We start from the raw sequence: 56,550 nt of genomic DNA on the forward strand, positions 1-56,550 counted from the left end.
TTGACCTGGTTCATGCTCCACACGCCGAGGGCGAGCGCGGCCGCGGCTGCCGCGGCCAGGGCACCGATGTGCCACGACGGCGTGAGTCCGAGGTTGCGGTGGGTGGGCGGCTTAGCACCGCCGACGTGCGCATGCGCCTCATGCCGGTGGGCGGTGCCCACAGGGAGGCTTGTTGCCGTTTCGTGTGTCATCATTTCTCGATTCAGGTCGGCTGGTGGCGCGCCGCTGAAGGAATCTCGCCTGCGGTGGAGGCGGGCTTCATCCGGGTCAGGGTGATCAGGCGCCAGGTGGCCATCAGGCAAGCAGCCGCTTGGGCAACGGCCCATAGGACTGAGACCCCGGTGAGGCCATATTGCTGCGCCACTGCCGCGGCGGGTGCCACGACCAGGATGGCGGCCAGAGTGGCGACTATCGTGGATTCGAAAAGCCGCCCTTGGGCCCGGCACAGCCCGTAGTAGACCTGGGTCACGCAACTCAGGAGGAGTGCCGGGACGAGTACAGGAATGAGGACCCACGCGGACGCGTAATCCGGTCCGAGGAAGCCCAGAAGCAGGGGGCCGGCCAGCAGCAGTATCAGCCCGGCCACGAGAGTCAGCATAAAACTGGCCCGTAACGCTGAGGCGAGGAGGCCCGGCCGCGCCCGTGAACCCGCGAGGGCCGTTTGCAGGGTAAACCCGGCGGACTGCGGCACGAAGAACACTGCCGAGGCCATCATCCAGACCACATACCAGGCGGCAGTCGACGCCGGGCCCAGGGTAGCTGCCACGATGAGCGGGAGCAGGTAGCCGGGCGCGCGGTCGGCGAGCGTGAGGGCGTGGTTGGGAAGCCCCGGCTTCAGGAGATTGAGGGCCGGCCGAGGCCGGAAGCCGTGCTTCCAGTCCGGGGACACGTGGGCACGGGCGAGCTGGCGCAGCCCTACGAGGACACTGGCCAGGGCGCCGGCGGCAACGGCGCCCACAATCACCGCCAGGTCACGGAGCCCGGCGGCCAGCGCGGCGGCCAGGAAGAGGAGCTGGACGAGGGACTGTGCGAGGCTTCTGACCAGCGTGCGGTCGGCCCGTTCCTGGGCTACGCCCACGTGGTCCAGCTGGTAGGCGGTGGCGGCGAGCAGTGCCGTGGCCAGGAAAAGAATGGTGACCAGGGGGTCGGCCCAGGCCTCGCCCACGCCTGTGCCGAGCCACGAGGTGACGGCAACCAGCAGGCCAGCGCCCAGCAGGGAGCAGGTTGCCACGGTAAGCAGGCCGGTGGCGATGAGGCGCCGGCCGCCGTCAGTTTCCGCGGGCAGCAGCGTCAGCGTGGCAGGCCCGACGCCGAGCATCCCCAGTTGCACGGTCAGGAGCGCGGCTGCGACCACCGCGGACCCCAGGCCTATTTGCTCCGGCGGGAGCACGAGGGCCGCGAGTGCCCAGAACAGGAAGCCCGTCACCATGGGGGCAATCCTCGCGGCGGCCAGCCAGGCCGCGTTCCCGCCGACCGAGATCGGTTTGTGGGCCGGCCGCAGGAGCTCGCCGGCCATGGCGCGGTAGTTGTAGAGCAGGAAGCCCATCCAGTACGGCAGGAAGCGGGGTGCCCGGACCAGGGACATGCCGACCCCCCGCACGGTGGCCAGCAGTGGCAGCATCACGAGCCAGCCGGCGCGGCCCGTGTGCTTGCGGACGGTCCGGGCCATCCCGGCCCCGTCCTGGAGCCATTGGTCGCGGGCGTAGTCGAACGTGTCGTCAAACCGGTGCCTGACCACCACGGAGTCGGAGACGCCGAGCTTGAACCCGGCCTGCTCCAGCCGGATTCTCAGCTCCACATCCTCCCCGGAGCGGAAGTCGTCGTCGAACCCGACGTCGAGCAGCACGTCGCGGCGCATCAGCGTGGCGCTGACGCCAAACCACTTGCGCACCCGGCTGTGGTTGTGGTGCCAGGCCAGCGCAGCCCCCCAATAGCCGGGGCCGTCGGCTTCGCTGGCCAGCCCGAATTGCAGGCCGTCGTAGCCGCCGGCCGCGAATTCGGTCAGCAGCCGGGACAGGCTCTTCGGCGGAAGGACGACGTCGGCGTCGATCAGGGCGACAACGTCGCCGGTGGCACTGCGGGCGCCGAGCATCCGTGCGGCAGGCAGGCCGCGTCCTTCATCGGAGATGACAGTCGCCCCGCAGTCACGGGCGATTTCGACAGTGTCATCCGTCGAGCAGCCATCGACCACGATCATCTCGTACGGGTGTTGGCTGCGGATCGACTCCAGGCACTCGCCCAGCCAGGCTGCGGCATTGCGCGCCGGAACAACAACCGACACCTTCAGATCGCTCACGTGGCCTCGCCTCACTCATCCAGTTTTGAACGAACCAGATTCGCGATGAAGTCAGAGGCCTGGTCCGCTGACCAAGCGGCGGGAAGCCGGAGCAGCCAGCAGGGAACGTCCTCCAGGGCCCGGCGCACCACGGCCGCCTTCTGGCCAAAATGCTCCTCCAGCGGGACCAGGCTGGTGGCGCCGAGGGCCTCGACAAGGCGCCGCGAGACCATGGGCAGTTCCGAATGGAAGTTGCCGACGACCCGGGAGGTCATCCACTCGGCGCTGCGTGCTTCCAGCCGCGCGTCCGCGCCGTCGAAGCGCTCGAGGAAGATGGCCAGCTGTGCCGGCGCCGCGGACGAGATCCGTTGCGCCCCGAAAACATGCTCCGGCTGCACCATGCGGTGTTCGGGGGACCAGCGCCGGGTGAATGCGGCTGTTTTCGGATAGCGGACAATGACCGGATGGACCGCCGTGGCCAGATGGGCGACAGGAGTCGTCAGCCATCCGGGGGCCAGGGGCTTGCGGGTTCCCCGGAACATGTCCGGGTAGATGGCGCGGTGGTGGGGTTTGATGAACATCGGTTTGGCGTAGCCCATGAGCATTCCGCCGGCGCCCATGAAGGCCCAGTCGTCGGCCATGAACCGCACATCGGGCATGGCCACCAGCTTCGCCACCGTACTGGTCTTTCCAACACCTCCCCAGGCCGGCAGGAGAACCCCGGAGCCGCGGAAGTCCACCACGGCAGCATGGATCATTGCCGTCTCCTCCTGGACACACAGCCGGTCCAGCAGCGGAATCACAGAGGTCAGGAGCTCACCGGCGCCTTCGATCCGGTACCCGTCCTTTGTTTCGATGATCTGGACGCGGTCCGCCGGAATATAGAGGGACTCCCCGGTGAACCGGTAGGCATCCTCCGCGTGCGACTGGCTGGAAACCGGCGATATCCTGGCGCCGATGGTGATCCGCCGCGGCGCGGTGGAATTCCCCAGGAACGGGGCGAGCATATCGCGCAGTTGCGGTTCCCCTGGTGTGCCCGCCTCCACGTCGATGCCCACGATCCCGTGGACATCGAAGGAGGCTCCGGCAGAGGCGCCAATGGGCTGTTTCACGTCGCGCTCAGGTTGGCTCATGATCCAAGCTTTCTGGGGTCGGGTTCCTGCGGTCAGGTGGTTCCGGGTGCAGGGCCTGCACCCGGCGGTCTACGGGGAAGGGCGCAGCGCGGTTCATTTGACTTCCCGCCACGGCTCTTCCGGCGTCACAACAGCCGCTTTGACCGGCGACGGCGCCGGAGGCAGCCGGCGGCCGCGCACATAGCCGGTCGCGGTGGCCGCGAGCACGGCGATGATGGCCGCTGCCCGGCCGAGCCCGGCACGGTCCCCGCCGCCGAGCCAGCCGCGGATTCCGGCGAATACTGCACGAGGCAGGACCTGCCGGACATAGCGCCGTTCGGGACCAAGTGCCCGTTTGTGGCCGACCACCCTGCTGACCTGCGCCTTGGAAATCCCTTCGCCCCAGGAACGGGCCAGCATGTAGCGCAAGGTGCCGCGCTCGGCCGGAACGTGGTGGTGCACCAGGGCCGCGGGCTCATAGACCACCCGGGATCCGGGAGCTCCGATCACCGCGCGGATGCACAGTTCGGTCTCTTCGCAGCCCAGCGGGACGGCGTCCTGACGGCCCAGGGTTGTGTTGAAACCGCCGACCCGTTCCAGGACGCTGGCGCGGAAGGACATGTTCGCGCCAATGACGTTGCGGACCTCGGCGGCGACTTTGGGCATTCCCCGGTAAGTGCAGCCGACAATCCAGTCGAGCTCGTTGGCGAAGTAGCCCGGCCGTCCGGCTTCCCAGAGCGGTTCCACCCGGCCGCCGACCGCCAGAACGTCGGGATCGTCGTACATCGCCGCGAGCCGTTCGAGCCAGTCCGGCTCGGCTTCGGCGTCGTCATCGAGGAAGGCCACGATCTCGGCCTTAGCGATGCCTGCTCCGGTGTTGCGGGCGCCCGAGAGACCCTTGGGTCCGGCGTTCTCGATAATTACGGCATCCGGGACGGTAAAGATCAGGCGCTTGTACAAGTCCACGTTGTAGTCCACGACGACGATCGTCTGCTTGGGTGGGAAGGTCTGGGTGCGGACGGAGTCCAGGGCGCCGATCAGCTGGTCCCACCGGTCCTCCGAGTAGGAGCAAATGACCACGGATACTTCCGGAAGGCTGGAGTTCTCGGACATCCTATTCGCCTGCCCGTACGCCCAGGACGCTGCTGGGATCGGTGGGAACGTGCGGGAAGACCTCGTTGGGGTACTTGTACTTGACCCGACGCAGGGCCTCGGGGCGGGCGCCGGCGGTCGGGGCTTCCCAGCTCACGCGCTCGCGGGCCAGGGTGCGGAGGACCCGCCAGCCGTCCCGGAAGGTATGCAGGTTTGACTGCCCCGAGATGCGGGACAGTTCGTGGCTGGGCACCTCGGCAATGCGCAGGCCCGCCCTTGAGGCCCGCACAATCAGTTCAGTTTCGATCTCGAACCCGTCCGACTCCAGCTCCAGAATGTCAACGCATTCGCGGCGCAGGGCGATGTAGCCGTAGCAAAGGTCCGAGTAGTCGCTGTGGAGGACAGTGTTGGCGAGCCGGGTGAGCATCTTGTTTCCGCCGCTGCGCAGCCATGTGAGATCGTCTGAGCCGCCGCCCGTCACATAGCGGGAGCCTTTGACGAAGTCGTATTCGTGCTGGAGCGGAGTCACCAGCCAGCCGATCTCCTGGGGGTCCATACTGCCGTCCCCGTCGAGCATGACGATGATGTCGCCGGAGGCTGCGGCGAATCCGGCCCGCACGGCGTTTCCTTTGCCAGGGCGGGGCTCTGCCACCACCACGACGTCCAGGCGCAAGGCCCGGGCCACCTCCACTGTGCCGTCCAGGGAACGGCCGTCAACAATTACCACCTCATCCACATAGGAGGGCATACGCCGCAGCACCCACGGCAGGTTCATTGCCTCGTTCAAAGTGGGGATCACCACGCTGACCGAGGGATTTGCCGGCGGGGGCGTCGTTTGGGGGCGCACGTTCGGCTTGAGATTCGGGATGGACACTGGCCTCACCACTCAATGACGTATTCTGCTCGTCGCAACTACAGCGCTTTCCGACTCCTCCGACCGGAAAATAGACCCAATGCTTACGCTGTTCGGTTGTCGACAACTTAGTGATATACCCCAGGGTTAAAGTTTGGTTTCGCCACCTTGCATTAACCTTGGATTAACTGGAACTTTCAACCAAATTTGAGGCAAAACTGTTGATGGGCGGTTGCCTCCATGCGACACTGGCTCGATGCGGACACCCGTTCATTGGGGGCGCGTGCCGGCAGGACGCCGGCGTCTCCTGACCTTCAGGACCATGGCGGTTCCCGCCATGGTCCTGGTCATGGCCCTGGCGGCGTGCGGCACGGATGCCGCTCCACAGGGCGAGCGGCCGCTGTTCACGTCCATTTCGGCGTCGCCGGCGGCTCCGCCGACCGACGCCGGAACAGGAGGGGCACAGCCCGGGCTCCAGTCGGTGGCGCCGACCGAGCCGCCGGCAGGTGGCACCGCCACTGCCGCCCCTGCGACTGGGGGCGCGCCGGCGTCCCGGCCTGCCCGGACATCGGCACCGCCTCCGGACCGGACCACTGACACGGCCATGTCGGGGGATCTGCCCGGATGGAGGAACGTCTTTGTGGAGGACTTCTCCGGCGGTGACGTCCCCCTGGGCTCCTTTCCCGGGCCGCTTTACCGGGACCGGTGGAGTGCCGGATACAAAGACGGAACACCGGATACGGACGGACAGGTCAGCGGCGGAAAATCGGGCTACTATCCCTCGAAAGTCCTGAGCGTCAAAAACGGCGTTCTGGACTGGTTCATGCATTCGGAAAACGGTGTCTTCATGGGTGCCGCGCCCACGCCCAAATTTCCGAATGCCAGCAAAAATCCCCCGAGGGCCAACAGCATGCTGTACGGCCGCTACTCAGTCCGGTACAGGGGGGATGCCATGCCTGGCTTCAAGACGGCGTGGCTCCTGTGGCCGGATAGTGGCATCTGGCCGCGGGACGGGGAGATAGATTTCCCCGAAGGCGACCTCGGAGCAATCCTGACGGCAGCTGCCCATTTCATGTCTTTGGATCCAAAGCGCTTTGAACAGTTCTTTTCCAATAAAGTTTCCACAGACTGGCATGTTGCCACGACAGAGTGGACCCCCGGTCGCGTTGAGTTCTTCATTGACGGACGATCCATCGGCGCGAGCACAACGGACGTGCCCTCGACGCCCATGCATTTCATCCTGCAGACCGAATCCTGCCTGCCTCTGTGTCCGGCTCCGGAAACCCAGGGCCACGTCTACCTGGACTGGGTCAGCATCTGGGTGCCGGCCTGAGCCCTCTCGGGGCGCGTCCGACGGCTTACCGGCGGCCTACCCGCCGCCGCACACCTGAGCCCTAATGCCGCAGCAGATTACCGGCGGAGGGTGAAGGAATCCGAGAAGCTGTAGCCGTCGGCGGGAATGAACCGGGCGGCAAGTTCATCCGCCGTCGCCATGACGTCCAGGGTCCCAAAGGCCGGGTCCTGGTTCTTTCCGGATGTGCTGGCGAAGTAGCGCATCTCCGGGTCCTCGGATCGGACGTTGTAGAGTCCGACGCCGCCAACGCCGACGGTGGCGAACACGGTCCCCGAGCCCTGGGCCATGGCGTCATCGGTATCGGCCAGGCATGCGGAGGCGAAGGTCGCGGGAACGAGTTCCGCGCAGCCTCCGCCCGTGGCCAGTTGATGCGTCCGCTGATAGACGTGGTCGTGGCCGGACAGGACCAGGTCCACCTGCTTTTCGATCAGCATGTTCGTGAAGTCCTGCCCCGCCTGGCAGTCGTAGTTGCCGACGCTCAGGCACGGGGTATGCATGCCCACCACCGTCCAGGGGATGTTCTGCGATTTGGCCTCGTCGATGGCGTCCGCGGTCCAGCGCCAGCGTTCGCTGTCCCTTGAGTAGTCCAGCGGCTCCCCGCCCCGGAAATCGATGCCGGGGGAAACCATGATGAAGCGGACAACCGGATTCTGCTCGGGGACATCGAGGCGCCATTGGACGCCGTATTCGCCCTGGAGGCCGGGCATCCTGTTGGGCAGGCACTGGACATACTTCTCGATGTCGCCATCCCGGCCGTCACTCTCGTGGTTTCCGGTCACCAACTGGTACGGGAAGTTCTCGCCGAGACGGGCGGTGACCATGTCGCAGAACTCCTGTTCGTGCCCGGCCTTGTATGCGAAGTCGCCCAGAGCCAGGTTCAGGTGGGGCTTGAGGCCGGCAACGGCGTCGAGCACTTTCTTGGCGCCCGAGCCTACGCCGATGTCACCCTGGGCGGTGAAATGCACGGGCTCGCCGGCCGACGGCGCGGCAGACGACGACGGCGGCGCGGTGGACGGCGATGGGGGCGACGGCGCGGGGGACGACGGCGTGCCGGGGCTCGGGCGCGGTGCGGGTTCCGGCGGCCCGGGCTGGCAGGCGGAAAGCAACAGACCCAGGCTCAGCAAGCAAGCGCCGATACCCGCCTTGCCATGTTTCCCCAGGGACCTGGCCACGATTCCTCACATCATTTGGTTGATCAGGACTGTGTAAATAGTTCTGCGAAATTCGGTGATTGGCCGGCATTTATAGGCCAGAGTAACCCGGCCGTGGAGCGAAGGCCAGAGAACGCGTCCGGCCCCGGATCGCTGGACCCGCCGCCGGAAATCCCGCCGCCGCCGCGCGACGCCGACGCCCGCCGCCGCCGCCTGGCGTGTCGCGCGCCGCGTGTCCCGCGTCAGGGCCGGTGGGACCTAGCCCGGGACGGGCTTCCTCGTTAGCATGCAGAGTGGGGAATACCCCGACCGCCCCGGCGGGACAGGCCCGCCACCGCTCGAAGGAGACCGTTGTGACTCTGCCCGAAGGTTTGACCCCCGGAGTGTGGACATTGGACATGTCCCACAGCGAAATCGGTTTCAGCGTCCGCCACGCGGGCATCAGCAAGGTCCGCGGCCGGTTCAACGAGGCCTCCGCCGAGGCAAGGGTGCGCGAGTCGCTGGCGGACGCAAGCCTGCACGCCACGGTCAAGACCGCCAGCTTCGATTCGGGCGACGCCAACCGCGACGGCCACGTCCGCGGCCCGGACTTCTTCGACGTTGAGCAGTTCCCCGACATGACTTTTCGGGCCACCGGGATCCGGGGCGAGGGGGAAGACTATGTGCTGACCGGCGAGCTCACAATCCGTGGAGTCACCAAGCCGGTGGAGCTCGAAGTCGAGTACACCGGTGTGGCGGTGGACCCCTTCGGCGCCACCCGGGCCGGATTCAGTGCCGAGGCGGACATCAGCCGGAAGGAATTCGGCCTGACGTGGAACGCCGCCCTTGAAGCGGGCGGCCTGCTGGTCAGCGACAAGGTCAAGATCAACGTTGAGGCCGCCATGGTCAAACAGGCCGATACCTAAGCACCGACGAGGCGGGCCCAACCCGGACGGGCACCCGTGGACCGGGCTCGTGGAAACCTGTCCGGGGTTGGGCGCGAAAGTCAGGGATCTTTCCGGGTAAACCACTGATCCGAATGTCACTCCTACGGGCGAGAATTAATCCATGAAGACACTCCTGAACATCATCTGGCTGCTCTTCGGCGGCCTGTGGCTTGCCCTGGGATATTTCCTGGCCGGCGTCGTCTGCTGCCTGCTGGTCGTCACTATTCCGTGGGGCCTGGCCTCGTTCCGCATCGCATCCTATGCCTTGTGGCCGTTCGGCCGCATGGTGGTGGACAAGCCCGGCGGCAACGGCATATTCACCCTGGTGGGAAATGTCATTTGGCTGCTTGTGGCCGGGATCTGGATCGCGATCGCGCACGTCGTTACGGCCTTCGCCATGGCCATCACGATTATCGGCATTCCGCTGGCGATCGCCAATCTCAAGCTCATACCCATCTCGCTGATGCCGCTCGGCAAACAAATCATCCCGAGCAACACCCCCTATGTGACCGCCTACAGCCCCGGCCGGCGCTAGGCGGCGGCAGCGCAGCCAGCAGGCCGGGGGCACTTCGCCTGTCAGTTCAAGCAATCCGAGGGAGAGGACCATGAGCCAAACGGCAAACGGCGACACGGACCTCATGCTGGTCATTGTCCGCGAGTTCAGGGCGCCGATCCAGGGCGTGTGGTCGGCTTTGACGGACCCGGACCAGGCTCCGCAGTGGTGGGGCCCGCGCGGCTTCCACGTCCCGCGTGAGAGCGTCGACGCGGACCTCGAAGTCGGCGGCCTGTACCGCGCCTGCAAGATCCAGGACAGTACCGGGCAGCAATTCTGGTGGAGCGGGGTGCATACCGATGTCGAGCCGCCGCACCTGTTCGTGTTCACCCATGCCTGGGACAAGCCGGACGGAACCCGCGGCTTCGAGACCGAGGTGACGATCCGGTTGGAGGAGATCGACGGCGGCACGCAGATGACCTTCACCCAGGGGCCGTTCGACTCCGCGGAAAGCCGCGACCGCCATGGCGAAGGGTGGCGCGAGTCGTTCGACCGGCTGGCGAATCACCTCAGCGTGGCTGCCTGAGCCGCCGGCCGCCGGTGGGAGGCCGGCACACGGCTCACGCGAGTTCGCCCTGCAGGTTCCGGCGGGCCGCGTCCAGCCACAGTGTCCGGCCACGGTCGGTATGGAAGAGCGGATCGAGCTGCAGCAGCTGGCGGACGACGGCGGCGCGGCCGGCGGCGAAGTCGGCGTCGCCGATGTGGGCGAAATCTTCCCTGACGGCGGCGAGGTAGCGGGCGTAGGCCTCCGGTTCCCCGCCGAGGACGGAGAGGTCGGCGTCGCTAAGCAGAGCGCCGTCGTCGTCTCCGGGCTCCGGACAGTGGTCGGCCGTCAGCAGCACCAGGCGCACCACTTCGTCCACCTCGGCGGCCGGGAGACCGGCATGCCGGAGCCGGTCATCGGCCAGCCGTGCCGACTCTTCCTCGTCCTGGCCTGCCACGCCGCGGTAGACGGCGTCGTGGAACCAGGCGGCCAGCAGTACGGTGCGGGGCGGATCGGCCGGATCGCACAGCAGGTCCAGGGCTTCCAGCACCGCCAGCAGATGGGTGCGGCCGTGGTACGTCCGGTGTTCCTCGCCCCAGCGGTCCAGCAGGTCCAGGAAGAGGGCGTCGTGGCCCGGCAACGCCTCGTTCCAGCGGTTCAGGAGCGGCACCCGGAGGGCCTTGCCGCGCCGTCGGGCCGGGATCCGCAACCCGCTGGCGATCAACTTTCGGACGAGGACCCGGCCCTCCACCGGAATGGCGCCGGCCGCCACCAGGGCCTCGTACCGGGCCTCGGCGACGTCGTAGTGGTCGCCGTCGAACGCTCGCCCGGGGATGCCGGCGGCTGCGGCGAAGGCGTGCAGTTCCGCGAGCGACGTGTCCGAGACCAGATGGGAAAAGTGGGTTCCGTGGGCAGGCCAGAGCGGCGGATCGACGTAGACGGCCATGGTGGCAGTCTAGCCCCGACCGCGGACACGCGCGGCCCGGACTGCGCGCACCGGTGCGGGCACCGGGAGGGCGCCGCCGTCGGGGTCATGCCGCGAAGGCGGGGCCACCGCCGTTGTGGTCACACCGCGACGGCGGGTCGGATGTTCTGGTTCCCGCGGAACACGTTCCCGGGATCAAACTCGCGTTTCACTTCTGCCAGCCGGTTGTAGTTTTCGTCGCCGTAGGCCGCGCGGATCCGGGCCTGGCCTTCGTCGCCGATGAAGTTCAGCCAGACGCCCCCGGTCGCGTAGGGGGAGATGTCCTGGCGGAAGCGTTTGACCCATGCCTTCGCGTCCTGCCCGCCCTGCGGGGTGTCACCCAGGCCGAACGGGTGGCTCACCCAGCTGGCGGTCCGGTTCAGCAGCGGGGTGGCCGCGGCGGCCGGCCCGCTCACCGCCCCGCCCCAATGGGCGATCAATTGCTGGGAGCTTGGTCCCGGGAGATTCCGGGCCGAGTCGATGATGACGTCCAGGGCGTCGTCGGAGAGTTCATCGTGGTAGTCGGCGCTCCAGTAGTTGTACTTGCCCGGCGGGTCGTCCAGGGAGCACTGGAAGTCTGCGTAGCCGGTGTCTTCCACCAGGTCCACAACAGGGCCCAGTTCCCGGTATGCCTTGGCATGTTCTTTGCCTTCCTCGGCATCCCCGGCGAAGACATACACGACGTACACCGCCATCTTGCCCACCATGGCCGCGGGCACGAAGGGTTCCGCCGGTGCAATCCCGTAGATGAGGGTGGCGGACTCTTCGTTGGGAGCCGCGGAGGCCAGGTCCCGGTATCCGCGGCTGAGTTCCGGGGCCGCGTCCCCCGGCCACATCAGCACCCCGGCATGCACGCGTGGCCCCAGCTGATGCAGGCCGAACGTAAACGAGGTGGCGACGCCGAAGTTCCCGCCGCCGCCGTGCAGGGCCCAGAAGAGTTCGGGATTCTCCTGGGCGCTGGCCCTCACCTGCTCGCCGGTGGCGGTGACCAGATCCACGGAGACGAGGTCGTCGCAGGCGAAGCCGAAGGCGCGCTCGAGCCAGCCGGACCCGCCCCCGAGCGTGAAACCCGCGAGCCCGGTCGTGGAGACCCGCCCGCCCGTGATGGCGAGGCCGTATTCCTGGGTGGCGCGGTCAAACTCGCCGCAGGTGAGGCCCGCGCCCACCGTGGCAGTGCGGGCCTCCGGGTCCACCCGCACGGACTTCATCGGACGAACGTCGATCACGAGGCCGCCGTCGTTCATGGACATGCCGGCTACGGAATGGCCGCCGGCCCGGACGGCGACTTCGAAGCCGTGTGTCCGCGCGTACGCCAACGCCTCGGCCACCCCTACCGGGTCGGCGCACGGGGCAATGACGGCCGGATGGCGGTCGATCATCGCGTTGAAGAGTCTTCGTGTTTCGTCGTACTCCGGGTGACCCGGCCTGACCCACCTCATGGCAGTGCTCCCTCGGTGACCGCGGCTCCGCCCCACTTTTCGAGCTTACGACTGCACGCCGGTTGTGGCTACGGCTCGTTGTTTGGCCGGCCGCGCACCGCCAGGTGTTCTGGCGCGGGCGGCTGTCCGCCGGGTGTCCTGGTGCGGGCGGCTGGCGGGAGTGGACGGTGGGTTAGCCGCGGGCGTCGCGGACCGGGTGCTGGCTGACGATGGAAACCCGGTTGAACGCGTTCATCGTAATCGCCAGCCAGCTGACGGCGGAAAATTCTTCGGCAGTCAGGTGCCGCCTGGCCTGTGCGCCTTCGTGGTCGCGGGTATGGGCGTCAGAGATGGTGGTGATGGCCTCGGCCAGCGTCAGGGCTGCGCGTTCCTTTTCGGAGAACAGAGAGGTGTCGCGCCATGCGGGGAGAACGGCCAGGCGCTGGGCCGACTCGCCGTTCTTGACGGCATCGCCCACGTGCATGTCCAGGCAAAAGGCGCAGCCGTTGATCTGCGAAATGCGGACATTGAGCAACTCAATGAGTGTGTCGTCCAGCCCGGCCTCGGTGGCGGCTTCCTTGGCTTTCAGGCCCAGCCCGTTGAGTGCGCGCCAGGCAGCGGGGTGCGCCTTGTCAAGGAATATGCTCCGGTGCCCGGGATCCTGCGGTGCCGTCGTGTCATTCATGGATTCCACAATACCGACGGGCCTCGGCACGGCCCGGAGCGGCGTGTGACAATTTTGTCAAACCTGTGACAAGCTTTGGGGGTGGGAGTGTTTGGTTCGGCGGCCGGCTCCTTGGGGGACCCGGCCGCCGGACCGCTCCTTCTGAGCCGGGCCTCCCCGGGCAGCTACTTTCGAGCCGGGCCAGACTTCGCACCGCCGAGCTCCGCTAGGCCGGGCCTCCTCCTAGCCGGTCCATCTGAGCCGCGCCTTTGAGATGCTCCTTCCTAGCCGTGCCTTCTGAGCCGGTCCTTCCTAGCCGTGCCTTCCGAGCCGGGCCAGGCTTCGCGCCGCCGAGCTCCGCCAGGCCGGGCTTCACGAGTTGATTTTCGCCGGATCCCGCTGGGGGACATGTCCAGTTTTCAGCCAATCGTGCGGCCGCGGGAGGACATGTCCAGTGGCCACGTCCGGCAGCGGGGCACATGTCCACTCTTAAGGTCCGGGGATGGGCACAAAGGGAGTATGTCCACTGGCACGGGGCAGCGGAGGGCATGCCCGGTGGTCACACGTGGCAGCGATGGGCATGTCCAGTTTTTGGGCTATTTTGCGGAGCGGGGGAGGACATGTCCCTTGGTCACATCCGGCAGCGGAGGACATGTCCAGCCTTCAGGTCCGGGGATGGGCACAAAGGGAGTATGTCCACTGGCGCGGGCCAAGGAGGACATGTCCCGCGGACTCACGGGTAAGCAGGAGCAGGAGCAGCGCCAGCAGGGGAAGCCGCCGAAGCCGCACGGGCCAGTTCCGCCCCCGCCGCCTGCATGGCTGCCGGATCTCCGGCCACGATGATGCGGGCAAAGCTGTCTGCGTAGTCGCCGAGGTCCGGATCCACCGATCCCACCACCGCATACACCGGCGTGGTGCCGGCACGGGCCAGGATGGCACCGATGATCTTCCCCTGGCCGGTCTGGGAATCCAGCCGGCCCTCGCCGACCACCACCGCGCTGCTGGCGGCCAGTTGCGCGTCGAAGCCCAGCAGATCCAGGACATAGTCCGCCCCTGAGACCAGGCGGGCGCCGTAACGGGCCCACATTCCGCCGGAGAAGCCACCCGCAGCGCCGGTCCGGTCCACCAGACGGGGATCGCGGCCGTAGTCCCGGGCGAACTCCGCCGCGAGCAGTTCGAGTCTGTGCGTCAGCAGCTCAACCGCGGCCGGCCCGGCTCCCTTCTGCGGCCCGAAAACGCGTGCGGCGTCGGAAAAACGCGTCGTGACATCACTCAGGATCACCAGCTCGGCACCGCGGAGCCCGCAGCGTTCCTCGATCGCGGCGATGGCGCCGGCCCCGCCGTCGGTGGTGGCCGAGCCCCCTGCCGCCACCACGATGCGGCGTGCGCCGTGCCGGGCGGCCTCCGCGATCAGGACGCCGGTGCCGTACGTGCTCGCCGTCAGCGGGTCCCGGCCGCCGGCGGACGGCAGGTTGAGGCCGCTCGCGACGGCCAGTTCGACGACGGCGGTCCCGTCGGCGGTGAGCCCGACCGCCGCCTCGACGGGTTCGCCCCACGGCCCGACCGTGGTGACAAGGACGGGCCGGGCGTCCAGACCGCGGGCGAGGGCCTCGGTGGTGCCCTCGCCGCCGTCGGCCACGGGCAGCTCGCGGGCCGCCGCGCCGGCCGTGCGGATGCCGGCCGCGATGTGCCCGGCCACCTCGGAAGCGGTGAAGGTGCCCTTGAAACTGTCCGGGGCCACCAGGATGCTCATCGGCTCAGAACCCTACGTTTTCCCGGCCCTTGAGCTGCAGCATCTGCCGCGCCTCGTCGGGGGTGGCGACCTCAAAGTTGAGGGCTTCCAGGATGGTGCGGATCCGGGTGACCTGTTCGGCGTTGGACGCGGCGAGCTGGCCGGGACCGATCCACAGGGAATCCTCCAGGCCCACCCGGACGTGGGAGCCCATGGCGGCGCCGATCGTGGCGAGCGGCATCTGGTTCCTGCCGGCGCCCAGGATGGACCACTCGTAGTCCTCGCCGAGCAGGCGGTCCGCCGTGCGGCGCATGTGCATGAGGTCCTCGGGGTGCGCGCCGATGCCGCCGAGCAGGCCGAAGACCGACTGGACGAACAGCGGTCCCCTGGCCAGCCCGCGGCCGTGGAAGTGCGCGAGGTTGTTCAGGTGCGAGATGTCGTAGCACTCGAACTCGAAGCGGGTGCCGTTCTGGTTGCCGATGCCCAGGATGGTCTCGATGTCCTGGAAGGTGTTCTTGAAGACGAGGTCGCGGCTCTTTTCGAGCCCCTCGCGCTCCCAGTCGTGGCCGAACTCGGTGAAGCGGTCCAGCATCGGGTACAGCCCGAAGTTCATCGAGCCCATGTTGAGTGAGGCAAGCTCCGGCTTGAACAGCGCCGCCGGCTGCATCCGCTCCTCGACGCTCATGTGCGGCGAGCCGCCCGTGGTGATGTTGATGACGGCGTCGGTGTTGCGCTTGAGTTTGTCCAGGATCGGGGCGAAGTGCTCGGGGTCCTGGGAGGGGCGGCCGTCCCTGGGGTCGCGGGCGTGCATGTGCACGATCGCGGCGCCTGCCTCGGCGGCGCCGATCGCGGCGTCGGCGATCTCGTCGGGGGAGACGGGCAGGTGCGGGGACATGGACGGGGTGTGGATGGCGCCGGTGACGGCGCTGGTGATGATGACCTTGCGGGCAGCAGCCATGGGAATGTCTCCTTGGTGGGGCGGGGCAGCGTGGGTGCGGGGCGGGCGGCGGCCTGGGGCGGACCGGCTCCCCAGGCAGTTCAGTTCAGGTCAGTAGAGCTTTTCGGTGTTGCCGTCCACGGCGAGTGCCTGGCCGTTGACGTTGCGGGCCATGTCGCTGGCCACGAAGGCGGCCATGTTGGCGATGTCCTCGGCCTCGATCAGCCGGCCCAGCGAGGACTGGTTGTGGTACAGCGCGGACACCTCGTCCGCCGGCAGCTCGAGCATCCGGGCTTTGGCGGCGATCACGGAGTCGATGCGTGGGCCGTTGACGGCGCCGGGGCAGATGGCGTTGACGCGGATGCCGTCCGGGCCAAGTTCGATCGCGAGGGTTTTGGTCAGCCCGACGACGGCCCACTTCGACGCCGAATAGGCGCTGCGGCCGGCCATGCCCAGCCGCCCGGCGGCCGAGGACAGGTTCACGATAGAGGCGCCGCTGCCCTCGCGCAGCAGGGGCAGGGCATGCTTGATGCAGAAGAACTGGCCATGGATGTTGACGTCGAAGGTTGCCTTCCACGCCGCGGCGTCGAGGGATTCCAGGGGCCCGGTGGGACCGGCGATGCCGGCGTTGTTGACGAGGACGTCGAGGCCGCCCATTTCGTCCCGGACGGTGTCCATGAGTTCGCGGACCTGGCCCTCGTCCGAGACGTCGCTGACCGCGGCGAGGAGCCCGTTGACGCGGGCCTTGTCGACGGCGTCGGGGTCGATGTCGGTGACGAAGACGGTGGCGCCGAGTTCCCGGAACTTGCTGGCGATGGCCAGGCCGATGCCGTTCGCTCCGGCGGTGACGAGAATGCGCTTGGCGGTGAAATCCATGAGTAGTCCTTGCAGTGAGATGGCTTGCGAACCCGCTCCGAACGCGCGGCGGGGCGCATCCGGAACGGGCGGTGGGAGCAGTGCGTCAGTGGGCGGCCGGAACAATCGCGGGCTTCTCCGTGCCGCGCTTGAGCAGCAGGGACAGCAGCGCGCCGATGACGCACATGCCCACGATGAACCACAGGCCGGAGAGCTTGGAGCCGGTGGCGTCCTGCATGAAGCCCATGACGTAGGGGCCCAGGAAGCCGCCGCAGAGGCCGATGGTGTTGACGAAGGCGATGCCGCCGGCGAGGGCGGCGCCGCTGAGCCGGGTGGCCGGGTAGGTGAAGAGAATCGGCTGCAGGGCGAAGAAATTGAAGGCGGCGAGGCAGAAGCCGATCATGCCCAGCAGCGGCCCGCCGACGGCGCCGAGGGCGAAGCCGGCGACGATGCCGGTCATGGTGCCGGTGACCAGCATCCGGGAGCGGCGGCCGTCGGTGGCGAAGCGGGGGACCAGCAGGGCGCCCGCCGCGGAGAAGATCCACGGGATGGCCGTCAGCAGGCCGATCTGCAGCGGGCTGAGCTTGCCGTACGTACCGATGATGGAGGGCAGGAAGTAGGACAGGGCGTAGACGGCGATCTGGTGGGTGAAGTAGACGCCGACAACGAGGAGGATCTGCTTGTCCTTCAGGACATCGCGGAGCAGGTGGTTGCCGGAGGCCGCGGCGCCGGCGGTCTCCTCGGCGGCGATGCGGGCCTCGAGATCGGCGGCTTCCTCGGCGGTGAGGAACGTCGCCATGCTGGGGCGGTCCGGGAGCTTCTTCCAGACGACGTAGGCGAGGACGCAGGCCGGGAGTCCTTCGACGAGGAACATCCACTGCCAGCCGTGCAGGCCGCCGAGCCCATCAAAGGTCAGCAGCAGCCCGCCCAGCGGGGCCCCGACAATGTTGGCGATGGAGACGCCGAGCAGGAACATTCCGTTGGCCTTGGCGCGGTCCTTGACCACGAACCACTGCGTCAGGAAGTACATGACGCCCGGGAAGAGTCCGGCCTCGGCCACGCCGAGCAGCATCCGCATGATGTAGAAGGACCATTCGCCCTGGACGAAGGCCATGCCGGCGGAGATGATGCCCCAGGTGATCATGATCCGCATGATCCAGAACCGGGCGCCGACCTTGTGCATGATCAGGTTGGACGGGATTTCGGACAAGGCGTAGGTCAGGAAGAACAGCCCGGCGCCGATGCCGTACGCGGTGGCCGAGATGCCGAGGTCGATCTCCAGCCGGTCCTTGGCCATACCGATGTTGGTGCGGTCCAGGAAGGCCATGATGTAGGCGCCGATCAGCAGCGGCATGACGCGGCGTAAGATCACGCCGTTGATTTCCTGTGGCGTGCGCATCTTCTTTGTTGCGGATACAACTGACATGGGTCGGGGTCCTTGGCTCGTGGGCGGGATAGGTGGTCAGAGCGGGCATGCGGAAAGGGCAAACGGGAGGCAGACGGCCGCGGCAGTGCGCGCGGCGCGTGGTTCGTCAGGGTCGCGGGAATGGGTAGGGCTGGCCGCGGACGGGCCGGCCCGCGTGTAGCGCGGCCTCAGCTGTCAGGAGGCGTGCAGCCGCACGTCCGCCCGACGTGCAGGCGGTGCCGGCACACTTTCGAGGTATAGGTGGCGGACGGGGAATCGATGCGTTTGAGCAGCATGGCGAACGCCTCGTTGGCCATTTCCTGCTGCGGTTGGACAATGCTGGTCAGGTTGATCAGCCCGGAGCGGCTGTGCGGCAGCCCGTCACAGCCGGCGACGGCGACGTCGTCCGGGATGCGCAGGCCGCGCGACAACGCGTATTCCATGACGCCGATGGCAAGCTCGTCGCTGCCGCAGACCACGGCCTGCGGCGGCGTTCCGGCCGAGAAGAGCCGCTCCGCCGCCAGCCGGCCGCCCTCGTTGTTCACCCTGGTGCTGATCTTCCGGTCGCCGCTGATCGTGATGCCCGCCGCGGCGGCTGTGCGGACAAACGCCTGTTCGCGGGCCAGGGAGGCCGTTGAGAACCGGGGGCCGATCACGGTGGCGATTTCGGTGAAGCCGTGGCTGAGCATGTGCTGCATCAGCGTGGTGGCTGCGGCGTCGTCGTCGATCCCGACGAAATCCGAGTCGAGGAAGTCCGCCCGGCGGGACAGGCACACGTAGGGGATGCGGGCCGCCCTCAGGGTGCGGAGCGCGGTGGCGTCGTCCCGGAGCGAGGCGGCCAGGATGATGCCATCGACGTTGCGGTGCGCGAGCGTCGAGGTGACCTGGGCGAGCACCTCCGGATCGTCCTGGGTGGTGGCGACGAACACTTCGTAGCCGGACTCCGCCGCGGCCGTAATGACGCCCTGCGCCCAGCGCGGAAACATCGGATTGATGATGTTCGGCAGGATCAGCCCGATGACCCGGGTCCGCTGCGGGTCGGTTGACTGCGACGGCTTACGGGGCCTGAAGCCGAGCTCGTTCGCCACGTGGATGATGTGGCGTCGGGTCTCGGGCGAGACGCCGCCCTTGCCGTTGAGGACGTAGGAAACCGCAGCCGAGGAAACCCCTGCGGCGCGGGCCACGGCAGCGGCCGAAACCGGCGGTACGGGGCCGTCGACGGTGGCGCTTACGGCGTGTTCGTGCATGTCCGGCCCTCCTTCGCGTCGGTTCGTTTTGCTGTGACCCCAGTTACAGTAAGGAGCCCGCCGATCGTTAAGCAACGTTAAGTCATTCACGCGGGCCGTGCAGACCGACTGCTGCCGGACATGCCCATTGTTCGCGCCCGGGCCGACGGCCGCCGGACATGCCCATTGTTCGCGCCCGGGCCGAGGGGACATGCTCATTGTTCGTGCCCGGGCCGGGGGACACGTCCATTGTTCGCGCCCGGGCCGAGGGGACATGCTCATTGTTCGTGCCCGGGCCGGGGGACACGTCCATTGTTCGCGCCCGGGCCGGGGGACATGTCCAGCCGTGGGCCCGGGCGCTGGGCATGGTGGCACTATGTCCACTCTTCGGGCGCGGGGGAGGGCATGTCCCACGGCGGGCGGGGGTGCCCAGGGGAGGGCATGTCCCGCGGCCGGGGTGCGCGGCAGGGGTGCGCGGCAGGGGTGCGCGGCCGCGGGGCGCACGGTGGCCGCGGGTGGTCGGCCCTAGACAGGCGTTTCGCTGTCGGCAAACATGGAGCCAGCCCCCCTCTTATCAAAGTTGAGCGATGTAGACTCAAGTTTGATATCAGAACCTTTCCGGAAGGAGCCCTCGTTGGACGCCAAATTCACCACCAAGAGCCAGGAGGCCCTCGCTGCGGCCGCCATGAACGCCTCGACCGCGGGCAACCCGCAGGTCGAGCCCGCTCACTTGCTCAAGGCACTCATGGACCAGCGGGAGGGCGTCGCCGTCGCGCTGCTCCGCGCCACCGGTGCCGACCCGGACGCCGTCAGTGTCCAGGCGAGCACCGCCATCAAGGCCCTTCCGTCGACTTCCGGGAGCAGCGTGCAGCAGGCGCAGTTGTCCCGGGCAGGGCTGCAGGCGATCAAGAATGCCCAGAACGAGGCCGAGCGGCTCGGGGACGCCTTTGTTTCCACCGAACACCTGCTGCTGGGCCTTGCCGCCGGGAGCGACGGCGTCGGGAAGCTCCTGCGCGAGGCCGGCGCCTCCCACGAGGCGCTGCTGGCCGCCCTCCCGGGCGTCCGCGGCGACCGCAAAGTGGACAACGCGGACCCGGAAAACTCGTTCCAGGCGCTGGAGAAGTACGGCACGGACCTCACTGCGGTCGCCCGCTCGGGCAAGCTGGACCCTGTGATTGGCCGTGATGCCGAGATCCGGCGGATCATCCAGGTCCTGAGCCGCCGCACCAAGAACAACCCCGTCATCATCGGCGAGCCCGGCGTCGGCAAGACCGCCGTCGTCGAGGGTCTCGCCCAGCGGATCGTGGAAGGCGACGTGCCCGAAAGCCTGCGCGGCAAGACGCTGATCGCCCTGGACCTCGCCTCGATGGTGGCCGGGGCGAAATACCGCGGCGAATTCGAGGAGCGGCTCAAGGCTGTCCTGGAGGAAATCAAGAACTCTGAGGGGCAGATCGTCACGTTCATTGACGAGCTCCACACGGTGGTGGGTGCCGGCGCCACCGGGGACAGCTCGATGGATGCCGGCAACATGCTCAAGCCCATGCTGGCCCGCGGCGAGTTGCGCCTCATCGGTGCGACCACGCTGGACGAGTACCGCGAGAACATCGAAAAGGACCCCGCCCTGGAGCGCCGGTTCCAGCAGGTCTACGTGGGCGAGCCCAGTGTGGAGGACACCATCGGCATTCTGCGCGGCCTCAAGGAACGCTACGAGGCCCACCACAAGGTCTCCATCTCCGACTCCGCCCTCGTAGCGGCCGCGACGCTCTCCAACCGGTACATCTCCGGCCGGCAGCTGCCGGACAAGGCGATCGACCTCGTGGACGAGGCCGCGTCCCGGCTGCGCATGGAAATCGATTCGGCCCCGGAGGAGATCGACCAGCTGCGCCGCCAGGTAGACCGCCTGACCATGGAGGAACTGGCCCTGGCCGGCGAGACCGATCCCGCCTCGGTGGAACGGCTCGCGGCCCTGCGGGCGGACATGGCGGACAAGAAAGAGGAACTCGCGGGCCTGAACGCCCGGTGGGAGGCCGAGAAGGCGGGCCTGAACCGGGTGGGCGACCTGCGGGCCAAGCTTGACGAGCTCCGCTCCGCCGCGGACAAGGCCCAGCGCGAGGGGGACCTGGAGACCGCGTCCAGGATCCTCTACGGCGAGATCCCCGCCCTGGAACGGGAACTGAACGCCGCCGCCGAGGCCGAGGCGGCCGTGCCGGACAAGTCCGGGCAGATGGTGGCCGACCAGGTTACCGCCGACGACATCGCCGAGGTGATTTCGGCCTGGACCGGCATCCCCGCGGGGCGCATGCTCCAGGGCGAGAGCCAGAAGCTGCTGAACATGGAGCACGTGCTGGGCGAGCGGCTGATCGGCCAGAAGCAGGCCGTCGCCGCGGTCTCCGACGCCGTGCGCCGCGCCCGCGCCGGGATCAGCGACCCCAACCGGCCCACCGGCTCCTTCCTGTTCCTCGGCCCCACCGGCGTCGGCAAGACCGAACTCGCCAAGTCCCTCGCGGACTTCCTCTTCGACGACGAGCGCGCGATGGTGCGGATCGACATGTCCGAATATTCGGAGAAGCACTCCGTGGCCCGGCTCGTCGGGGCGCCTCCCGGGTACGTCGGCTATGAGGAGGGCGGCCAGCTTACCGAGGCCGTGCGGCGGCGCCCGTACTCCGTGCTGCTGCTCGACGAAGTGGAAAAGGCCCACCCGGAGGTCTTCGACATCCTCCTGCAGGTGCTCGACGACGGCCGGCTCACCGACGGGCAGGGCCGCACCGTGGACTTCCGCAACGTGATCCTGGTGCTCACCTCGAACCTGGGCAGCCAGTTCCTCGTGGACCCCAACCTCGACGCCGCGGCCAAGAAGAACGCCGTCATGGCCACGGTGAACGCTTCTTTCAAGCCGGAGTTCCTCAACCGGCTCGATGAAGTGGTGCTGTTCGATCCGCTGAGCGTGGAGGAGCTCTCCCGGATCGTGGAACTGCAGGTCAAGGAGCTGGGCGAGCGGCTCAAGGGCCGCCGGCTGAACCTCGAAGTTACCGAGGGTGCCCGCGCCTGGCTGGCCGTATCCGGCTTCGATCCCGCGTACGGCGCGCGGCCGCTGCGCCGCCTGGTGCAGCGCGAGATCGGCGACCGGCTGGCAAAGGCCATCCTGGCCGGCGAAATCGCCGACGGCGACACCGTCCTGGTGGACACCGCGCCGGACCTGATGGAACTCACCATGGGCGGGCTGGGGGACGGGGAGCTGACCAGCGGCGGCGCGGCCACGGGCACCGGGCTCTCGGTCCGGCGCAAGGAGTAGGCGCCGCCGGGCAAGCCTAGGGCAGCAGGGACTCCTTGATGACGTTTCCGCCGTTCGTCGCGGCGTAGCAGTCGACCCGCCGGTCGCCCATCTCCCAGCTGCGCGGGCTCGGGTAGGCCAGCTTGTAGCTCAGGTCGTAGTCGCCGGCCTTTGCCGTGAGCGGAGCCGCCTTGCAGGCATCGCGTGCCTTCTGCTTGAGCTGGTCCCGGCCGGGGTACGAGTCATCTGGCCCGTATTTTTCCACGGCGACCAGCTGCGCCGAGTGGCCGGTGGCGCAATCCACGACGGTGGACTGTTGCGCATCCGGGTCGAAGTCCTTGAAGCAGTCCCGCAGCTGGAAGTCCAGGGGGCTGACGCCCTCCAGCGGCAACGCCCCGCGGCTGGCGGGGGCGGACGCCGACGAAGCGGCGGGGGCCGGGCTGTCGTTTTCCGCGGAGGCCTGGCCGCTGCCGGCAAATGCGGCCGCAGCCCACCAGACCAGAAGCGCAAGCACCACCAGGACGGCCGCGGCCGCGCCGAGCCGCTTTGGCCCCTGCCGGCGGATCCGGCGGACCAGGGGGCGTGCCCGCCGTGAGAGAGCCTTCTTGGTGCGTGAGAGCGCTTTCCTGGCGCCGGCGAACGCGGTGCCGGCAAGGGCCGGGCGCGCGGGTTTCGCCGCTGCGGGTGCCGCCGCAGGATTCGTGGGCCGCGCACGGTCGGCTGTAATGACGGGCAGGGCGGACGTCGGCGGCCTCGAGGGCGGCGGCGGGATGGCCCCGGCGTCGTTCCTTGGATTCTCTTCGGTCACTGAGAAATTCACCACTTCCGTGCGTCTTTGCCGGGGCTGGAAGCCCGGCGTAGCGGCCCTTTTCTGGGCGCACATCACGAAACTCTATCGAAGATGCGCGGCACCGCGCATGCGCCGGTGGCTCCGGCCACCGTTGCGGGAGGCGCCACACTGTCCACAGGGGGCGGGCCGGCGAGCAGTTGGCGCCGAAAGCATGTAATCTAGGTGTACGACAAATTGACCAAACATTCCGGGGCCTCACCTATCGCCAAAAGGTGACCACCTCCGGTCCAAGTACAAAAGGGGGTCACGCCATGGGGCGCGGCCGTCAAAAGGCAAAAGCTACCAAGCAGGCTCGGGACATCAAGTACTACTCCCCGAACACTGACTATTCGGCCCTCCAGCGCGAGCTCACGGGCCCGGGAAGTCGTGCCACGAGCCACTTCGCGGATGACCCGGTTGAACCGGATTATTCAGCGTATGTGGATAAGTACGCGGACGATGTGGAAGACGACGACGACGAGGTTGATTCCCGTCGCATAGGTTAGTCGACGTTTCCTTCCGGCAGTTCTCTCCGGGGGATCCATCCGGCACCGCGGTGCCAGCCAAAGATTTTCGGGCCGCCGGCCACACCTGTAACAGGCGTGGCCGGCGGCCTTTCTTGTGCCCGCAGCCTTCCGTATCCGGGCCGGCCGGCTGGCCCGCGCTGCGCCGCGGATGAGCCGGCGCAGTTGTCACCGGCGGGGCACCGGGCTACGTTGTTCGTGCCGGATTTTCCCGGACGCCACACCGATGCCCCGGAAGGACTGCCATGACCATGCGCAAAGGATTCGCCGAGGGCGAGCTCTGCTGGACAGACCTCCAGACCCCCGACGTGGAGACAGCGAAGGTCTTTTACACGGAGGTTTTCGGCTGGCGGTACGAAGACCTGCCCACTCCCGACGGACGCAGCTACGCGAAAGCCTTCCTGGGCGACGACCTGGTTACCGTGCTCGCTCCGCAGAACGCCCGGCAGGAAGCCGCGGCCGAACCGGGCCGGTGGAACGTGTATTTCGCGGTCGACGACGCCCGGGACCTGGCCGCCGAACTGGCGCATTCCCCCGGGCACCTTGAATTCGGCCCCGAGGAGATCGGTGACACCGGCGTCATGGTCTTCTTCGCCCCGCCCGGCGGCGGAACCACCGGGGCCTGGCAGGCCGGCAGCCACATCGGAGCCGGCCGGAGCCAGGAGGCGGGCACCTTGGCCTGGGCTGAACTGCTCACGCCGGAACCGCAGGCCGCCGTCGGCTTCTTCCAGCAGCTCTTCGGGCACGACGTCACCGAATACCCCCAGGACGACGGCGGCACCTACACCACGCTCATGGTGGGCGGTGCCGAGGTGGCCGGCATCGCCCGGGTTCCCGGCGACGCGCAGGACACCCTCGAGCCGGGGTGGCAGGTCTACTTCGGCGTCTCCAACGTCGCAGTGGCGGTGCAGGCTGCGATGGCCGCGGGCGGCGTCGTGCTGATCGAACCGGATGAGATCGAGGAAGCCGGCACCATCGCCACCCTCAAGGATCCGCAGGGCGGCGTCTTCAGCCTGCTGGAGGTTTAGGACCGCGGCTTAATCGGATCGAGTGCTTCCCACCGGCTCCCTCGCCTCGCAAGCTCGGCCAGGGAACCCTGCCGGCGTGGGACCGGCTGCCGTTTTGAGACCTCAAAACGGCTGGGGAGCACTCGACGTGGGTCGGGCCCGTTTAGGCGTAGGCGTTGACCAGCCGGACGGCGCCGCCGTCGACGCCCTTGGCGCCCTGGACGTAATCCGGGCCGGTCTTGAGGGCCGCATCCGAGTTCTGCTCGACGGTGCCCATGATCCAGGACGGCAGGCCGCGGTCGTTGAGCCGGTTCACGGCGGCGTCGGCCGCTTCCGGCGAAACAATGGCGACCATGCCCACGCCCAGGTTCAGGGTGCGCTCGAGGTCGGCCAGCGGGACGTTGCCGAGCTCGGAAACCAGCTTGAAGATGGCCGGGAGCTCCCAGGTGGAGCGGTCGACGGTGGCCAGCAGGCCCTGCGGGAGGACGCGGGCGAGGTTGGCTGCGAGGCCGCCGCCGGTCACGTGGCTGAAGCCGTGGACGGCCTTGCCGCCCGCGGAGCCGTTCACCGGGAAGGTGCGGGCGAGGTCCAGGCAGTCCGCGGCGTAGACGCGGGTGGGCTCGAGGAGCTCCTCGCCCAGGGTGCGGCCTAGCTCGGAGACCTGGCGGTCCAGGGCCCAGCCGGCGTGGTTGATGACGCGGCGGACCAGTGAGTAGCCGTTGGAGTGCAGGCCCGAGGAGGCCATGCCGATCACCACGTCGCCGGCGCGGACGCGGTCCGGGCCGAGCAGCTGGTCGGCCTCGACAACGCCGGTGGCGGCACCGGCGACGTCGTACTCGTGTTCCCCGAGCAGGCCGGGGTGTTCGGCGGTTTCGCCGCCCACCAGGGCGGTGCCGGCGACCGAGCAGGCGGCCGCGATGCCGCGGACGATGTCGGCGATGCGCTCCGGGACCACCTTGCCGCAGGCGATGTAGTCGGTCATGTACAGCGGCTCGGCGCCCACGACGACGATGTCGTCCACCACCATGCCGACGAGGTCGTAGCCGATGGTGTCGTGGATGTCCATGGCCTGGGCGATTGCCACTTTGGTGCCGACGCCGTCGGTGGAGGTGGCCAGCAGCGGGCGCCTGTAGGTAAGCAGCCGGGAGACGTCGTAGAGGCCAGCGAACCCGCCGACGCCGCCGATCACCGAGGCGTTGTGGGTGGCCTTGACGGCGTCCTTCATGAGTTCGACGGCGCGGTCTCCCGCTTCGACGTCGACGCCGGCGGAGGCGTAGGTGATGCCGGCGTTCTGGGCGGCGTTCATGTCAGCGGCCGGGGAGGCGGAAGTCATACTGGCTCTTTCTTGTCGGCTGTGGTGACGCGGTCGGCATCGGTGAGCAGTTCTTCGAATTCGGAGTCCGGCCCCGGATCGCAGCCGGTGGCGCCGGCCTTCTCGGCCGGATCGTCGGCGATGGAGGTGCCGGGTTCGGCGTCGGAGGCGGCACCGGAGGGCGCCGCGGCGGAATCAGCCGCGCCGGCGGCGGTTGGGAGGCCGCCGAGGTCGGTGCGCTCGAGCAGGTTCTTGCCGAGCTTGTCAGCGCCGGGCAGCTCAATCGGGTACTTGCCGGTGAAGCAGGCGGTGCAGAGACGCTCGCGCGGCTGGCGGGTGGCGTCGATCATGCCGTCTTCGGAAATGTAGGCGAGCGAGTCGGCGCCGATGGCCTGGGTGATCTCGTCGATGGTGGCGCCGTTGGCGATCAGTTCCGCCCGGGAGGCGAAGTCGATGCCGTAGAAGCAGGGCCACTTGACCGGCGGGGAGGAAATCTTGATGTGGACGCTTGCGGCGCCCGCCTCCCGGAGCATCCGCACGATGGCGCGCTGGGTGTTGCCGCGGACGATCGAGTCGTCCACCACGACGACACGCTTGCCGCGGATCACGGATTCGAGGGCGTTGAGCTTGAGCCGGATGCCGAGCTGGCGCAGCGTCTGCGAGGGCTGGATGAACGTGCGGCCCACGTAGGAGTTCTTGACGAAGCCGTGCGCGAAGGGGATGCCGGATTCTTCGGCGTAGCCCACCGCCGCGGGGGTGCCGGATTCGGGCACGGGAATGACGATGTCCGCTTCCTGGGTGTTTTCGCGGGCCAGCTGGCGGCCCATTTCGACGCGGGATTCGTACACCGAGCGGCCCGCAATGGAGGCGTCCGGGCGGGCGAGGTAGACGTATTCGAAAACGCAGCCGGCCGGCGTCGCCTCGGCGAAGCGCTGCGAGCGGACGCCGTCCTCGTCGATCGCGATGAATTCGCCGGGTTCGATTTCGCGGATGAAACTGGCGCCGACGGTGGCGAGGGCGGACTGCTCGGAGGCAACCACCCAGCCGCGTTCAAGCCGGCCCAGGCACAGCGGGCGGATCCCGTAGGTGTCGCGGGCCGCGTAGAGGGTGCCCTCATCCATGAAGACGAAGCAGAAACCGCCCTTGATCATGGGCAGCAGCTCCATGGCCGTCTGCTCCAGGGACTTGCCCTCTTCGCCCTCCAGGAGCGCGGTCACCAGCGCGGTGTCGGAGGTGTTGCCCTGCTTCATCTCGCCGCTGAGGTTTCCGCCGTTGCGGTCCTCGATCATCGCCTTGAGCTCGGCCGTGTTGGTCAGGTTGCCGTTGTGGGCCAGGGCCACGGTGCCCGTGGACGTCGCGCCCAGGGTGGGCTGGGCGTTGGCCCAGTGGCTCGCACCGGTAGTGGAATAGCGGCAGTGGCCGACGGCCAGGTGCCCGGTCAGGGTGTTCAGCGTGGTCTCGTCGAAGACCTGGGAAACGAGGCCCATGTCCTTGTAGACGTTGATCCGCTTGCCGTCGCTGGTTGCTATGCCAGCCGACTCCTGACCGCGGTGCTGCAGTGCATACAGCCCGTAGTAGGTGAGTTTTGCTACTTCTTCACCGGGTGCCCAGACCCCAAAGACGCCGCATGCGTCCTGAGGGCCTTTTTCGCCTGGGAGAAGATCATGAGAAAGTTTTCCATCGCCGCGTGCCACTGGTCGATTATCTCACGATGTGCGCTAAGACTTTTCCGGCGGCCGGTTTATGACCTGACGCCCTTCAGCGGTGGTTCCCGTCGCGGCCCTCGTCGTCGTCGGCGTCCGGTGCGGATTCGACGACGGCGTGCTCGGCGCGGTGGACGCTCCGCCGGTCCAGGACGAGGGCGATCGCGGCACCCACGATGACGCCGCCGGCCGCGCAGAGGACCATGAAGAAGCCGAAGACCGAGGAACGGTCGAAGCTCGGGTCACCGGGCAGGGCGTAGGCGATGATGGCCGCGACGGCCACGCCCAGGAGCCCGCCCAGGATCAGGAAGGGCACATATTTCGGGGCCCGGCGGACGGTGACCTCGCGGCGCTCCGGAACGCCGCCCTGAACGTTGCCCTGTGCCGGTTCCCGCTGGGGGTCGTTGCCTGCTGTGCCGGGGGTTTCGTGGGGAGACATGCCGTTAAGCCTACTGCCCTTCGACTCATTGCCGCGGACCGCATCCCAGAGCAGACTAGGGCTAGGTACAGACGAGCTAAGGATCCGCCATGTTAGCCTCAGCCGACCGTGTTCGTGAGGAGCAGCGCTTGCTCTGGGATGAGTTCTCGGCGGGCTGGAAGAAATGGGACGCGGAACTGCTCGGCTGGCAGGCCCCGTTCGGCGACGCCCTCCGCCAGGAGCTCTGGCTCCGCCCCGACTCAGTGGTGCTGGACGTCGCGGCAGGCACGGGGGAGCCCGGCCTGAACGTGGCCGCGCAGGTGCCGGAAGGCCGTGTGGTCCTGACTGACATTTCGGCCGGAATGCTCCGGGTGGCCGAGGAGAAGGCATCGGCCCGGCGCCTGAACAACCTGGACTTTCAAGTGTGCGATTCGGCCGCCCTGCCGTTCCGCAACAACACATTCGACGCCGTGTACAGCCACTTCGGCTTGATGTTCTTCCCGGTGATGTCCGCGGCCATGGCAGAGATGGCGCGCACCGCGAGGCCGGGCGCCCGGGTGGGCGCCGTCGTCTGGGGACGCGCGGCGGCAAACCCCTGGGCCAGCCTGATCCTGGGCACAATTGCCCGGCACCGGGAACTGCCCATTCCGCCCGCCGGGACTCCCGGGCTGTTCCGCTGCGCACCCACTGGGTTCATGACCCGGATGTTCAAGGAGGCCGGGCTCGCCGAGGTGGCCGAGCACCAGGTCAGCACCGACCTGGTGCACGAATCCCCGGAGAGCTACTGGGAGTTCATGACCGACATCGCGACCACCGTGGCGATGGGCCTGGCCAAGGCGGACGCGGAGTCGCGGGCCCTGATCCGCTCGGATGTGTTCGCTCTGCTGGGCCGCTACGAGCACGACGGCGCGATCCGGCTCCGGTCCACCGCCACCGTGGTGGCGGGGACCAAGGTGTAGCCCGGCGGGCGTCCCAGGCCCGTTTTCGCGGCGTTTTCGGACAGGGGCTGCGGTTTCGGACGGGCGCGCCGGGGATCCGCGCTGCACGGGTCCGATTTCGTAGCGAATTCCCGGGAACGTGGCGGGATCAGCGCCGGCAGGACGGGAGCGGCCGCCGGGGAACGCCAGCCGCCGCCAGAAATGTGCCGAATGTTCCGGGATTGGCCAGCTCCGACCACGTCCAACGGATCACCCGGCGGCCGGTGGCACGAATCCGGTCCTCCCGGCGTTTCTCGTCGGTGAGGGCCTCTGCTGGGGTCCGGCCCTGGAGATACTCCGCCTTGCGGTACTTCACGAGGCCGTCGAACTCTCCGCAAAGCTGATCATCGGGCCAGTCAAAGTCAGTGAACGCCACCAGCCCCCGGGCATCACGAACTTCGACCTGGAGGAGCGGGATCCGGAAGCCGAGCCGGTACATCAGAGCGCGGCTCACCGATTCTCCAGGGGAGCCGGATGCAGGATCAGCAAACTGCAGGGCGGTCCGGATCCGCCGGGCCGCGGCTGCCGTGTAGTTGCCGCCAATGCCGGCGTCGAGTTCCCCGCGGCTGAGCGGTGCCAGGTTGCCAGGCCGCGGCCCCAGGACATGGTCGAATACTGCGACGCCCTGCTCAAACGATTCGAAGGCGGCCAGGTCCAGTGCTGTCCGGACACGGTCTGTGACCAGGAGCCCGTGACGTTCCTCGATCTGCACCGAGCCCAAATCGACCAGATGCCGGCGGACCCCGGCGCGCGAGCGCCCGCCGCCGCCGTCGGACGTGCAGGCATGCACCAGATGGCTGTGGCCCAGAACCGGCATGTCCCACAGCACAGCGGAGGACTGGCGGCAGAAGACGGTCCGGCTCCGCAATGTGGAAGCAGCCGCCCGGATGAGGACCCGATTCCTGTCCCACGGCGGCAGCGCCTCCCACTCGTGGGCCCGGACGTACACGCCCTGCCTTATGCGCCGGAGCTGCCCGGCTTTCGCCTGCCGTGCAAGGCCCCGTGCGTCCTGGCCGAGGCGCGCGAGGTCGCTGCTGAGAATCAGTCGGGGTAGGTCCATGCCCCGATGGTGGCCCGCGCTGCGGGGCCGGACAACCACCTGCGGGGCGGATGTGGAAAACTACTCCGCTGCGGCTTCGGACCGGCGCGCAGCTATGGGAACCGCGCGCCGCGGATCCGTGCTGCATCTGTCCGATTCCGCCGCGGTGGTCCGAATCCGCCCCGAGAACGCCGCGAGAACGCCGTGGAGCGGTGCGTCGTCAGACGCCCAGCGCTTCCTTCAGCGACGCCACGTGGCCCTGGGCCTTGACCTGGTACTGCGCCAGTTTGACCTTGCCCTCGGGGTCCAGCACCACGGTGGAGCGGACGATGCCCTCCGTGACCTCGCCGTGGACCAGCTTCTCGCCCCACGCGCCGTAGGCGAGGGCCACGGCGTGGTCCTCGTCGGCCAGGAGCGGGAAGGTCAGGGCGAAGTCGCCGGTGAAATGGGCCAGGGCATCGGGGGCGTCGGGGGAGATGCCCAGGACCTCGTAGCCGGAGCCCTGCAGGGACGCGAGGTTGTCGCGGAAATCGCACGCCTCGGTGGTGCAGCCGGGGGTTGCCGCCTGCGGGTAGAAGTACACAATGACGTTCTTGCCGCGGTAGTCGGCCAGGGCAACCGGCTTGCCTTCGGCGTCAGGCAGGGTGAAATCCGGGGCCGGGGTGCCCGGCTGAAGCTTGACGGTCATGTTTGCGCTCATGATGATCCTTCGGGGGTGGACAACGGGTCTGTGATGCACAACATCGTGGACCGAGGCTGTATTCCGCCGCCTGGGTCTGGCAAGGACCCGTCCGGGGCGGCTTTGGCAGGCTTGGGGCCGACAGCTTTTTCATAGCTCCGGCATAGCTGCCGTAGCTAGATTGAAGTCATTATGGAACAGCGAAATCCACAGCAGCGACGATTTGGATTCGGGCGCACTTCCGGCCGCGGGCGCGTCGAGTGACCGTCCGGCCACGGGCCTTGATGGGTGCGGTCTGTGCAGCAGTGCTCGCGGTCGTCCTGGCCGCAGGTATCTATTCCTTTGCGCAAGCCCGCTTGACGGCGGCGAATCCCACGGCGGCGAATCCCACGACGACGTCGGCCGCGCCGTCTGCCGCGACGACGGCTGAGGCCGGTGCTTCGCCGTCAGCCAGTCTCAATCCGGCGGTCCCGGCGGTCCCGGCGTCGAGCGCGGTGGACGCTGCCCTGGACGCGCGCATCCAGGCCATTCTCGCTGCCAACAGCCAGTACCAGATCGGCGTGGCGCTGATCGGCCTCTCCCAGGGCGCCGGTACCGCGGACGTCCACGAATACGGTGTCCGGGAGAAATTCGTGGCCGCGAGCACAGCCAAAGTCCTGGCCGCGGCGGCTTACTACCACCTGGTCGAAACCGGGGCGGCCAGCCTCGATGGCCCTTTGGGGAGCTACACCGCCGGCTTCCAGCTCCGGGAGATGATCCAGCAGAGCGACAACGACTCGTGGTCGCTGATCATGGATGCCGTGGGCCACGAGGAGCTGACGGAGTACGCGGCATCGCTGGGCGTGAGCTATGACCCGGAAACCAACACGCTGACACCGGCGGAAATGGCGACCATCGTCTCCCGCCTCTACTCCGGGACGCTCCTGAACGCCGACCACACCGCCGAGCTGTTGTCCTATATGCAGGACACCAACTACGAAACGCTCATTCCCGCCGCCGTTCCGGAAGGGATCACGGTCTTCCACAAGTACGGGCTCCTGGGCGGTGAGCTGCACGACGCCGGCATCCTCGCCCGGGACGGCACCGCATACGCGCTGGTCATCTACACCAAGGGCCAGGACCTGAGCGACGTCCCGGAACGCACTGAAGTGATCCATCAGCTGACGCAGGCGGTGGCGGGCGCCCTCTTCTAGGCCGTTTCCAGCCCGCGCATGTCCGGGTCCGCCCGCATGGCGTCCGAGCCCCTAGATGCCAAGCTCCTCCCGCAGCGCCCGCACGTGGCCCTGCGGACTGACGTGGTATTGCGCCAAGACCACGTTGCCATCGGGACCGACAACCACGGTGGACCGGACCGTGCCTTCGCGGACCTCGCCGTCCATCAGCTTCTCGCCCCAGGCGCCGTACGCGAGGGCCACAGCGTGGTCTTCGTCCGCGAGAAGGGGGAACGTGAGCGCATGTTCCGCGGCAAAGGCGGACAGGGCCTCCCGGGCGTCGGGTGAGATGCCAAGGACCTCGAAGCCTGCGCCGTGGAGGGCAGCGAGGCTGTCTCGGAAGTCGCAAGCCTCGGTGGTGCACCCGGGAGTGGCTGCGCGGGGGTAGAAGTAGATGATGACGCTTTTGCCGCGATAATCGGCCAGGGAGATCCGGCGGCCCGCAGCATCTGGCAGCGTGAACCCGGGTGCTGGATCTTCGCTGTGCAGCTTAGTGATGGCGTGCAGCTTGGTGGTCACGGTGGCTTGCATGCAGTTCCTTCGATCGAGGGTCGGGATGGTTGTGGCAGCGGAGCTCAGATGCTGTATTCCGCTGGTCCGCGGACCGTCGCCCGCGGACCGGGGACGAAGCGGTAGCCGCCGCTGCGGACGGTGACGACGGCGTGCCGGCAGCCCTTGAGTTTCCGGCGCAACCGGCCGACGTACACGTCGATGGACCGGGTTGCCGCGCCCGGGGTGTCGAACGCGTCGAGGCAAAGCTGCAGCTCCTGCCGGCTGACCGTGCGGGAGCAGTTCTGCACGAGACATCTCAGAAGCGTGAACTCCAGATCCGTCAGGGGCACCCGCTCTCCATCCAGCCTGGCGTCTCCGGCCGCGAGGTCGACGGCGAGCCGGCTGATGCTGCCGGGGACGGGCTCCAGGCCCGCCCCGCCGGTGTCCCCGGCGGGATCTGCTGTTCCCGCCGGGGTGCCGTCGTCTCCGGGGGACCGGACGACGGCGGATGTTGCGGCTCCGGCGGCGGGCCTAAAGTGGACTTCCGCCTCCGGGGCACATCTGAGGGCGCGGCCGAGCACGAGTTCGGCCGCGCGGGCCAGGCACACCGGGTCAACGTCGGAGTCGTCCGGCACCGTGACCCAGACCGCCAGTCCCTTCGCGGTGAGGCCGGCCTGCCGTGCCTGCCCGTTATGCCGGGCCCGTCCGTGAACGGCGGGCGGGGTGCCGGCCACGGCCGCCTGGCTCACACGCCGCCGCGGCGGATCAGCTTGCCGGCCGGGGTCCGGCCGTCGATCAGGGTGCCGCGGAGGTAGGTCTGCCGGACGACGCCGGAAAGCGCCTTGCCGTCATACGGGGTGATGGGGTTCTTGTGCTTGAGCTTGGAAACATCCACAACGAAAGCCTCGTCCGGGGCAAATACGGCGAGGTCGGCGTCGTATCCCGGCGCCAGTTGGCCTTTATTGCCCAGGCCGGCGAGTTGGGCCGGCTTTGCCGCCATCCACGAGAGAACCTGCTCGAGCGGGATGCCGCGGTGCCGGGCCTCGGTCCAGATCAGCGACAGGCCCAACTGCAGCGAGGAGACGCCGCCCCAGGCCACGGCGAAGTCACCGTTTTCCAAGTCCTTCAGGTCCAGGGTGGACGGGGAGTGGTCCGAGACGATGCAGTCGATGGTGCCGTCCTGCAGGCCGGCCCACAGCAGTTCGCGGTTGGAGGCTTCGCGGATCGGCGGGCAGCACTTGTAGGCTGTGGCGCCGTTCGGGATTTCCTCGGCCGTCAGCGTCAGGTAGTGCGGGCACGTTTCCACGGTGAGGCGAACGCCGTCGCGCTTGGCGGTGGCGATCATGGGGAGCGCGTCGGAGGAGGAAAGGTGCAGGATGTGGGCGCGGGCTCCGGTCCAGCGGGCCCGTTCGATGACCTCGGCGACTGCCTTGTTCTCGGCCCCGCGCGGGCGGGAGGCCAGGAACGTGGAGTAGTGGTCGCCGCCGGGGTGGGGCGCGTGGTCGATCGCGTGGGAGTCCTCGGCGTGGACGATCATGAGCGAATCGAAGGACTTGAGCTCGGCCATGTCCTGTTCCATTTCGTCCGCTTCCAAGTGCGGGAACTCGTCCACGCCGGAGTGCAGCAGGAAGCATTTGAAGCCGAAAACGCCCTCGTCGTGCAGCGGCCGCAGTTCGTTCTTGTTGCCCGGGACGGCTCCGCCCCAGAAGCCGACGTCCACGAACACCTGGTCCCCGGCCACCTCCCGCTTGAGTTTCAGGGCCTCCACGGTAGTGGTGGGCGGGATGCTGTTCAACGGCATGTCAATGATGGTGGTGACGCCGCCGGCCGCTGCCGCCCGGGTGGCGGACGCGAATCCCTCCCACTCGGTCCGGCCGGGCTCATTGACGTGCACGTGGGTGTCCACGAGGCCCGGCAGGAGGGTCTCGTCGTCGGCGAGTTCAATGACTTCACGGCCGGAGAGGCCGTTGCCCAGCGGCTCGATCGCGACAATCACGCCGCCGCGGATGCCGACTTCCCGGGCGGCGATGCCGGCGGTGGTCAGCACCCGCTGCCCGCGGAAGACGACGTCGTAGGTTTCTTCAGACACTGAGGGTCTCCTTTCCCGGAGCACTGTCCAGGGCGCGGGCGCCCTGCGCGGAGTGCGCCACGTTGGCCAATTGCTCGCCGAGTTGCCGTCCGAGGCGCTCCAGCAGCGCCGCGGCGTCGGCTATACATGTGTCTACATTGCTTTCCAGCTCCGTCAAAGCGTGGACTGCGAGGAACCCGGAACTGCTGATCTGCTCCGGGGTCAGGACGGACCGGCCGCACACCGCGACCACCGGAACCTTGGCGCGGCGCGCCGCCCGGGCAACGCCCACCGGAGTCTTGCCCAGAAGGGTCTGTTCGTCGAGGCTGCCTTCGCCGGTGATCACCAGATCCGCGCCGGCCAGCCGCTCGGCCAGCCCGGTGAATTCGAGGACGACGTCGATGCCGGGCCGGCGGGTCGCGGCCAGTACCGCGATGGCTGCGTAGCCCACGCCGCCGGCAGCCCCGGCACCCGGAGCGTCCGCAGCCTTCCGCGCGCGGGGCCCGATTTCGGCGCAGAGCACGTCCACAAAGCGGGCCAGGGCGGCGTCGAGGGCTGCTACGTCCTCGGGGGTGGCGCCCTTCTGCGGACCGAAGATCGCAGCGGCGCCTTGGGCACCAAGCAACGGGTTGTCGACGTCGCTGGCGAGTACGAAGCGTGCGCCGTCCAGGCGGGAATCGAAGCCGGAGAAGTCGATCCAGTCCAGCCGGGCCAGGGCCGCACCGCCGGGCGGAAGTTCGTTGCCGTCGGCGTCGAGGAGCTTGGCACCGAGTCCCTGCAGGACCCCGGCGCCGCCGTCGGTGTTGGCGCTGCCGCCGACGCCCAGGATGATCTGCCGGCACCCGGCGTCGAGCGCGGCCCGGATCAGTTCGCCGGTTCCCTTGCTGCTGGCGCCATTGGCGGAGGCGGAATCAGGGCGGCCGCCCCTGCCGCCGGGCAGGACGGCGAGGCCGGACGCGGCGGCCATCTCAATGACCGCCTCGCGTCCGCGGACCGCGAACTCCGCCCGGATCGGCGCGCCGGTGGGGCCGCTGACGTCGGCGCTGCGGCGGGTGAAGCCGGAGCCGACGGCGGCATCGAGGGTGCCCTCGCCGCCGTCGGCCACGGGAATCCGCAGTACCTCCAGATTGCCACCGCAAGCCCTCTGCAGCCCTGCTTCGAGGTGCCGGGCGACGTCCGGGGCCGAGAGCGATCCCTTGAACTTGTCCGGCGCTATGACGACGCGCATCTCAGGCCTGCAGGGCCAGAATGGCGGTGGGGGCGTCCTCGGCGGTCTCGGCCAGGGCCTCGAACTCGTTGACGGCGTTGATTTCGGTGCCCATGGAGATGTTCGTGATCTTCTCCAGGATGACTTCCACCACCACCGGAACCCTGAACTCGCCCAGGAGCGCCTTGGCCTTGTCGAACGCGGCAGGCAGGTCCTCCGGGTTTTCCACCCGGATCGCCTTGCAGCCCAGGCCCTCGGCCACCTTAATGTGGTCCACGCCGTAGCCGCTTGCGGTTGCAGAGAGATCCGTGGAGTTGATGTTCTCGAACGCCAGGGACACGTTCTGTTCCATGTTGAAGCCGCGCTGGGACTGGCGGATCAGGCCGAGGTAGGAGTTGTTGACCACAACGTGGATGTACGGCAGGTTGAATTGTGCGCCCACGGCCAGTTCCTCGATCATGAACTGGAAATCGTAGTCACCGGAGAGGGCAACCACGGTCTGGTCCGGCTTGCCCCGGACCACGCCCAGCGCGGCGGGGGCGGTCCAGCCCAGCGGGCCTGCCTGTCCGGCGTTGATCCACTTGCGAGGGCCGAACACGTGCAGCATCTGGGCGCCGGCGATCTGCGACAGTCCGATGGTGGACACGTACGTGGTGTCCATGCCGAATGCTTTGTTCATTTCCTCGTACACGCGCTGCGGCTTGATCGGCACGTTGTCGAAGTGGGTCTTGCGGTGCAGTGTGGCTTTGCGCCCGGAACATTCGTCAACCCAGGCGGTGTAGTCCGGCAGGGACCCGGCGTCCCGGCGTTCCCGGGCCAGCTCCAGCAGCCCATCCAGGGCGGCGCCGGCGTCGGAGGCGATGCCGAAGTCCGGGGAGAACACGCGGCCGATCTGGGTCGGCTCGATGTCGATGTGCACGAACGTGCGGCCGGCGGTGTAGGTGTCCAGGCCGCCGGTGTGGCGGTTGGCCCAGCGGTTGCCGATGCCGATCACGGAGTCGCTGCGCAGGAAGTTCTCGTTGCCGTACCGGTGGCTGGTCTGCAGGCCCACCATGCCGGCCATGAGTTCGTGGTCATCCGGGATCGCGCCCCAGCCCATCAGGGTGGGGATCACGGGGACGCCCAGCAGCTCGGCCAGTTCCACGAGCTGGGCCGAGGCTCCGGCATTGATGATGCCGCCGCCGGCCACGATCAGCGGGCGCTCGCCTGCGGTGAGCATGTCGAGTGCCTTTTCCAGTTGCTTCCGGCTGGCCCTGGGCTTCTCCACGGGCAGGGGCTCATAGGTGTCGATATCGAATTCGATCTCGGCCATCTGCACGTCGATCGGCAGGTCCAGCAGGACCGGGCCCGGCCGGCCTGAGCGCATGAGCTGGAAAGCTTTCTGGAAGGCTCCGGGAACCTGGCCGGGTTCAAGGATGGTCATGGCCAACTTGGTGACCGGCTTGGCGATGGACTCGATGTCCACGGCCTGGAAGTCCTCCTTGTGCAGCTTGGCCACGGGTGCCTGGCCGGTGATGCAGAGCATCGGGATGGAATCGGCCCACGCCGCGTACAGGCCGGTGATCATGTCCGTGCCCGCGGGGCCCGAGGTGCCGATGCAGATGCCGATGTTGCCGTCCTTGGCCCGGCTGTAGCCGTCGGCCATGTGGCTGGCGCCTTCAACGTGGCGGGCCAGGGTGTGGCGGATGCCGCCGTGGGCCCTCATGGCCGAATAGAACGGGTTGATCGCCGCGCCTGGCAGGCCGAACGCCTCGGTGGCGCCCTCCTTTTCCAGGATGGCGACGGCTGCGTCTACAGTGCGCATCTTCGTCATGGTGTGCTCCTTGAAGGTCTGTTTTTGGGTGTGCTGAAGGGAAGCCCGGCGAATCGTCGCGGGCACCTCTTGTTGGGGGGGAGGGCGGGCCGCCGTCGTAAATCTCGACGCCGGCCGGTGCGTTCGTGTCGAAGTGCCCCTTGACGGGGCGGCAGCGCCGCTTAGTTGCGGCCGCTGAGCTTCAGGACCTGCTTGAAAAGGCCCGAGTGGTCCAGTCCGCCGTCGCCCTGGTTGACGGTGGCGGCGACGAGCTGCGCGACGATGGCGCCGAGGGGGACGGCGACATTGGCCTCGCGGGCCGCGGAGGTGACGATGCCGAGGTCCTTGTGGTGCAGGGCCAGGCGGAAACCGGGGTCGAAGTTGCGGTCCAGCATCTTCTGGCCCTTCTGCTCCAGGACCTTGGAGCCGGCCAGGCCGCCGCCGAGGACCTTGAGGGCGGCGTCCGTGTCCACGCCGTAGGCCTCGAGGAAGGCGATCGCCTCGCCAAGGACTTCAATGTTGACGGCCACGATCAGCTGGTTGGCTGCCTTGACGGTCTGGCCGGCGCCGGAGGGCCCCACGTGGACGATGGTCTTGCCGACGGCGGCCAGGACATCCCGTGCCGCCTCGAAGTCGGCGGCGTCACCGCCCACCATGATGGAGAGCGCGGCGTCGATGGCGCCTTGTTCGCCGCCGGAGACCGGGGCGTCGAGGGGACGGATCCCGGCGGCCCGGGCGTCGTCGGCGAGGCGTTTGGCGACGTCGGGGCGGATGCTGCTGGCATCAACCCACAGGGCGCCCGGCTTGGCGTTGTCGAACACGCCGTCGGGACCGCTGACCACGCCTTCGACGTCGGGGGAGTCCGGCACCATGGTGATGACCACGTCGGCGTCCCTGACGGCCTCCGCGATGCTCGCGGCACCCTTGCCGCCTTCGGAGACGAGCTTGTCGGTCTTGTCCTGGCTGCGGTTGAAGCCCGTGACCGCGTGGCCGGCCTTGACGAGGTTGATGGCCATGGGCAGTCCCATGATACCGAGGCCGATGACTGCGATGTTGCTCATTGTGGTTCTCTTTCTGAAGTCTTTGTGTTCGATGTAGCGCGGGTGTGCTTCTTTGCCACGGCGGGCGGTGGGCCCACGCCCGCCGGGTTCCCTGGCCGAGCTTGCGAGGTTAGGGAGCGGGTGGGGATTACTGCGGGACGCGCTGGCGGATGGCCCAGCTGAATGCGGTCTCCGCGGGTTCCTTGTATTCGAGGCCGATGTAGCCCTCGTAGCCGAGTGCGCGGCTGCGGGCGATCCATTCGCCGAGGGGAAGCTGCCCGGTTCCGGGAGCCCCGCGGCCGGGGTTGTCGGCGATCTGGATGTGGCCGAAGTCCTTGGCGTGCTTTTCGATGACGGCGGCGACGTCGTCACCGTTCACGGCCAGGTGGTAGAAGTCCGCGAGGAGCTTGACGTTCCCGGCGCCGGATTCCTGCTTGACCCGGGCGATCACATCGAGGGCATCCTGCGCCTTGAGCAGGGGGTACCGGGGGGCGCCGCTGACGGGTTCCAGGAGGACCGTACCGCCGATGCGGGCCACGCCGGCAGCCGCCGTCGCGAGATTTTCGGCGCCAATGGCGTCCTGCTGCTCAGCGGATTCGCCGTCAATGCGGTTGCCGTAGAGGGCGTTGAAGGCCTTGCAGCCGAGGCGCTCACCGATGCCGGCGACGACGTCGATGTTGTCCTGGAATTCGGTGGAGCGCGCGGGCCAGGAGACCAGGCCGCGGTCGCCGCCGGGCATGTCGCCCGCGTTGAAGTTCAGGCCCGTCAGCTGAACGCCGGCGTCGGTAATGGCGTTCTCAAACCGGGCAACCTCGACGTCGGTGGGGACGGAGGTCTCGAAGGGCCACCAGAATTCTACGGCGTCAAAACCGGCGGCCTTCGCGGCGGCCGGGCGTTCCCAGAGGGGGAGCTCCGTCAGGAGGATGGAGCAGTTCACGGTGTACGTCATTGTGGGTTCCTTCCGGTGTGGGCGGGAGCTGGATCCCGGGCACCTTTGCCTTGCAGATCCTTGCTTGTTTTCCGCTTTGTGGAATTAAGATTCTGCTTTATGAAAAGTGTAGGGAAGGTTGGGCCGGGGAGTCAAGGGGTGAGCGAATGGGGGTGTGGCTGCGGGGTGAGGCGCGAGGGACCCCGATATTCTTGCCCCGGCACCTCGGAGCGCGGGAGCCTACGGTATTTCAGGTTCCGGCAGTTCAGGGCGCGCGGGCAGCAGATGCGGCGAAATTCCCTACCGCTTCGTTGGGTCCTTGCGGATGCCCAGGCCCACGAGTGCGCCGACCCCGAGGCCGATCAGCAGGCCCGTGAATGGCTTGTCGACGGTGGTGACTCCGATGGCGAAGCCGAGGGCCGCGCCAAGGAGCATTCCGATCCACAGGGATTCGTACTTCACAGCCTCAGGCTAGCAAGCATCGCCCGGGCCGCAAGGGCTCCGGGCTGGGTGACCAGATTTGGTGCCGAGGCGCGGCCGGCGGAACCACGGAGGAGTCCGCCCCGTCAGACGGGACGGACTCCACTACGTGGATCGGTATTGGTGGATCGGTATTGGTGGATCGGTCTTAGGTCAGGCGGATCTGGCGGTTGACGTCCTTGTACAGCAGGTACCGGAAGTTGCCCGGACCGCCGGCGTAGCACGCCTGGGGGCAGAAGGCACGCAGCCACATGAAGTCGCCGGCCTCCACCTCCACCCAGTCGTCATTGAGCCGGTAGACGGCTTTGCCTTCCAGCACGAAGAGGCCGTGCTCCATGACGTGGGTTTCCGCGAAGGGGATGGAGGCGCCGGGCTTGAGGGTGACGATGTTGACGTGCATGTCGTGGGCGAGGTCCTCCGGGTCCACGAAACGCGTGGTGGCCCAGGCCCCGTCGGTGTCCGGCATCGCCCGCGGTGCGACGTCCTGGTCGCGGGTTACAAAGGATTTCGCCGTGTAGCCGTCCAGCGGCTCGTAGGCCTTCCGGATCCACTGGAAACTGGCGATCTCCCCGGACTCGTTCGCCACGGACCATTGGGCCCCCGCGGCGAGGTAGGCGTAGCCGCCCTCGCCCAGCCTGTGGATTTCCCCTTCGAGGGTCAGTGCCAGGGCGCCCTTGGTCAGGAAGATGACGCCTTCGACGCCGGCCTCCGGCTCGGGCTTTTCCGAGCCTCCGCCCGGTCCCACCTCGACGATCAGCTGCGAGAACGTCGTGGCAAAACCGGCGATGGGCCGGGCCAGGATCCAGGAGCGGGTGTTGGTCCAGCCGGGCAGTTTGCTCGTGACGATGTCCCGGAGCACGCCCTTCGGAATGACGGTGTAGGCCTCCTTGACCACGGCCCGGTCCGAGAGGATCTGGGTCTGCGGCGGAAGCCCGCCTTCGGGGTAGAAATAGTTGCTCATGGGTGCGTTCCTTTTGCGGAGGGAGTGGAGGTGTTGGCCAGCCGGGGGTGGGCCAGCGCGGTGAGTTCGGGGAGCCCGACGCCGGCCAGCGCCAGGACTTCTTCGGTGCCGACGGCGCCGCACTGGACGCCGCGAAGCACGAAGGCTGCCAGAGCCCGTGCGGTGGCGGGTTCATCCAGAACGCCGCCGGCGGTTTGGTCCACGTAATTGCGGAGCCGGGCAGCGGCGGCCGGGAGCCCTTGCCGGTAGAAGGCGTAGGTCGCGGCGAACCGGCTGGGCAGCTGGGCGGGGTGGAGGTCCCAGCCCTGGTAGTAGCCGCGTTCCAGCGAGCGGCGGACCAGCCGGCCGTGGAGCTGCCAGGCCTGCTCCACGTTCCCGCCCACCGGGATGATGTTGGTGGAGCCGTCGGAGAGCCGGATCCCGGTGCCGGCCGCGGCAAGCTGCATGACTTCTTTGGCAAAGTCCGCCACGGGATGTTCCATGGACTGGTATTCGGCGGAGATCTGCAGCGATGCTGAGTAGTCGTAGGTGCCGTAGTGCAGCCCGCTGATCCGGCCGGGCACCGCGTGCGGCAGGCGCGCCACCGGCGAGGTTCCGTCCGGGCCCAGGATGAGCTGCGGCGTTTCCACCTGCACCTCAAAGCGGAGCCGGCCCGCGGGGAGCGAGTGGACTTCCTCGAGCCGGGACACGGCGAAGGCCATGGCCTCCACCTGTGCCACCGTGGTGACCTTGGGCAGGGTGAGGACGAGCCCGTCCGGCAGTTCGCCGGCCGTGGCCAGCTGCGAGACGAAGAGATCCAGGGTCCGCAGACCCCGGGCGCGGGTGGCAGCCTCGAAGCACTTGAAGCGGATCCCGATGAACGGCGGCGCGGTACCGGCGGCGACGGCGGCGGCCACGGCGGATGCCGCGGCGACAGCGGCGGCGTCCTCGGCGTCGTCGCCCCGGTCCCCGAACCCGTCCTCAAAGTCCAGGCGGAGGTCCTCGATCGGCTCGCGTGAGAGCTTGGCCCGGACCCGCGGCGCGACGGCGGCGGCCAGTTCGGCTTCCTGGCCCTGCAGCGCGCACAGGCTTTCGACGCCGCCGCGGGCGTCCACCGCGGCGAGGGCCTGGGCGCCCCAGTCCGCGGCGAACTCCGGGCTGAAGCGGTCGGCCGGAACGTAGACGGTGTGCACCGGCTGGCGGGAGCCGTCGTCGCCCGGGTAGCTGCGCTCCAGCAGCCGGTCGGTGTCGGCGAGCTGCGCATCGATCCGGGCGAGGTCGGCCCCGGAGAGGGCCGGCGTCACCGGACCCTGACGCTGCAGATGGCTGCGTGGTTGCGGCCTGGCGCTGGCGGAGGTGGCTGCCATGCCTCAGCCCACCAGCTCGTACGCCGGCGTGGTGAGGAAGTCCGTGTAGTCCTCGGACAGGCAGATGTCGCCGATGAGCTTGCTGGCGGGCAGGTAGTGCTTCACGAAAGCGTCCTCGCCCACCTCGCCCCGGAGCTTCTCGGTTTCCTCGGCCAGGATCCCGGATACCAGCTCGCGGGTGACGGTCCGGCCAGTGTCGGCGAGCACAGAGTGGTTGCGGATCTGCTGCCAGACCTGGGACCGCGAGATTTCCGCCGTCGCCGCGTCCTCCATCAGGTTGTGGATGGCGACCGCGCCGTTGCCCGAAATCCACACCGCTGTGTAGGCGACGGCAACGTAGAGGTTCAGGCGCATGCCTGCCTCGGTGACCGTGCCACGGGCGGAGGCGACGTCCAGGAGCTGGTCCGCGGTGACCGAGACTTCCGGGCGCTGCCTGTCCAGCTGGTTCGGCCGCTCGCCCAGGACGGCGTCGAAGACGTCCCGGCAGACCGGCACCAGGTCCGGGTGGGCCACCCAGGAACCGTCAAAGCCGTCGTTCGCCTCACGGGTCTTGTCCGCGCGCACTTTCTCGAACGCCTGGGCTGTAACCTCGGGTTCGCGGCGGTTGGGAATGACGGCCGCCATGCCGCCCATGGCGAAGGCGCCGCGGTGGTGGCAGGTCTTGACCAGCAGTTCGGTGTAGGCGCGCATAAACGGCGCGGTCATAGCCACGGTGGCGCGGTCCGGCAGCACAAAGCGCGAGCCGGCGTCACGGAAGTACTTGATGATGCTGAACAGGTAGTCCCAGCGGCCGGCGTTCAGGCCTGAGGCGTGGTCGCGGAGTTCGTAGAGGATCTCGTCCATTTCGAATGCTGCGGGGATGGTCTCGATCAGGACGGTCGCGCGGATGGTGCCTTGCGGAATGCCGAGGTAGTCCTGGGCGAAGACGAAGACCTCGTTCCACAGCCGGGCCTCGAGGTGGCTCTCCATCTTGGGCAGGTAATAGTACGGGCCATGGCCATTCTTCAGCAGCTGCCTGGCGGTGTGGAAGAAGTGCAGGCCGAAGTCCACCAGGGCGCCCACGGTGTGTTCGCCGTCGATCAGCAGGTGGCGCTCTGCCATGTGCCAGCCGCGCGGGCGGGCGACAACGACGGCCAGCGGGGCATCGGTCCGGAGCGTATATTCCTTGCCCTCGGGGGACGTGTAGGCCAGGGTTCCCGCCGCGGCGTCGCGGAGGTTCACGATTGATTCGACCACGTTGGACCAGGTGGGAGTGCTGGCGTCCTCGAGGTCCGCGAGCCAGACCTTGGCCCCGGAGTTCAGGGCATTAATGGCCATCTTGGCCGGTGCGGCCGGACCCGTCATTTCCACCCGGCGGTCCTGCAGGGCTGTCGGGGCCGGGGCCACCGTCCAGTCGCCTTCACGGATATCACGGGTTTCCGGCAGGAAATCGAGCCGGCCGGTGCGGGCCACCTCGTCGCGTTTGACCGCGCGGGCCTTGAGCAAATCCGCGCGGGTGGCGGCGAAACGCTGGTGCAATTGCTCAATGAAGGCCAGCGCCTCGGGTGTGAGGATCTCCTCCGCGCGGTCAACGGGGCGGCGGGCTGAAATGGTGAGGGCCATTGTGGTCCTTCCTGGTCGGTGAAGCAGGCGGCGAATCAGGCGTGGGTCAGCGCGGCGGCCGGGACCGTCGCGTGGGCAGCCGCGACAACCGCCGCGGCGACGTCGGCGGCAACGTGGGGGTCGAAGACGCTGGGAATGATGTAGCTGGCATTGAGCTCGTCGTCGGCGACCCGGTTGGCGATCGCCGCGGCGGCGGCCACCAGCATCTCGGGGGTGATGTCCGCCGCCCCCGCGTCCAGCAGCCCGCGGAAGAACCCTGGGAAGGCCAGGACGTTGTTGATCTGGTTGGGGAAGTCGCTGCGGCCGGTCGCCACCACAGCGGCGTGCCGTGATGCGACCACCGGGTCGATTTCCGGCGTGGGGTTGGCCATGGCGAACACAATAGCGTCGTTGGCCATGGATGCCACCTGTTCTTCGCCGATCACGTGCGGTGCGCTGACGCCGATGAAGACGTCGGCTCCCTTGAGCGCTTCGTGCAGGGTGCCCGAGAAGCCCCGTTCATTGGTGTTCTCGGCAATCCACGTGCGGTGCTCGTCGTTGTACTGTTCGCCGAAGTGGATCGCTCCCGAGCGGCCGGCGGCGATGATGTTGCGGGCCCCCTGTGCCTTGAGCAGCGCGATGATGGCGGAGCCGGCGGCGCCGACGCCCGAAACGACAATCCGGACCTCGGAGAGTTTCTTGTCCACGACGCGCAGGGCGTTGGTCAGGGCTGCCAGCGTGACGATTGCGGTTCCGTGCTGGTCGTCGTGGAAGACCGGGATGTCGAGTTCCTCGCGGAGCCGGGTTTCGATCTCGAAGCAGCGCGGAGCGGCGATGTCCTCAAGGTTGACCCCGCCGTAGACCGGGGCGAGCGCCTTGACGATCCGGATGATTTCCTCCGTGTCCTGGGTGTCCAGGCAGACCGGCCAGGCGTCGACGTTGGCGAACTGCTTGAAGAGCGCGGCCTTGCCTTCCATGACCGGCAGTGCGGCGGCCGGGCCGATGTTGCCGAGGCCCAGGACGGCGGAGCCGTCGGTCACGACGGCGATGGTGTTGCGTTTGATGGTCAGGTTCCGGGCGGCCTCAGGGTTTTCCGCGATCGCCAGGCAGACGCGGGCGACGCCGGGGGTGTAGGCGCGGGAGAGGTCGTCCCGGTTGCGCAGGGCGACCTTCGGCACAACCTCCAGCTTGCCGCCGAGGTGCATCAGGAAGGTTCGGTCCGAGACGTTCCGGACCGTGACGCCGTCGAGCGCGTTGAGCGCGTCCTTGACGCGTGCGGCGTGGTCGTCGTCCGTGGTGTTGCAGGTGACGTCGACTACCAGGGTCTCATGGTGGGACTCGGTGACGTCCAGGGCCGTGATCGCGGCGCCGGCCGCACCGACGGCGGCGGCCAGTTCGCTGGTGGCACTGAAGCTGGACGGCGCCTCCACACGCAGGGTGATCGAATTTCCGGGGCTCGGATTCGCCATTGAATTTCCTCCTAGTCGGCCCGCGGACGGGCTCTTGCTGCACTTACTTATTTCGTATGATGGATATTATTATCTACTTTGTGGAATTACAAGCCCCGAGGGTCCGTCGACGGCGGGCCGGCGGTACTGTATCTTGGGTCTACTAAGCACTTTTTTCACGATGTGGATAAAATTTGTCGGAAGCAACCTCTCAGGAGAGCAAAGTTATGGCGGAAAAAGCCCCCGGAGGCGTGCAGTCCGTTGAACGCGTTTTCGAACTTCTGGAACTGATCACTGACGCCGGCGGCGACGTCACACTCAGCGAACTCTCGTCCTCCACCGACCTGCCGCTTCCCACCATCCACCGGCTGCTGCGCACCCTCGTTACCCTGGGCTACATCCGGCAGCTGCCGAACCGGCGCTATGCCCTGGGCCCGCGCCTGATCCGTCTGGGCGAGGCGGCGAACAAGCAGCTCGGCGCGCTTGCCCGGCCGCAGCTCCAGTCCCTCGTGGAACGGCTCGGGGAAACCGCCAACATGGCCGTGCTGGACTCTGACATGGTGATGTACGTGGCCCAGGTCCCGTCCCTGCATTCCATGCGGATGATCACCGAAGTGGGCCGCCGCGGTTACATGCACGCCACCGGCATGGGCAAAGCGATCCTGGCCCAGCTGGACGATGAGACGGTGCGTGGCATCGTGACCCGGAAGGGCATGCCCACCCCCACTCCGAAGAGCATCGGCGACGTCGAGTCCCTGTTCGCCGACTTGAAGCTGATCCGCGGCCGCGGCTATTCGATCGATGAGGAAGAGCAAGAGATCGGCGTCCGCTGCTTCGCGATTGCCATCCCCAATGCGCCGACCCCCGCGGCGATTTCCGTCTCCGGGCCTGTTTCCCGGGTGGACGAGACTTTCGCGGATCGGGCTGTGCCATTGCTGCGCGAGGCAGCCCTGGCGATCTCCCAGGACCTTAACAAGAGCTGACCTCCAGCTGCTGTGCCGCCGTTTGCCAGGCCACGTTGCGGCCCCTTTACCTTCACAGGGAGGGGCCGCAACGCTCATGCCGGTGGTGTATTAGGGGGCTAGTGTTCGGATGTCGCGGCGGACTCCACCGGGACTTCCTTGCCGTCGCAGTCGATCAGTTTGCCGTTCTCGTAACGGTCGCCCTCGGCAAGGCATTGAAGGTCTTCCTCGCGGATGACGCGGCCCGTTCCGGCCACGAAGACCGACTGGTTCTCCGAGTTGCCCTTCTTTAGGTGGTTGAAGAGCAGGTTCAGCGCGATGGCCATGACCGCTGCGGAGCTGATGCCGGAATGGAAAATCGTTGCGAACCAGCTGGGGAACTTGTCGTAGAACGTGGGGGCGGCGATCGGGATCATCCCGAAGCCGATGGAGGCGGCGACGATGATCAGGTTCATGTTGTTCCGGTACTCCACCTTGGCCAGCGTGCGGATGCCGCTCGCGGCCACCGTGCCGAAGAGCACAATTCCGGCACCTCCCAAGACCGCCGTCGGGACCGCCGCGACCACGCGGCCGAGCACCGGCAGCAGGCCCAGCAGCACCAGGATGACGCCGCCGGCCGCCACTACATAGCGGCTCTTGATCTTGGTGACGGCGACCAGGCCAACGTTCTGGGCGAACGCGCTTTGCGTGAAGGAGCCGAAGACCGGCGCCACGAGGCTGGAAACCATATCTGCCCGCAGGCCCGCTGCGATCCGCTTCGAATCAACCCGGGTGCCCACGATTTCGCCGACGGCCAGGATGTCGGCCATGGTCTCGGTCAGGATCACCAGCACCACGATCAGCATGGAGATGATGGCGGCAGCTTCGAAGGTGGGTGCGCCGAGGTGGAACGGTGCGGGGAAGGCGACGATCGGGCCGTCGCCGACGTTCGAGAAGTCCGCCATGCCGGTGACGACGGCGACCCCCGTTCCGGCCAGCATGGCCAGCAGGATGGACAGGCGGGAAATAGTGGCGCTGCCGACCTTGCTCAGCAGGAGCACGAGGGCCAGGGTAATAGCCGCCAGCCCGATGTTGGCCACGCTCCCGTAGTCCTCGGCCTTCCTGTTTCCGCCCATGGCCCAGTTGGCCGCCACGGGCATCAGTGTTAGGCCGATGATGGTGATGACTGTGCCGGTGACCACCGGCGGGAAGAACCGGACAATCTTGGAGAACACCGGGGCGATCAGCAGCCCGATGGCTGCAGAGGCAATGACAGCGCCGAAGACGGCAGGGAGGCCGCCTCCGCCGGTGACGATGGCGACCATCGTCGCCACGCTGGCGAACGAGACGCCCTGAACCAGGGGGAGCTGGGAGCCGAAGAACGGCAAGCCCAGGGTCTGGAGCAGCGTGGCCAGGCCGCCCATGAAGAGGGCCGCGGCGATCAGAACCCCGACGTCGGCCGGAGCCAGGCCGGCGGCCTGGCCGACGATCAGGGGGACGGCGATGATGCCGCCGTACATGGTCAGGACGTGCTGGAAGCCGTAGGCGAAACTGCTTCCGATGGAGAGTCGTTGGTCCTCGGGGCGGGGGGTGCCGCCGGAGCCGCCGGTGCGTGGCAGCCGGGCGGTTAATTTCTTGCGTGCGTTCATGGCAGACCTTCTTGGTTCATGGCGGACTTCTTCGTCCGGCTAACAATGTCTGGCTAACGGGTGCTGGAATGCCGGCGCCGGAGTTCCGGGCCGGCCCGCTCGGGAGTCCTAGCAGAAGCCGGCGATCCCGGACCAGGCGATTTCCGCGGGGCTGGCGTCTTCACGCTGGACGGTGGCTTCGATCAGGCCGTAGGGGCGGTCGGCGGCGAAGAAGACCTCGTTGGGGTTGTCGAGGCCAAAGGGCGAGAGGTCAACGAGGAAGTGGTGCTTGTTGGGCATGGAGAACTTGATCTCGTCGATCTCGGTGTGAGCTTCGAGGACCTTGGCGCCCATGTCGAAGAGGGTCTGCTGCAGGGCGTGGGAGTAGTTTTCGCTGAAGCCCTCCAGCAGCAGGCTCTTGACGTCCTCGTAGCTCTTGTTGAAGTCGAACGTGCCGAAATCGGTGCCGGTCCTGAAGCGCCAGCGGGCCGATACGTCCGTGGCGAGGATGCGGTCGGACGTTTCCGGGAGGGTGGTGTACTTGTCCCGCGGGAAGCCGCTGAACCCGGACTGGGTCGACTTCAACACGGTGAGGTCCTTGAGCCCGGCGATGAGGTGCTCGGTACCGCTGTTGCGGACAAGGACCGCGGTGCGGACTTCCTGGCCGCTGCGGACGAAGGAGTGGTCGTGCCCGGTCCCGTGGGCCTGGATCCGGTCCCATTTGTAGGATTCGGCTGCCCAGCGGCCGCCGGTGACCCAGTCGAAGTTCGAGGTGAAGTGCTTGCCTAGCCGCAGCAGGAAGGCTTCCGGGGAGCCGATGCCGTCCCGGGCGAAGGCATAGATGGTGTTCTTTTGGGTGTCCGTGGCCACCACATGGCTGTTGTCGCCTTCGAGGTGGGCAGCCGCGAAGTCCCCGCGCAACTGCGAGGTGACATTCAGGTCTTCGATTTCATGGCGGTCGGTGTCCCTGGTGATCTTGACGACCCGGACTTCGGCTTTTCCGTACTGGTTGTGGCCGAGGACGATCTTGTTGCTCATGGTCTGATTCCCAACTTCAGGTATGTGGCACCAAAGTCCCACATAGAAATTAAGCGCGTGTTTCCCGCGCGTTTCTCATTCCGTCGGCCCACAAAAAAGAGCCGACATCAGTTGATGCCAGCTCATTACGACCCTGCCTGCTGCTCCCAGGTTACGTGACCTGCGCCACGAATTGGGATTAAGCGTAGCCCGGTCCGGGCGTGGTGTACATCACTTTCCGAAAAAACGGTTTGTGACCGCGGCGGTTGGGGCTCTTGACCGCAGGCTTCCGCCGCCCTAGTCTTTTCCATATAGCAATAAATTATTTCCAAAATGTGGAATTCAGCCGCATGATTCGGTTCGGTGCGAGGAAGCAGCCACACAATGCATGAGGAGGAATCCATGAACTCGCAGGAGAAGGGCAGTGCCGTTGAATTTCCGGCGCCCGGGGTGGAGCTGTACCTGCCGTTCAGCGCCGCGGACTTCGGTGCCACAGACCCGGACTTCTACATTCCGGCCGACTGCGAACGGAGGGACCGCGGCTTTTCCCGATGGCTCCGTGCGCTGCCGCTCTTTGGCCGGTAGGCGTTTTGTTTGGGCGGTAGGGCGGCGTTGGCGTGAAGACCCGGAAATAGAGATTTCACATAACGAAACTGGGCTTCCCTCAAATAGGGCGCGCCGCGCGGACATCCCGGTGCTACTGTCGATCTTGCCAACGGCGGGCAGCCCGGGACGCGGGAAGCTATCTACCAGGCGCAACCTTCAAGGCACATGCTGAAGACTGGTCACCGTCGCATACGGCCCTTGCGTACCCGTCACGGTGTACAGGCTTCCGCAGGTAGGGAGTGGCGGCATGACTACAACCGATACGGCCCAGAAGTTCCTGGCGAGATCCATCGAGTTGGCTACGGCCAACGTCCTGAACGGCGGCGGCCCGTTCGGCGCAGTGGTGGTCACTGCGGACGGGCTAGCGTTCGAAGGCGTCAACCGCGTCACCGCCACCAACGATCCCACGGCGCACGCCGAGGTCACGGCCATCCGGCAGGCCTGCAGCGAACTTGGCACTTTCGATCTCAGCGGAGCCACGCTCTACTGCAGCTGCGAGCCGTGCCCCATGTGCCTGGCGTCCGCACTGTGGGCGCGGGTGTCACGCGTGATGTTCGCCGCGGACCGGCACGATGCCGCGGCTGCGGGGTTCGATGACGCCGTCTTCTACGAATACTTCGAAAACGACCAGCGCGACACGCTCATGCCGGTGGGCAGGCTGCAACTGACAGACCCGCAAGCGCCCGCGGCACTGGATCCCTTCAAGGCCTGGAACTCGCTTGAGTCCCGGACCGACTACTAGCGCCGGGGACTGCGGCCATGTTGGATCTGCTCCCGCACCTGGGCACATGGCCGCCGGCCGCGTCCGGGCAGCGCTACGCGGTGGCCACCGTGGTGGGCACCGACGGATCGGTGCCGAGGCCCGTGGGCACCTCCATGCTGGTCTCCGAGGCCGGTGAGGTGCTGGGCAGCCTGTCCGGCGGCTGCGTTGAAGGGGCCGTTGTGGAGGCGGCTCTGGCGGCAATGCGCGATGGCGGGACGCGCCGGGAGTGCTTCGGCTACAGCGCCGAGGACGCGTTTGCCGCCGGGCTGACCTGCGGCGGCAGGCTGGAAATCCACATCGAACCCGTGGATACGGGGCCCGGCCGGCTGCGGCTGGACGGCCTGCTGGCCCTGGCCGGAAGGCATCCGGCCGGCGGCGCTGCGCTGATCCGCAGGGTCGACGCCGGCGGAGGCGGCGCCGTCGTGGTTCCAGACCCGGCGGCCTTCCGGGTACTGCAGTCGGCCGAACTCGCCGCGATGCTCGGTGCGGGCGGTTCCGGTGGTGCCGGGCTCGCGATGCGGGCGGCAGCAGCCCAGTTGGAACCGCTGCTGCGGGGAGGCCGTACAGGGCTGGTCCGGATCGCGTCCGCGGGGGAGCGCCAGCAGGAACCCGTGAGCCTGCTGGTGGAGAGCCGGCTACCGGCACCGCGCCTGCTGATCTTCGGCGCCAATGACTTCGGTGCGGCACTCGTGCCGGCCGCGAAACTCCTGGGCTTCCATGTCACGGTGTGCGATGCGCGCCCGGCGTTCGCACAGCAGGACAGGTTCGGCGCCGCGGACGAGGTGGCCACGGCCTGGCCGCACCGGTACTTGGCGGACCAAGTGCTGGCCGGCCGCACCGACGCCCGGACGGCCATCTGCGTGCTCACACACGATCCGAAATTCGATGTCCCGCTCCTGCAGGCCGCGCTCGGCCTGGACGTGGACTATGTCGGCGCCATGGGGTCCAGACGAAGCCACCGCGGGCGGATCGATGCTCTGCGGCAGGCCGGCGTGGCCGACGGCGACCTGGCCCGGCTGCACTCACCCATCGGCCTGGACCTCGGGGCCGTCACGCCGGACGAGGTCGCGGTCTCCATCACGGCAGAACTCGTGGCCAACCGGAGCAAGGCCGCCGGGCTGGCCCAGGGCAGCGTGTCCCTGAAGGATGCCAGCGGCCCCATTCACCACTACTCCCGAAATCATCAGGACAGCAGTCATCACGGCCGCAACCATCACGACCGCAACCATCACGACAGCAGCGCCGGCATGCCGGAACCTGAGGAGGCCCAGTGGACATGAACACCATCGAGGCCGTGGTCCGCACCGCGGATCCGGCGCAGTGGCGCGAAGGGGACGCCTGGCTCGCGGGGGGTACCGTGCTTTTCTCCTCCGGGAGCCCCGCCGCCGGACAGGAACCGCTCCTGCGCCTCCTGGACCTCGGCTCCACGGACTGGACACCCATAGCGGTGTCGGCGGCCGGCATCGAGCTGGCGGCGACCTGCACCATCGCGCAACTGTATGCATTCCCGGATGCGGATGCGGATGCGGATGCCGGCTCGGCCGCCGGCCGCGGCCTGGCCGGGAACTGGCCCGGCGTGGAGCTCGTCCGCCCCTGCTGCGAGTCTTTTGTGGCCTCCTGCAAGGTCTGGTACATGTCCACGGTGGGCGGCAATCTGTGCACTTCCCTGCCGGCCGGGCCCATGATCTCGCTTTCCGCGGCGCTCGACGCCAGGGCCACCATTCTGGGCCCCGGCGGCGCCCGCCGCACGCTCCCGGTGCTGGACTTCGTTACGGGCGACGGGACGAACTGCCTCGCTCCCGGCGAGCTCCTGCGCAGCGTGAGCCTGCCGGCGGCGGCACTGTCCTCCCGGGTGGCCTTCCGCCGGCTGTCGCTGAGCAACCTGGGCAGGTCAGCGGTGCTGCTGATTGGAAGGCTCGACGCCGGCGGCACCCTGGTCCTGACCGTCACCGCAGCCACCAAGCGCCCCGTGCAGCTGCGCCTGGAGTCCTCCGCGGCGGCGCTCGCCGGCGCCCTCACTGATGCTCTCTCCGAGGCCTTGGATGCCGCCATCCCCGATGACCTGTACCACGACGACGTCCACGGCCTGCCCGCCTGGCGCAAGGACATGACGTACCGGCTGGCCCATGAAATCCAGGCCGAACTCACCGCCCCGGCAGGCCGCGACCCGTTACGCATATCCGGTGACTTCTGGCCGCCGCGGGGCGGGACCCTGAACGGTGGACCCCGGACGGAAGGTGCCTGGGCATGAGAATCGAGATCAACGGTGTCCCGGCGCAGGCCGAACCCCGTCCCGGCCAGTGCCTGCGGACGTTCCTTCGCGAACAGGGGAACCTGGGCGTCAAGAAGGGCTGCGACGCCGGCGACTGCGGCGCCTGCACGGTGCACGTGGACGGGGTCCCGGTGCACAGCTGCATTTATCCCGCGGTCCGCGCGGAAGGCCGGGCGGTCACCACGGTGGAAGGACTGGCCGCCGCCAGCGCCTCCGGCGGACCCGGTGACCCCAACAGCACCGCGCTTCATCCGATGCAGCAGCAGTTCCTGGACCGGCAGGGCTTCCAATGCGGCTTTTGCACGGCCGGCATGGTGATGACGGCAGCGACGTTCGATGAGGAGCAGAGGGCGGACCTGCCGCGGAACCTGAAGGGCAACCTGTGCCGGTGCACCGGGTACACGGCCATCGAGGACGCCGTCTGCGGGAAGGGGAGCCGCCCGGTCACCCCTTCTGAGGGGCCTGGCCGGCCGGAGCCGCGCCCCGGACAACTGGGCGACGACGCTCCCGCCCCCGCCGGCCTCGCCATCGTCACGGGGCAGGCCCGCTACACCCTGGACGTCCCGGCCGATGAACTGCCCGGGCTGCTGCACGCGAAACTGCTGCGCTCCCCGCATGCCCACGCCCGGATCCGCTCCATCGACGCAGCAGCCGCGCTGGCGATTCCCGGGGTCACGGCCGTCTTCACCCACGAGGACTCCCCGGCGCAGCTGTTTTCGACCGCGCAGCACGAGCTCTACACCGACGACCCGGACGACACCCGCGTGTTTGACGACATCGTGCGCTTCACCGGCCAGCGCGTCGCCGCCGTCGTCGCCGGGACGGTGGCGGCGGCGGAGGCTGGCGTGCGGGCCCTGAAGGTCGACTACGAGGTGCTGGACGCGGTCTTTACCCCGGAGCACGCCATGCTCCCCGGCGCCCCCGCCCTCCACGGGGAGAAGGACGCAACCACGGCCCGCATCAGCCGGCCGGAGCGGAACGTCGTCGCGGAACTGCATTCCGAGCTCGGCGACATGGCGGCCGGGTTCGCCGCGGCGGACTTCATCCACGAACACACCTACCGGACTCAACGGGTGCAGCACATGGCGCTCGAAACCCATGCCTCCATCGCCTCGATCGGCGGTGACGGGCGCCTGCTGATCCGCACCTCGAGCCAGGTCCCGTTTCTGGTGCGGCGCACCCTGGGTCGGGTGTTCGGCCTGCCGGAAGAGCAGATCCGGGTGGTGGCCGGACGGGTGGGCGGCGGTTTTGGCGGCAAACAAGAGGTGCTCACCGAAGACGTCGTGGCGCTGGCCGCCCTGAAGCTCAACCGCCCCGTGCAGCTTGAATTCACCCGGACCGAACAGTTCACCGCCGCCACCACCAAGCATCCCTTCACCATCCATCTCAAGGCCGGCGCCAGCCGCGACGGGCGGCTGACCGCACTGAAGCTGGAGGTGCTCACCAACACCGGCGCCTATGGCAACCACGCGACCGGGGTCATGTTCCACGGCTGCGGTGAGTCGTTGGCGGTGTACAAATGCGCCAACAAGAAAGTGGACGCCCACGCCGTGTACACCAACACGGTGCCGTCCGGTGCCTTCCGAGGCTACGGGCTCAGCCAGATGATCTTCGCGATCGAATCCGGCATCGACGAGCTCGCGGCAGGGATCGGCATGGACCCCCTGGAGTTCCGCCGCCGGAACATGGTCCGGGAAGGCGACGACATGCTGTCCATCCGCGACGAGCCCCAGGAGGACGTCCGCTACGGCAGCTACGGCCTGGACCAGTGCACGAAGCTGGTCGAGGACGCGCTGGCCCGTGGGCGGGAACGCTGCCGCGCCGCCGGCCTCGACAGCCTGGGACCGGACTGGGTGGTCGGGGAGGGGACTGCCCTGTCCATGATCGACACCGTCCCGCCACGCGGCCACTTTGCCCACTCCAGGCTCCGGCTCCTGCCCGACGGGACCTACGCCGCCGACGTCGGGACGGCAGAATTCGGCAACGGCACCTCCACCGTCCACGCGCAGCTCGCGGCCACCGCGCTGTCCACCTCCGCCGCCCGCGTCACCCTCCGGCAGTCCGACACCGACCTCGTGGACCACGATTCCGGGGCGTTCGGATCTGCCGGCACCGTGGTGGCCGGCAAAGCGACGCTCGCGGCCGCCGAGGACCTCGCCCTCCGCATCCGCGCCTTCGCCGCCGGCCTCCGCCGCGTGCCGCGCTCCGGCTGCGTCCTGGACGGGGACGCTGTGGTCTGCGAGGGAACCCGGGTGCCCCTGACGGACATTTACGACGCCGCGGAGCAGGCCGGCGTCGAGCTCGCCGCCGAGGGGCGTTGGGGCGGGACGCCGCGTTCCGTGGCGTTCAATGTCCAGGGCTTCCGGGTGGCGGTGAACACCGGGACGGGGGAGCTGCGGATCCTGCAGAGCGTGCAGGCGGCCGACGCCGGCGTGGTGGTCAATCCGCGCCAGTGCCGCGGCCAGATCGAAGGCGGGATCGCGCAGGCCCTCGGCTCTGCGCTCTACGAGGAGGTCGCAGTGGACGACGCCGGCCGCGTCACCACCGACGTCCTGCGGCAGTACCACGTCCCCTCCTTTGCCGACGTGCCGCGCAGCGAGGTGTACTTCGCCGACACCAGCGACAAGCTGGGCCCGCTGGGCGCGAAGTCGATGAGCGAGAGCCCGTTCAATCCGGTGGCGCCGGCGCTCGCGAACGCCATCCGGAACGCCACCGGCGTGAGGTTTTCCCAGCTGCCCATCTCCCGGGACAAGATCTACCTGGGCCTGAAGGAGGCAGGGCTGGTTCCTCCGCTTTGAGGCCGCTGACGGCCTATAGTCGGACGATGGAACAACGAATCTTGGGCAAAACCGGACGAAACGTCTCCACGGTCGGGTTGGGGACCTGGCAGCTTGGCGCGGACTGGGGCAACGTGGACCCCGCGCAGGCGCAGGCCATCCTGGCGGCCTCCGTCGAAGCGGGCGTCACGTTCTTCGACACCGCGGACGTCTATGGCGACGGCCGCAGTGAGCAGGCCATCGGCGCGTTCCTGGCAGACAACCCCGGCCTGGACATCACGGTGGCCACCAAGATGGGCCGGCGGGTGGAGCAGCGGCCGGAGAGCTACAACCTCGCCAACTTCCGCGAATGGACGGACCGGTCGCGGCGCAACCTGGGCGTCGAGCAGCTGGATCTGGTCCAGCTGCACTGCCCGCCCACCGCGGTGTACAGCAACAACGAGGTCTACGACGCGCTGGACACGCTCGTGGCCGAGGGGGCCATCCGCAACTACGGCGTTAGCGTGGAGCGGACCGAGGAAGCCCTCGAAGCAATGCGCCACGACGGCACCGCCACCGTGCAGATCATCCTCAACGCCTTCCGGCTCAAGCCGCTGGATGAAGTGTTGCCCGCCGCCGAGGCCGCCGGGGTGGGCATCATCGCCCGTGTCCCGCTCGCCTCCGGGCTGCTCTCCGGCAAATACACCGCGGAGACGTCCTTCGCGGAGGACGATCACCGGAACTATAACCGCACCGGATCGGCGTTCGACGTCGGGGAAACCTTCTCCGGCGTGGACTTCGGGGAAGGCCTCAAAGCGGTGGCCGAGTTCGAGGAACTGGTGCCCGACGGCGTCAGCACCGCCCAGGCGGCCATCGCCTGGATCGCGGCGCAGGACGGCGTCAGCACGGTGATCCCGGGCGCGCGGAACGTGGACCAGGCGCGCTCCAATGCCGCCGCGGCGGGTGTCAGCGGCATTGACGCAACGTTCGACGTCGGCGTCCGCGAAATCTATGACCGCTACTTCCGCGAAACGATCCACCCCCGCTGGTAGGGCGCTTGATTCTGCCTGGTGTCCCCAAGGGCCGGCGAATGACTGTTTCCTCCATCGACGGCTTTGTTGACCGGCTCGCGGCCGTCGAAACGGGGCCGGGGTGCAACAACTTCTTTGACCACACCGTGGCTGGAAATGCGCAGCGCCGGCGGAACCTGGAGCTCTATCTGGGGGAGATGCAGGACCGCGCCCCAAAGGTCC

The 56,550-nt window shown here is 68.0% G+C and carries 52 protein-coding genes (2 of these 52 only partly in view); 17 read left to right on the plus strand and 35 right to left on the minus strand.

Going from position 1 to position 56,550, the window contains the following annotated elements; all coding sequences use genetic code 11:
- The 5 genes from AC1DNG_RS08485 to AC1DNG_RS08505 all read right to left on the minus strand — a co-directional run.
- Positions 1-194, minus strand: the 5' portion of a protein-coding gene (locus AC1DNG_RS08485; RefSeq protein ID WP_476887128.1) for a hypothetical protein. It extends 1,690 nt beyond the left edge of the window; only the first 194 of its 1,884 coding nucleotides appear in the window; its start codon is at positions 192-194; the stop codon falls past the left edge of the window.
- Between the two features lie 8 nt (positions 195-202).
- Positions 203-2,296: a glycosyltransferase gene (locus AC1DNG_RS08490; protein ID WP_476887129.1), complete on the minus strand. Its 2,094-nt coding sequence runs from the start codon at positions 2,294-2,296 to the stop codon at positions 203-205.
- Between the two features lie 11 nt (positions 2,297-2,307).
- Positions 2,308-3,408 carry a hypothetical protein gene (locus AC1DNG_RS08495; RefSeq protein WP_476860207.1) on the minus strand — a complete coding sequence of 367 codons (1,101 nt, stop codon included), beginning with the start codon at positions 3,406-3,408 and terminating at the stop codon, positions 2,308-2,310.
- Positions 3,409-3,501: 93 nt separating this feature from the next.
- The gene (locus tag AC1DNG_RS08500) at positions 3,502-4,500 is read right to left on the minus strand and encodes a glycosyltransferase family 2 protein (RefSeq protein ID WP_476887130.1); all 999 of its coding nucleotides are present in this window, start codon (positions 4,498-4,500) and stop codon (positions 3,502-3,504) included.
- Position 4,501: 1 nt separating this feature from the next.
- Positions 4,502-5,353, minus strand: coding sequence for a glycosyltransferase family 2 protein (locus tag AC1DNG_RS08505; protein ID WP_243180637.1), 852 nt, complete (start codon positions 5,351-5,353; stop codon positions 4,502-4,504).
- Between the two features lie 301 nt (positions 5,354-5,654).
- Between AC1DNG_RS08505 and AC1DNG_RS08510 the strand changes: the two genes are divergently transcribed.
- Positions 5,655-6,665 (plus strand): glycoside hydrolase family 16 protein, encoded by a 1,011-nt coding sequence (locus AC1DNG_RS08510; RefSeq protein WP_476887131.1) that lies wholly within the window; start codon positions 5,655-5,657, stop codon positions 6,663-6,665.
- Positions 6,666-6,742: 77 nt separating this feature from the next.
- On the opposite strand, the gene AC1DNG_RS08515 is transcribed toward AC1DNG_RS08510, so the two are convergent.
- The gene (locus AC1DNG_RS08515; protein WP_476887132.1) at positions 6,743-7,792 is read right to left on the minus strand and encodes a metallophosphoesterase; all 1,050 of its coding nucleotides are present in this window, start codon (positions 7,790-7,792) and stop codon (positions 6,743-6,745) included.
- A 398-nt stretch (positions 7,793-8,190) separates the two neighbouring features.
- On the opposite strand from AC1DNG_RS08515, the gene AC1DNG_RS08520 reads away from it, so the two are divergent.
- From AC1DNG_RS08520 to AC1DNG_RS08530, 3 genes are all read left to right on the plus strand, one after another.
- Complete coding sequence (locus tag AC1DNG_RS08520) at positions 8,191-8,742, plus strand: YceI family protein (RefSeq protein ID WP_028275465.1); 552 nt, start codon at positions 8,191-8,193, stop codon at positions 8,740-8,742.
- A 142-nt stretch (positions 8,743-8,884) separates the two neighbouring features.
- The gene (locus AC1DNG_RS08525; protein ID WP_028275466.1) at positions 8,885-9,298 is read left to right on the plus strand and encodes a YccF domain-containing protein; all 414 of its coding nucleotides are present in this window, start codon (positions 8,885-8,887) and stop codon (positions 9,296-9,298) included.
- A gap of 70 nt (positions 9,299-9,368) precedes the next feature.
- A complete protein-coding gene (locus AC1DNG_RS08530; protein WP_476887133.1) occupies positions 9,369-9,842 on the plus strand; it encodes an SRPBCC family protein in 474 nt (157 codons plus the stop codon).
- Positions 9,843-9,876: 34 nt separating this feature from the next.
- On the opposite strand, the gene AC1DNG_RS08535 is transcribed toward AC1DNG_RS08530, so the two are convergent.
- From AC1DNG_RS08535 to AC1DNG_RS08570, 8 genes are all read right to left on the minus strand, one after another.
- A complete protein-coding gene (locus tag AC1DNG_RS08535; RefSeq protein ID WP_476887134.1) occupies positions 9,877-10,746 on the minus strand; it encodes a DUF4031 domain-containing protein in 870 nt (289 codons plus the stop codon).
- 119 nt (positions 10,747-10,865) lie between these two features.
- Positions 10,866-12,203 carry an FAD-binding oxidoreductase gene (locus tag AC1DNG_RS08540; RefSeq protein ID WP_476887135.1) on the minus strand — a complete coding sequence of 446 codons (1,338 nt, stop codon included), beginning with the start codon at positions 12,201-12,203 and terminating at the stop codon, positions 10,866-10,868.
- Between the two features lie 172 nt (positions 12,204-12,375).
- Positions 12,376-12,867 (minus strand): carboxymuconolactone decarboxylase family protein, encoded by a 492-nt coding sequence (locus tag AC1DNG_RS08545; RefSeq protein ID WP_476860200.1) that lies wholly within the window; start codon positions 12,865-12,867, stop codon positions 12,376-12,378.
- A 712-nt stretch (positions 12,868-13,579) separates the two neighbouring features.
- Positions 13,580-14,599 (minus strand): glycerate kinase, encoded by a 1,020-nt coding sequence (locus AC1DNG_RS08550; protein ID WP_476887136.1) that lies wholly within the window; start codon positions 14,597-14,599, stop codon positions 13,580-13,582.
- A 4-nt stretch (positions 14,600-14,603) separates the two neighbouring features.
- Complete coding sequence (gene kce, locus AC1DNG_RS08555) at positions 14,604-15,536, minus strand: 3,5-dioxohexanoate:acetyl-CoA acetone transferase (protein ID WP_028275471.1); 933 nt, start codon at positions 15,534-15,536, stop codon at positions 14,604-14,606.
- A gap of 90 nt (positions 15,537-15,626) precedes the next feature.
- Positions 15,627-16,391 carry an SDR family oxidoreductase gene (locus AC1DNG_RS08560; protein WP_476856980.1) on the minus strand — a complete coding sequence of 255 codons (765 nt, stop codon included), beginning with the start codon at positions 16,389-16,391 and terminating at the stop codon, positions 15,627-15,629.
- 85 nt (positions 16,392-16,476) lie between these two features.
- Positions 16,477-17,796, minus strand: coding sequence for an MFS transporter (locus AC1DNG_RS08565; protein WP_476849780.1), 1,320 nt, complete (start codon positions 17,794-17,796; stop codon positions 16,477-16,479).
- 167 nt (positions 17,797-17,963) lie between these two features.
- On the minus strand, positions 17,964-19,022 hold the full coding sequence (locus tag AC1DNG_RS08570) for a LacI family DNA-binding transcriptional regulator (protein WP_230008957.1): 1,059 nt from the start codon (positions 19,020-19,022) through the stop codon (positions 17,964-17,966).
- 613 nt (positions 19,023-19,635) lie between these two features.
- Here AC1DNG_RS08570 and clpB point away from each other — a divergent pair.
- Positions 19,636-22,293: an ATP-dependent chaperone ClpB gene (gene clpB, locus AC1DNG_RS08575; protein ID WP_476887137.1), complete on the plus strand. Its 2,658-nt coding sequence runs from the start codon at positions 19,636-19,638 to the stop codon at positions 22,291-22,293.
- Positions 22,294-22,309: 16 nt separating this feature from the next.
- Here the strand turns inward: clpB and AC1DNG_RS08580 are convergent, their stop codons facing one another.
- Entirely contained in the window at positions 22,310-23,080 is a 771-nt protein-coding gene (locus tag AC1DNG_RS08580) for a septum formation family protein (RefSeq protein WP_476887138.1), read from the minus strand.
- A gap of 293 nt (positions 23,081-23,373) precedes the next feature.
- On the opposite strand from AC1DNG_RS08580, the gene AC1DNG_RS08585 reads away from it, so the two are divergent.
- Together AC1DNG_RS08585 and AC1DNG_RS08590 are read left to right on the plus strand one after the other, a co-directional pair.
- The gene (locus tag AC1DNG_RS08585; protein WP_018774150.1) at positions 23,374-23,607 is read left to right on the plus strand and encodes a DUF3073 domain-containing protein; all 234 of its coding nucleotides are present in this window, start codon (positions 23,374-23,376) and stop codon (positions 23,605-23,607) included.
- Positions 23,608-23,870: 263 nt separating this feature from the next.
- A complete protein-coding gene (locus tag AC1DNG_RS08590) occupies positions 23,871-24,653 on the plus strand; it encodes a VOC family protein (protein ID WP_476887139.1) in 783 nt (260 codons plus the stop codon).
- A gap of 142 nt (positions 24,654-24,795) precedes the next feature.
- On the opposite strand, the gene purM is transcribed toward AC1DNG_RS08590, so the two are convergent.
- The 3 genes from purM to AC1DNG_RS08605 form a co-directional block, all read right to left on the minus strand.
- Positions 24,796-25,965: a phosphoribosylformylglycinamidine cyclo-ligase gene (purM, locus tag AC1DNG_RS08595; protein ID WP_476856976.1), complete on the minus strand. Its 1,170-nt coding sequence runs from the start codon at positions 25,963-25,965 to the stop codon at positions 24,796-24,798.
- Positions 25,962-27,638, minus strand: coding sequence for an amidophosphoribosyltransferase (gene purF, locus AC1DNG_RS08600; protein ID WP_476871832.1), 1,677 nt, complete (start codon positions 27,636-27,638; stop codon positions 25,962-25,964). The genes purM and purF overlap by 4 nt, the downstream gene beginning before the upstream one ends.
- A 64-nt stretch (positions 27,639-27,702) precedes the next feature.
- Positions 27,703-28,086, minus strand: a complete 384-nt coding sequence (locus AC1DNG_RS08605) for a hypothetical protein (protein ID WP_476887140.1) — start codon at positions 28,084-28,086, stop codon at positions 27,703-27,705.
- A gap of 89 nt (positions 28,087-28,175) precedes the next feature.
- Between AC1DNG_RS08605 and AC1DNG_RS08610 the strand changes: the two genes are divergently transcribed.
- Complete coding sequence (locus AC1DNG_RS08610) at positions 28,176-29,024, plus strand: class I SAM-dependent methyltransferase (RefSeq protein WP_476887141.1); 849 nt, start codon at positions 28,176-28,178, stop codon at positions 29,022-29,024.
- 127 nt (positions 29,025-29,151) lie between these two features.
- Here AC1DNG_RS08610 and AC1DNG_RS08615 read toward each other — a convergent pair whose 3' ends face one another.
- The 3 genes from AC1DNG_RS08615 to AC1DNG_RS08625 form a co-directional block, all read right to left on the minus strand.
- On the minus strand, positions 29,152-30,102 hold the full coding sequence (locus AC1DNG_RS08615; RefSeq protein ID WP_476887142.1) for a hypothetical protein: 951 nt from the start codon (positions 30,100-30,102) through the stop codon (positions 29,152-29,154).
- A gap of 199 nt (positions 30,103-30,301) precedes the next feature.
- Positions 30,302-30,781 (minus strand): thioredoxin-dependent thiol peroxidase, encoded by a 480-nt coding sequence (bcp, locus tag AC1DNG_RS08620; RefSeq protein WP_223913421.1) that lies wholly within the window; start codon positions 30,779-30,781, stop codon positions 30,302-30,304.
- Between the two features lie 313 nt (positions 30,782-31,094).
- Positions 31,095-31,280, minus strand: a complete 186-nt coding sequence (locus AC1DNG_RS08625) for a hypothetical protein (RefSeq protein WP_476871836.1) — start codon at positions 31,278-31,280, stop codon at positions 31,095-31,097.
- Between AC1DNG_RS08625 and AC1DNG_RS08630 the strand changes: the two genes are divergently transcribed.
- Entirely contained in the window at positions 31,255-31,953 is a 699-nt protein-coding gene (locus AC1DNG_RS08630; protein WP_476887143.1) for a serine hydrolase, read from the plus strand. The two genes, AC1DNG_RS08625 and AC1DNG_RS08630, sit on opposite strands and share 26 nt — an antisense overlap.
- A 51-nt stretch (positions 31,954-32,004) precedes the next feature.
- On the opposite strand, the gene AC1DNG_RS08635 is transcribed toward AC1DNG_RS08630, so the two are convergent.
- From AC1DNG_RS08635 to AC1DNG_RS08690, 12 genes are all read right to left on the minus strand, one after another.
- Positions 32,005-32,502: a peroxiredoxin gene (locus tag AC1DNG_RS08635; RefSeq protein WP_476887144.1), complete on the minus strand. Its 498-nt coding sequence runs from the start codon at positions 32,500-32,502 to the stop codon at positions 32,005-32,007.
- A gap of 44 nt (positions 32,503-32,546) precedes the next feature.
- Positions 32,547-33,197, minus strand: a complete 651-nt coding sequence (locus AC1DNG_RS08640) for a winged helix-turn-helix domain-containing protein (RefSeq protein WP_476887145.1) — start codon at positions 33,195-33,197, stop codon at positions 32,547-32,549.
- Positions 33,198-33,208: 11 nt separating this feature from the next.
- Positions 33,209-34,552, minus strand: coding sequence for an allantoinase AllB (allB, locus tag AC1DNG_RS08645; protein WP_230007848.1), 1,344 nt, complete (start codon positions 34,550-34,552; stop codon positions 33,209-33,211).
- Positions 34,545-35,759: a glycerate kinase gene (locus AC1DNG_RS08650; RefSeq protein WP_476887146.1), complete on the minus strand. Its 1,215-nt coding sequence runs from the start codon at positions 35,757-35,759 to the stop codon at positions 34,545-34,547. The genes allB and AC1DNG_RS08650 overlap by 8 nt, the downstream gene beginning before the upstream one ends.
- A gap of 1 nt (position 35,760) precedes the next feature.
- A complete protein-coding gene (gcl, locus tag AC1DNG_RS08655) occupies positions 35,761-37,551 on the minus strand; it encodes a glyoxylate carboligase (protein ID WP_476887147.1) in 1,791 nt (596 codons plus the stop codon).
- Positions 37,552-37,712: 161 nt separating this feature from the next.
- On the minus strand, positions 37,713-38,624 hold the full coding sequence (locus AC1DNG_RS08660) for a 2-hydroxy-3-oxopropionate reductase (protein WP_290370298.1): 912 nt from the start codon (positions 38,622-38,624) through the stop codon (positions 37,713-37,715).
- A gap of 94 nt (positions 38,625-38,718) precedes the next feature.
- On the minus strand, positions 38,719-39,519 hold the full coding sequence (locus AC1DNG_RS08665; protein WP_476860188.1) for a hydroxypyruvate isomerase family protein: 801 nt from the start codon (positions 39,517-39,519) through the stop codon (positions 38,719-38,721).
- Positions 39,520-39,798: 279 nt separating this feature from the next.
- Positions 39,799-39,960, minus strand: coding sequence for a glycine zipper domain-containing protein (locus AC1DNG_RS08670; RefSeq protein ID WP_162159054.1), 162 nt, complete (start codon positions 39,958-39,960; stop codon positions 39,799-39,801).
- A 166-nt stretch (positions 39,961-40,126) separates the two neighbouring features.
- Positions 40,127-40,939, minus strand: a complete 813-nt coding sequence (locus AC1DNG_RS08675; protein WP_028275486.1) for a bifunctional allantoicase/(S)-ureidoglycine aminohydrolase — start codon at positions 40,937-40,939, stop codon at positions 40,127-40,129.
- Entirely contained in the window at positions 40,936-42,222 is a 1,287-nt protein-coding gene (locus AC1DNG_RS08680; RefSeq protein ID WP_476887159.1) for a DUF6986 family protein, read from the minus strand. The genes AC1DNG_RS08675 and AC1DNG_RS08680 overlap by 4 nt, the downstream gene beginning before the upstream one ends.
- A 66-nt stretch (positions 42,223-42,288) precedes the next feature.
- Positions 42,289-43,887 (minus strand): malate synthase A, encoded by a 1,599-nt coding sequence (gene aceB, locus AC1DNG_RS08685; protein WP_476887148.1) that lies wholly within the window; start codon positions 43,885-43,887, stop codon positions 42,289-42,291.
- Positions 43,888-43,922: 35 nt separating this feature from the next.
- Complete coding sequence (locus tag AC1DNG_RS08690) at positions 43,923-45,335, minus strand: NAD-dependent malic enzyme (protein WP_476856964.1); 1,413 nt, start codon at positions 45,333-45,335, stop codon at positions 43,923-43,925.
- 206 nt (positions 45,336-45,541) lie between these two features.
- Between AC1DNG_RS08690 and AC1DNG_RS08695 the strand changes: the two genes are divergently transcribed.
- On the plus strand, positions 45,542-46,297 hold the full coding sequence (locus AC1DNG_RS08695; RefSeq protein ID WP_476860186.1) for an IclR family transcriptional regulator: 756 nt from the start codon (positions 45,542-45,544) through the stop codon (positions 46,295-46,297).
- A 98-nt stretch (positions 46,298-46,395) separates the two neighbouring features.
- Here AC1DNG_RS08695 and AC1DNG_RS08700 read toward each other — a convergent pair whose 3' ends face one another.
- Together AC1DNG_RS08700 and pucL are read right to left on the minus strand one after the other, a co-directional pair.
- The gene (locus AC1DNG_RS08700; RefSeq protein WP_476887149.1) at positions 46,396-47,904 is read right to left on the minus strand and encodes a nucleobase:cation symporter-2 family protein; all 1,509 of its coding nucleotides are present in this window, start codon (positions 47,902-47,904) and stop codon (positions 46,396-46,398) included.
- A 108-nt stretch (positions 47,905-48,012) separates the two neighbouring features.
- Positions 48,013-48,921, minus strand: coding sequence for a factor-independent urate hydroxylase (pucL, locus tag AC1DNG_RS08705; protein ID WP_476860184.1), 909 nt, complete (start codon positions 48,919-48,921; stop codon positions 48,013-48,015).
- A 381-nt stretch (positions 48,922-49,302) separates the two neighbouring features.
- On the opposite strand from pucL, the gene AC1DNG_RS08710 reads away from it, so the two are divergent.
- The 7 genes from AC1DNG_RS08710 to AC1DNG_RS08740 all read left to right on the plus strand — a co-directional run.
- Positions 49,303-49,485, plus strand: a complete 183-nt coding sequence (locus AC1DNG_RS08710) for a hypothetical protein (protein ID WP_476887150.1) — start codon at positions 49,303-49,305, stop codon at positions 49,483-49,485.
- 268 nt (positions 49,486-49,753) lie between these two features.
- A complete protein-coding gene (locus AC1DNG_RS08715) occupies positions 49,754-50,248 on the plus strand; it encodes a nucleoside deaminase (protein ID WP_230008935.1) in 495 nt (164 codons plus the stop codon).
- 17 nt (positions 50,249-50,265) lie between these two features.
- Positions 50,266-51,549, plus strand: coding sequence for an XdhC family protein (locus AC1DNG_RS08720; RefSeq protein ID WP_476887151.1), 1,284 nt, complete (start codon positions 50,266-50,268; stop codon positions 51,547-51,549).
- Positions 51,540-52,520, plus strand: coding sequence for an FAD binding domain-containing protein (locus AC1DNG_RS08725; RefSeq protein WP_476887152.1), 981 nt, complete (start codon positions 51,540-51,542; stop codon positions 52,518-52,520). The genes AC1DNG_RS08720 and AC1DNG_RS08725 overlap by 10 nt, the downstream gene beginning before the upstream one ends.
- Positions 52,517-55,339, plus strand: coding sequence for a molybdopterin-dependent oxidoreductase (locus tag AC1DNG_RS08730; RefSeq protein ID WP_476887153.1), 2,823 nt, complete (start codon positions 52,517-52,519; stop codon positions 55,337-55,339). The genes AC1DNG_RS08725 and AC1DNG_RS08730 overlap by 4 nt, the downstream gene beginning before the upstream one ends.
- Before the next feature lie 26 nt (positions 55,340-55,365).
- Entirely contained in the window at positions 55,366-56,349 is a 984-nt protein-coding gene (locus AC1DNG_RS08735) for an aldo/keto reductase (protein ID WP_230007749.1), read from the plus strand.
- A gap of 38 nt (positions 56,350-56,387) precedes the next feature.
- Positions 56,388-56,550: the 5' portion of a uracil-DNA glycosylase gene (locus tag AC1DNG_RS08740; protein ID WP_476887154.1), read on the plus strand. Its footprint extends 482 nt past the window's final position; only the first 163 of its 645 coding nucleotides appear in the window; its start codon is at positions 56,388-56,390; the stop codon falls past the right edge of the window.

The sequence above is a fragment of the Arthrobacter sp. 01T425 genome (assembly GCF_056398725.1).

Excerpts from the sequence above, each read along its gene's own strand:
- AC1DNG_RS08525 (WP_028275466.1), top strand. The coding sequence starts at position 8,885 with ATGAAGACACTCCTGAACATCATCTGGCTGCTCTTCGGCGGCCTGTGG.
- AC1DNG_RS08650 (WP_476887146.1), bottom strand. The coding sequence starts at position 35,759 with ATGCGCGTCGTCATAGCGCCGGACAAGTTCAAGGGATCGCTCTCGGCC.
- AC1DNG_RS08550 (WP_476887136.1), bottom strand. The coding sequence starts at position 14,599 with ATGAGCATCCTGGTGGCCCCGGACAGTTTCAAGGGCACCTTCACCGCT.
- AC1DNG_RS08735 (WP_230007749.1), top strand. The coding sequence starts at position 55,366 with ATGGAACAACGAATCTTGGGCAAAACCGGACGAAACGTCTCCACGGTC.
- AC1DNG_RS08585 (WP_018774150.1), top strand. The coding sequence starts at position 23,374 with ATGGGGCGCGGCCGTCAAAAGGCAAAAGCTACCAAGCAGGCTCGGGAC.
- kce (WP_028275471.1), bottom strand. The coding sequence starts at position 15,536 with ATGGCTGCTGCCCGCAAGGTCATCATCACCAGCGCCGTCACCGGCGCC.
- AC1DNG_RS08500 (WP_476887130.1), bottom strand. The coding sequence starts at position 4,500 with ATGTCCGAGAACTCCAGCCTTCCGGAAGTATCCGTGGTCATTTGCTCC.
- AC1DNG_RS08530 (WP_476887133.1), top strand. The coding sequence starts at position 9,369 with ATGAGCCAAACGGCAAACGGCGACACGGACCTCATGCTGGTCATTGTC.
- AC1DNG_RS08700 (WP_476887149.1), bottom strand. The coding sequence starts at position 47,904 with ATGAACGCACGCAAGAAATTAACCGCCCGGCTGCCACGCACCGGCGGC.
- AC1DNG_RS08510 (WP_476887131.1), top strand. The coding sequence starts at position 5,655 with ATGGCGGTTCCCGCCATGGTCCTGGTCATGGCCCTGGCGGCGTGCGGC.
- bcp (WP_223913421.1), bottom strand. The coding sequence starts at position 30,781 with ATGAGCGCAAACATGACCGTCAAGCTTCAGCCGGGCACCCCGGCCCCG.
- AC1DNG_RS08495 (WP_476860207.1), bottom strand. The coding sequence starts at position 3,408 with ATGAGCCAACCTGAGCGCGACGTGAAACAGCCCATTGGCGCCTCTGCC.
- gcl (WP_476887147.1), bottom strand. The coding sequence starts at position 37,551 with ATGACGAAGATGCGCACTGTAGACGCAGCCGTCGCCATCCTGGAAAAG.
- AC1DNG_RS08540 (WP_476887135.1), bottom strand. The coding sequence starts at position 12,203 with ATGAGGTGGGTCAGGCCGGGTCACCCGGAGTACGACGAAACACGAAGA.
- AC1DNG_RS08560 (WP_476856980.1), bottom strand. The coding sequence starts at position 16,391 with ATGGATTTCACCGCCAAGCGCATTCTCGTCACCGCCGGAGCGAACGGC.
- AC1DNG_RS08690 (WP_476856964.1), bottom strand. The coding sequence starts at position 45,335 with ATGGCGAATCCGAGCCCCGGAAATTCGATCACCCTGCGTGTGGAGGCG.
- aceB (WP_476887148.1), bottom strand. The coding sequence starts at position 43,887 with ATGGCCCTCACCATTTCAGCCCGCCGCCCCGTTGACCGCGCGGAGGAG.
- AC1DNG_RS08720 (WP_476887151.1), top strand. The coding sequence starts at position 50,266 with ATGTTGGATCTGCTCCCGCACCTGGGCACATGGCCGCCGGCCGCGTCC.
- AC1DNG_RS08635 (WP_476887144.1), bottom strand. The coding sequence starts at position 32,502 with ATGCAAGCCACCGTGACCACCAAGCTGCACGCCATCACTAAGCTGCAC.
- AC1DNG_RS08605 (WP_476887140.1), bottom strand. The coding sequence starts at position 28,086 with ATGTCTCCCCACGAAACCCCCGGCACAGCAGGCAACGACCCCCAGCGG.
- AC1DNG_RS08570 (WP_230008957.1), bottom strand. The coding sequence starts at position 19,022 with ATGCACGAACACGCCGTAAGCGCCACCGTCGACGGCCCCGTACCGCCG.
- AC1DNG_RS08710 (WP_476887150.1), top strand. The coding sequence starts at position 49,303 with ATGAACTCGCAGGAGAAGGGCAGTGCCGTTGAATTTCCGGCGCCCGGG.
- AC1DNG_RS08715 (WP_230008935.1), top strand. The coding sequence starts at position 49,754 with ATGACTACAACCGATACGGCCCAGAAGTTCCTGGCGAGATCCATCGAG.
- AC1DNG_RS08730 (WP_476887153.1), top strand. The coding sequence starts at position 52,517 with ATGAGAATCGAGATCAACGGTGTCCCGGCGCAGGCCGAACCCCGTCCC.
- AC1DNG_RS08535 (WP_476887134.1), bottom strand. The coding sequence starts at position 10,746 with ATGGCCGTCTACGTCGATCCGCCGCTCTGGCCTGCCCACGGAACCCAC.
- AC1DNG_RS08665 (WP_476860188.1), bottom strand. The coding sequence starts at position 39,519 with ATGACGTACACCGTGAACTGCTCCATCCTCCTGACGGAGCTCCCCCTC.
- purM (WP_476856976.1), bottom strand. The coding sequence starts at position 25,965 with ATGACTTCCGCCTCCCCGGCCGCTGACATGAACGCCGCCCAGAACGCC.
- AC1DNG_RS08675 (WP_028275486.1), bottom strand. The coding sequence starts at position 40,939 with ATGAGCAACTATTTCTACCCCGAAGGCGGGCTTCCGCCGCAGACCCAG.
- AC1DNG_RS08615 (WP_476887142.1), bottom strand. The coding sequence starts at position 30,102 with ATGGACCTACCCCGACTGATTCTCAGCAGCGACCTCGCGCGCCTCGGC.
- AC1DNG_RS08590 (WP_476887139.1), top strand. The coding sequence starts at position 23,871 with ATGACCATGCGCAAAGGATTCGCCGAGGGCGAGCTCTGCTGGACAGAC.
- AC1DNG_RS08545 (WP_476860200.1), bottom strand. The coding sequence starts at position 12,867 with ATGAATGACACGACGGCACCGCAGGATCCCGGGCACCGGAGCATATTC.
- AC1DNG_RS08610 (WP_476887141.1), top strand. The coding sequence starts at position 28,176 with ATGTTAGCCTCAGCCGACCGTGTTCGTGAGGAGCAGCGCTTGCTCTGG.
- AC1DNG_RS08625 (WP_476871836.1), bottom strand. The coding sequence starts at position 31,280 with ATGCGCGCGTCCAGGGCAGCGTCCACCGCGCTCGACGCCGGGACCGCC.
- AC1DNG_RS08565 (WP_476849780.1), bottom strand. The coding sequence starts at position 17,796 with ATGTCAGTTGTATCCGCAACAAAGAAGATGCGCACGCCACAGGAAATC.
- AC1DNG_RS08695 (WP_476860186.1), top strand. The coding sequence starts at position 45,542 with ATGGCGGAAAAAGCCCCCGGAGGCGTGCAGTCCGTTGAACGCGTTTTC.
- pucL (WP_476860184.1), bottom strand. The coding sequence starts at position 48,921 with ATGAGCAACAAGATCGTCCTCGGCCACAACCAGTACGGAAAAGCCGAA.